This is a genomic window from Thermomonas brevis, from assembly GCF_014395425.1.
GTDB lineage: Bacteria > Pseudomonadota > Gammaproteobacteria > Xanthomonadales > Xanthomonadaceae > Thermomonas > Thermomonas brevis.
In genome coordinates this window covers 2659000-2714742 of record NZ_CP060711.1, presented here as the reverse complement: position 1 = coordinate 2714742, position 55743 = coordinate 2659000, and the positions used below count along the sequence as shown (strand labels likewise).

The 55743-nt window shown below is 70.3% G+C and carries 50 protein-coding genes and 1 pseudogene (1 of these 51 only partly in view); 23 read left to right on the top strand and 28 right to left on the bottom strand.

The features are described from left to right. Positions 1-296: 296 nt before the first annotated feature. Genes H9L17_RS12595 through H9L17_RS12575 form a run of 5 tightly spaced genes read left to right on the top strand, consistent with a single transcriptional unit; the run spans position 297 to position 5146 of the window. Complete coding sequence (locus H9L17_RS12595) at positions 297-1574, top strand: NTP/NDP exchange transporter (protein ID WP_187569779.1); 1278 nt, start codon at positions 297-299, stop codon at positions 1572-1574. A 33-nt stretch (positions 1575-1607) separates the two neighbouring features. After that, positions 1608-2564, top strand: a complete 957-nt coding sequence (locus tag H9L17_RS12590) for a DMT family transporter (protein WP_187569778.1) — start codon at positions 1608-1610, stop codon at positions 2562-2564. Positions 2565-2612: 48 nt separating this feature from the next. Further along, entirely contained in the window at positions 2613-4217 is a 1605-nt protein-coding gene (locus tag H9L17_RS12585; RefSeq protein WP_187569777.1) for an ExeA family protein, read from the top strand. Between the two features lie 4 nt (positions 4218-4221). Continuing rightward, the gene (locus tag H9L17_RS12580) at positions 4222-4881 is read left to right on the top strand and encodes a general secretion pathway protein GspB (protein WP_187569776.1); all 660 of its coding nucleotides are present in this window, start codon (positions 4222-4224) and stop codon (positions 4879-4881) included. A 40-nt stretch (positions 4882-4921) separates the two neighbouring features. Further along, a complete protein-coding gene (locus tag H9L17_RS12575) occupies positions 4922-5146 on the top strand; it encodes an RNA-binding S4 domain-containing protein (RefSeq protein WP_187569775.1) in 225 nt (74 codons plus the stop codon). A gap of 17 nt (positions 5147-5163) precedes the next feature. Here H9L17_RS12575 and H9L17_RS12570 read toward each other — a convergent pair whose 3' ends face one another. Beyond that, complete coding sequence (locus H9L17_RS12570) at positions 5164-6315, bottom strand: COG3904 family protein (protein WP_187569774.1); 1152 nt, start codon at positions 6313-6315, stop codon at positions 5164-5166. A gap of 111 nt (positions 6316-6426) precedes the next feature. Here H9L17_RS12570 and H9L17_RS12565 point away from each other — a divergent pair, with 111 nt between their 5' ends. Next, on the top strand, positions 6427-6936 hold the full coding sequence (locus H9L17_RS12565) for a hypothetical protein (RefSeq protein WP_187569773.1): 510 nt from the start codon (positions 6427-6429) through the stop codon (positions 6934-6936). Positions 6937-7004: 68 nt separating this feature from the next. Further along, the gene (gene lipA / locus H9L17_RS12560; protein ID WP_187569772.1) at positions 7005-8072 is read left to right on the top strand and encodes a lipoyl synthase; all 1068 of its coding nucleotides are present in this window, start codon (positions 7005-7007) and stop codon (positions 8070-8072) included. Positions 8073-8079: 7 nt separating this feature from the next. Here the strand turns inward: lipA and H9L17_RS12555 are convergent, their stop codons facing one another. Beyond that, entirely contained in the window at positions 8080-9180 is a 1101-nt protein-coding gene (locus H9L17_RS12555) for a DUF1615 domain-containing protein (RefSeq protein ID WP_187569771.1), read from the bottom strand. Positions 9181-9250: 70 nt separating this feature from the next. Continuing rightward, positions 9251-10039: a hypothetical protein gene (locus H9L17_RS12550; protein WP_187569770.1), complete on the bottom strand. Its 789-nt coding sequence runs from the start codon at positions 10037-10039 to the stop codon at positions 9251-9253. A 114-nt stretch (positions 10040-10153) separates the two neighbouring features. On the opposite strand from H9L17_RS12550, the gene dbpA reads away from it, so the two are divergent. Beyond that, a complete protein-coding gene (gene dbpA / locus H9L17_RS12545; RefSeq protein WP_187569769.1) occupies positions 10154-11539 on the top strand; it encodes an ATP-dependent RNA helicase DbpA in 1386 nt (461 codons plus the stop codon). Here dbpA and H9L17_RS12540 read toward each other — a convergent pair. The 4 genes and pseudogenes from H9L17_RS12540 to H9L17_RS12525 all read right to left on the bottom strand — a co-directional run bounded on the left by H9L17_RS12540 (position 11505) and on the right by H9L17_RS12525 (position 14745). Further along, positions 11505-12200, bottom strand: a complete 696-nt coding sequence (locus H9L17_RS12540) for a flavodoxin family protein (protein ID WP_187569768.1) — start codon at positions 12198-12200, stop codon at positions 11505-11507. The two genes, dbpA and H9L17_RS12540, sit on opposite strands and share 35 nt — an antisense overlap. Before the next feature lie 13 nt (positions 12201-12213). Continuing rightward, positions 12214-12803: pseudogene (locus H9L17_RS16070) on the bottom strand (NAD(P)H-binding protein). Positions 12804-12847: 44 nt separating this feature from the next. After that, complete coding sequence (locus H9L17_RS12530) at positions 12848-13777, bottom strand: alpha/beta hydrolase (RefSeq protein ID WP_187569767.1); 930 nt, start codon at positions 13775-13777, stop codon at positions 12848-12850. 50 nt (positions 13778-13827) lie between these two features. Further along, positions 13828-14745: an alpha/beta hydrolase gene (locus H9L17_RS12525; protein WP_187569766.1), complete on the bottom strand. Its 918-nt coding sequence runs from the start codon at positions 14743-14745 to the stop codon at positions 13828-13830. 118 nt (positions 14746-14863) lie between these two features. On the opposite strand from H9L17_RS12525, the gene H9L17_RS12520 reads away from it, so the two are divergent. Then, complete coding sequence (locus H9L17_RS12520) at positions 14864-15790, top strand: LysR family transcriptional regulator (protein WP_187569765.1); 927 nt, start codon at positions 14864-14866, stop codon at positions 15788-15790. Between the two features lie 39 nt (positions 15791-15829). On the opposite strand, the gene H9L17_RS12515 is transcribed toward H9L17_RS12520, so the two are convergent. Then, positions 15830-16876: an MBL fold metallo-hydrolase gene (locus H9L17_RS12515; protein WP_246455090.1), complete on the bottom strand. Its 1047-nt coding sequence runs from the start codon at positions 16874-16876 to the stop codon at positions 15830-15832. A gap of 214 nt (positions 16877-17090) precedes the next feature. Here H9L17_RS12515 and H9L17_RS12510 point away from each other — a divergent pair, with 214 nt between their 5' ends. Both H9L17_RS12510 and H9L17_RS12505 read left to right on the top strand, forming a co-directional pair. Next, positions 17091-17618, top strand: coding sequence for a mechanosensitive ion channel domain-containing protein (locus tag H9L17_RS12510; RefSeq protein ID WP_187569763.1), 528 nt, complete (start codon positions 17091-17093; stop codon positions 17616-17618). Positions 17619-17657: 39 nt separating this feature from the next. Then, positions 17658-18617 (top strand): Dyp-type peroxidase, encoded by a 960-nt coding sequence (locus H9L17_RS12505; RefSeq protein WP_187569762.1) that lies wholly within the window; start codon positions 17658-17660, stop codon positions 18615-18617. Positions 18618-18658: 41 nt separating this feature from the next. Here the strand turns inward: H9L17_RS12505 and H9L17_RS12500 are convergent, their stop codons facing one another. Next, on the bottom strand, positions 18659-19045 hold the full coding sequence (locus H9L17_RS12500; RefSeq protein WP_223158050.1) for a 2OG-Fe(II) oxygenase: 387 nt from the start codon (positions 19043-19045) through the stop codon (positions 18659-18661). Positions 19046-19090: 45 nt separating this feature from the next. Next, a complete protein-coding gene (locus tag H9L17_RS12495) occupies positions 19091-19744 on the bottom strand; it encodes a DsbA family oxidoreductase (protein WP_187569761.1) in 654 nt (217 codons plus the stop codon). A 179-nt stretch (positions 19745-19923) separates the two neighbouring features. Between H9L17_RS12495 and H9L17_RS12490 the strand changes: the two genes are divergently transcribed. Beyond that, positions 19924-21558: an ATP-binding cassette domain-containing protein gene (locus H9L17_RS12490; RefSeq protein ID WP_187569760.1), complete on the top strand. Its 1635-nt coding sequence runs from the start codon at positions 19924-19926 to the stop codon at positions 21556-21558. Here the strand turns inward: H9L17_RS12490 and H9L17_RS12485 are convergent. From H9L17_RS12485 to hutU, 3 genes are read right to left on the bottom strand one after another with little or no spacing between them, the layout of a single operon-like run. Further along, a complete protein-coding gene (locus H9L17_RS12485; RefSeq protein ID WP_187569759.1) occupies positions 21551-22432 on the bottom strand; it encodes an ATP-grasp domain-containing protein in 882 nt (293 codons plus the stop codon). The genes H9L17_RS12490 and H9L17_RS12485 overlap by 8 nt on opposite strands. Beyond that, positions 22429-24669: a CocE/NonD family hydrolase gene (locus H9L17_RS12480; protein ID WP_187569758.1), complete on the bottom strand. Its 2241-nt coding sequence runs from the start codon at positions 24667-24669 to the stop codon at positions 22429-22431. Before H9L17_RS12480 ends, H9L17_RS12485 begins: the two co-directional genes overlap by 4 nt. A 4-nt stretch (positions 24670-24673) precedes the next feature. Continuing rightward, the gene (gene hutU, locus H9L17_RS12475; protein WP_187569757.1) at positions 24674-26344 is read right to left on the bottom strand and encodes a urocanate hydratase; all 1671 of its coding nucleotides are present in this window, start codon (positions 26342-26344) and stop codon (positions 24674-24676) included. Positions 26345-26478: 134 nt separating this feature from the next. Here hutU and H9L17_RS12470 point away from each other — a divergent pair, with 134 nt between their 5' ends. The 3 genes from H9L17_RS12470 to H9L17_RS12460 are packed head-to-tail and all read left to right on the top strand — an operon-like array spanning position 26479 to position 28830. Next, a complete protein-coding gene (locus H9L17_RS12470) occupies positions 26479-27060 on the top strand; it encodes a TetR/AcrR family transcriptional regulator (protein ID WP_187569756.1) in 582 nt (193 codons plus the stop codon). Between the two features lie 31 nt (positions 27061-27091). Continuing rightward, positions 27092-28330 carry an alkaline phosphatase family protein gene (locus H9L17_RS12465; RefSeq protein ID WP_187569755.1) on the top strand — a complete coding sequence of 413 codons (1239 nt, stop codon included), beginning with the start codon at positions 27092-27094 and terminating at the stop codon, positions 28328-28330. Further along, positions 28327-28830, top strand: coding sequence for a methylated-DNA--[protein]-cysteine S-methyltransferase (locus H9L17_RS12460; protein WP_187569754.1), 504 nt, complete (start codon positions 28327-28329; stop codon positions 28828-28830). Before H9L17_RS12465 ends, H9L17_RS12460 begins: the two co-directional genes overlap by 4 nt. 137 nt (positions 28831-28967) lie before the next feature. Here the strand turns inward: H9L17_RS12460 and hutG are convergent, their stop codons facing one another. Beyond that, positions 28968-29909, bottom strand: coding sequence for a formimidoylglutamase (gene hutG / locus H9L17_RS12455; protein WP_187569753.1), 942 nt, complete (start codon positions 29907-29909; stop codon positions 28968-28970). Positions 29910-30046: 137 nt separating this feature from the next. On the opposite strand from hutG, the gene hutI reads away from it, so the two are divergent. Together hutI and H9L17_RS12445 are read left to right on the top strand one after the other, a co-directional pair. Continuing rightward, positions 30047-31264, top strand: coding sequence for an imidazolonepropionase (hutI, locus tag H9L17_RS12450; protein ID WP_187569752.1), 1218 nt, complete (start codon positions 30047-30049; stop codon positions 31262-31264). Positions 31265-31281: 17 nt separating this feature from the next. Next, positions 31282-32469, top strand: coding sequence for a dipeptidase (locus H9L17_RS12445; protein WP_187569751.1), 1188 nt, complete (start codon positions 31282-31284; stop codon positions 32467-32469). Positions 32470-32542: 73 nt separating this feature from the next. Here the strand turns inward: H9L17_RS12445 and H9L17_RS12440 are convergent, their stop codons facing one another. Continuing rightward, positions 32543-32713, bottom strand: a complete 171-nt coding sequence (locus H9L17_RS12440; RefSeq protein ID WP_187569750.1) for a 30S ribosomal protein THX — start codon at positions 32711-32713, stop codon at positions 32543-32545. Between the two features lie 230 nt (positions 32714-32943). Next, entirely contained in the window at positions 32944-33357 is a 414-nt protein-coding gene (locus H9L17_RS12435; RefSeq protein WP_187569749.1) for a MerC domain-containing protein, read from the bottom strand. A 79-nt stretch (positions 33358-33436) separates the two neighbouring features. Between H9L17_RS12435 and H9L17_RS12430 the strand changes: the two genes are divergently transcribed. Further along, positions 33437-35482: a TonB-dependent receptor gene (locus tag H9L17_RS12430; protein WP_187569748.1), complete on the top strand. Its 2046-nt coding sequence runs from the start codon at positions 33437-33439 to the stop codon at positions 35480-35482. Positions 35483-35485: 3 nt separating this feature from the next. Here the strand turns inward: H9L17_RS12430 and H9L17_RS12425 are convergent, their stop codons facing one another. The 5 genes from H9L17_RS12425 to H9L17_RS12405 all read right to left on the bottom strand — a co-directional run bounded on the left by H9L17_RS12425 (position 35486) and on the right by H9L17_RS12405 (position 43506). Next, positions 35486-35977, bottom strand: a complete 492-nt coding sequence (locus H9L17_RS12425) for a transcriptional repressor (protein WP_187569747.1) — start codon at positions 35975-35977, stop codon at positions 35486-35488. 9 nt (positions 35978-35986) lie between these two features. Continuing rightward, a complete protein-coding gene (gene gltX, locus H9L17_RS12420; protein ID WP_187569746.1) occupies positions 35987-37408 on the bottom strand; it encodes a glutamate--tRNA ligase in 1422 nt (473 codons plus the stop codon). Between the two features lie 110 nt (positions 37409-37518). Further along, entirely contained in the window at positions 37519-40014 is a 2496-nt protein-coding gene (locus H9L17_RS12415; RefSeq protein WP_187569745.1) for a hypothetical protein, read from the bottom strand. Positions 40015-40123: 109 nt separating this feature from the next. Beyond that, on the bottom strand, positions 40124-40909 hold the full coding sequence (locus tag H9L17_RS12410; protein ID WP_223158049.1) for a helix-turn-helix transcriptional regulator: 786 nt from the start codon (positions 40907-40909) through the stop codon (positions 40124-40126). Positions 40910-41037: 128 nt separating this feature from the next. After that, positions 41038-43506, bottom strand: coding sequence for a hypothetical protein (locus H9L17_RS12405; protein ID WP_187569743.1), 2469 nt, complete (start codon positions 43504-43506; stop codon positions 41038-41040). A gap of 139 nt (positions 43507-43645) precedes the next feature. On the opposite strand from H9L17_RS12405, the gene H9L17_RS12400 reads away from it, so the two are divergent. From H9L17_RS12400 to lpxH, 3 genes are read left to right on the top strand one after another with little or no spacing between them, the layout of a single operon-like run. Next, positions 43646-44191 carry an ECF-type sigma factor gene (locus tag H9L17_RS12400; RefSeq protein WP_187569742.1) on the top strand — a complete coding sequence of 182 codons (546 nt, stop codon included), beginning with the start codon at positions 43646-43648 and terminating at the stop codon, positions 44189-44191. Continuing rightward, on the top strand, positions 44188-47160 hold the full coding sequence (locus H9L17_RS12395; RefSeq protein WP_187569741.1) for a serine/threonine-protein kinase: 2973 nt from the start codon (positions 44188-44190) through the stop codon (positions 47158-47160). Before H9L17_RS12400 ends, H9L17_RS12395 begins: the two co-directional genes overlap by 4 nt. Before the next feature lie 24 nt (positions 47161-47184). Beyond that, positions 47185-47916, top strand: coding sequence for a UDP-2,3-diacylglucosamine diphosphatase (gene lpxH, locus H9L17_RS12390; protein ID WP_187569740.1), 732 nt, complete (start codon positions 47185-47187; stop codon positions 47914-47916). Here the strand turns inward: lpxH and H9L17_RS12385 are convergent. The 6 genes from H9L17_RS12385 to folC form a co-directional block, all read right to left on the bottom strand. Next, on the bottom strand, positions 47913-48407 hold the full coding sequence (locus H9L17_RS12385; protein WP_187569739.1) for a COG3650 family protein: 495 nt from the start codon (positions 48405-48407) through the stop codon (positions 47913-47915). The genes lpxH and H9L17_RS12385 overlap by 4 nt on opposite strands. Then, positions 48404-48892 carry a hypothetical protein gene (locus tag H9L17_RS12380; protein WP_187569738.1) on the bottom strand — a complete coding sequence of 163 codons (489 nt, stop codon included), beginning with the start codon at positions 48890-48892 and terminating at the stop codon, positions 48404-48406. Before H9L17_RS12380 ends, H9L17_RS12385 begins: the two co-directional genes overlap by 4 nt. A 60-nt stretch (positions 48893-48952) precedes the next feature. After that, positions 48953-49768 carry a ferritin-like domain-containing protein gene (locus tag H9L17_RS12375; protein WP_187569737.1) on the bottom strand — a complete coding sequence of 272 codons (816 nt, stop codon included), beginning with the start codon at positions 49766-49768 and terminating at the stop codon, positions 48953-48955. 187 nt (positions 49769-49955) lie between these two features. Continuing rightward, positions 49956-51425: an amidophosphoribosyltransferase gene (gene purF / locus H9L17_RS12370; RefSeq protein WP_187569736.1), complete on the bottom strand. Its 1470-nt coding sequence runs from the start codon at positions 51423-51425 to the stop codon at positions 49956-49958. A 57-nt stretch (positions 51426-51482) separates the two neighbouring features. Continuing rightward, on the bottom strand, positions 51483-52445 hold the full coding sequence (locus H9L17_RS12365; RefSeq protein ID WP_187569735.1) for an SPOR domain-containing protein: 963 nt from the start codon (positions 52443-52445) through the stop codon (positions 51483-51485). A 61-nt stretch (positions 52446-52506) separates the two neighbouring features. Next, positions 52507-53775, bottom strand: a complete 1269-nt coding sequence (gene folC, locus H9L17_RS12360) for a bifunctional tetrahydrofolate synthase/dihydrofolate synthase (RefSeq protein WP_187569734.1) — start codon at positions 53773-53775, stop codon at positions 52507-52509. Between the two features lie 43 nt (positions 53776-53818). Here folC and H9L17_RS12355 point away from each other — a divergent pair, with 43 nt between their 5' ends. Beyond that, positions 53819-54676 (top strand): aldo/keto reductase, encoded by an 858-nt coding sequence (locus H9L17_RS12355; RefSeq protein WP_187569733.1) that lies wholly within the window; start codon positions 53819-53821, stop codon positions 54674-54676. A 15-nt stretch (positions 54677-54691) separates the two neighbouring features. Here H9L17_RS12355 and H9L17_RS12350 read toward each other — a convergent pair whose 3' ends face one another. Further along, positions 54692-55342 carry a histidine phosphatase family protein gene (locus H9L17_RS12350; RefSeq protein WP_187569732.1) on the bottom strand — a complete coding sequence of 217 codons (651 nt, stop codon included), beginning with the start codon at positions 55340-55342 and terminating at the stop codon, positions 54692-54694. Positions 55343-55445: 103 nt separating this feature from the next. Here H9L17_RS12350 and H9L17_RS12345 point away from each other — a divergent pair, with 103 nt between their 5' ends. Next, positions 55446-55743, top strand: partial view of a DUF3224 domain-containing protein gene (locus H9L17_RS12345; RefSeq protein WP_187569731.1) — the 5' portion only. 98 nt of this gene lie beyond the right edge of the window; only the first 298 of its 396 coding nucleotides appear in the window; its start codon is at positions 55446-55448; its stop codon lies beyond the right edge, outside the window.

The window sequence follows — 55743 nt, the reverse complement described above, 5'->3', positions numbered from 1 at the left end:
GCGGCGCGCGGGTGTCGTCGATCAGGAACGGTTTCGACGCCGCGCGTTCGGCCTGCTGCGCGTGCAGCGGCGCGCCGGCGGCGAGGACGGTGGCGAGAGCGATCGCGAGCGGAAGCGTGCGCATGCGTAGTTCCCCGGAAACGAAAACGCCGAGTATGCCGATGCCGGCGGCGAGACGCGATGCGCCATCGGTCACGCCCCGGCTCCCTGCCGGAAGACACGCTCCCATCCGGCACTTCGGCCGCGCCGCGCGCGGGGCGACGCTGCGGCCCACTCCCGCCTCGCACTCCGACCGCATGCGACGTTCCCTCGCCCGGCTGCTGAACCTGCACGCGCACGAACTCCGCCCGGCGGCGGCGGGGTTCTCGATGTTCTTCCTGCTGTTCGCCGGCTACTTCATGCTGCGCCCGGTGCGCGAGACGATGGGCATCGCCGGCGGCGTCGACAACCTGCAATGGCTGTTCAGCGCCACCTTCGTCGCCACCCTCGCGGCGACGCCGCTGTTCGGCTGGATCGCCTCGAAGGCGCCGCGCCGCCGCATCCTGTACTGGGTGTACGGCTTCTTCGCCTGCAACCTCGCGCTGTTCGCCGTCGGCCTGCTGCGCGCGCCGGACGACGTGTGGCTGGCGCGCTGCTTCTACGTCTGGCTGTCGGTGTTCAACATGATCGCCATCTCGCTGGCGTGGAGCGTGCTGGTCGACCTGTTCCCGGCGTCGGAGGCCAAGCGCCTGTTCGCGCCGATCGCCGCCGGCGCCAGCGCGGGCGGGCTGGCCGGGCCGCTGCTCGGCGTGGCGCTGGTCGGCCGCATCGGCCACGGCGGCTTGTTGCTGCTGTCGGCGCTGCTGCTGGTCGGCGCCGGCATCGCCGCCTGGCGCGTGCAGCGCTGGCGCGACGCGCACCCCTCGGCCGCCGGTGCCGAACGCGGGCGCGGCCGGCCGCTGGGCGGCAATCCCTTCGCCGGCGCGGCCGAGGTGCTGCGCTCGCCGTACATGCTCGGCATCGCGCTGTTCGTGGTGCTGCTGGCCAGCGCCAACACCTTCCTCTACTTCGAGCAGGCGCGGCTGGTGGCGATCACCTTCCCCGACAAGGCCGCGCAGACCCGCGTGTTCGGCCTGATCGATGCGACCGTGCAGGCGCTGGCGATCCTCTCGCAGCTGTTCGTCACCGGCCGGGTGGCGCAGCGGCTCGGCATCGGCGTGCTGCTGGTGGCGGTGCCGCTGGCGGTGGCCGCGGGCTTCGTTTGGCTGGCGATGGCGCCGGGCTTCGCGGTGTTCGTCGCGGTGATGATCGTGCGCCGCGCGGGCGAATACGGCGTCATGCGGCCCGGCCGCGAAATGCTGTGGACGGCGGTGCTCGACAGCGCCAAGTACAAGGCCAAGAACTTCACCGACAGCGTGGTCTACCGCGCCGGCGACGTCGCCAGCGGCTGGCTCAAGACCGGCGTGGACGCGCTGGCCGCGATGCCGGCGATGGCGATGCTGGTCGGCGCCGGCGTGTGCCTGGTTTGGGCGTGGAACGGGTGGTGGCTGGCGCGCGCGGCCGAACGGCAATCGGGCGACGCGGCGACGGCGTGACCGCGCCACCGCACACTCCGCGATAATGCGCGGATGCCCAACCCCGACACCACCCGCGCGCTCTGGCAGATCCACTTCTGCGTGCTGCTGTGGGGCTTCACCGCGATCCTCGGCAAGCTCATCTCGCTGCCGGCGCTGCCGCTGGTGTGGTGGCGGATGCTGCTGGTGGTCGCGGCGCTGGCGCTGCTGCCGCGCGTCTGGCGCGGGCTGCGCGCGATGCCGGCGCGCACGCGCTGGGCCTATGCCGGCATCGGCGCGCTGGTGGCGCTGCACTGGCTGACCTTCTACGGCGCGATCAAGCTGGCCAACGCCTCGGTGGCGGCCACCTCGCTGGCCTTCGCCACGCCGATGACCGCGCTGATCGAGCCGCTGTTCACCCGCCAGCGCTTCCGGCCCTCGCACCTGTTGCTCGGCATCGCCTCGCTGCCCGGCGTGTGGCTGGTGGTCGGCGGCGTGCCGGCCGGGATGCACGCAGGCATCGTGGCCGGAGTGGCGTCGGCGGCGCTGGTGGCGCTGTTCGGCACGCTCAACAAGCGCATGGTGGAAAGCGGCGATCCGCTGACCGTCACCGCGCTGGAACTCGGCGCCGGCACGCTGACGCTGACCCTGCTGGCGCCGCTGATGCCGCTGCTCGTGCCTGCCTTTGCCGGCCCGCTGCTGGTGGTGCCTTCGGCGATGGATTCATTCTGGCTGGTGCTGCTGTCGATGGCCTGCACGCTGCTGCCGTTCGCGCTGTGCCTGATCGCGCTGCGCCACCTGTCGGCGTTCACCGCGCAACTGTCGGTCAATCTCGAACCGATCTACGCCATCGCGCTGGCGGCGCTGCTGTTCGGCGAGCAGCAGGAACTCTCCGCGCGCTTCTACGCCGGCGTCGCGATCATCCTCGGCGTGGTCTTCGCACAGGGCCTGCTGGCCGGCCGCGGCAAGGCCGAGCCGACCGAGCACGCCGAACTGCTGGGCGTCAGCGAAGCCAAGCAGGTGGCCGAATGACGCGGCGCCCGGTTCGCGCGGACGCCGCCGGCGTGGCAGGCTGAGCGCATGTACCTGCGCCACTACGGCCTGCACGAGCCGCCGTTCTCGATCACGCCCGACCCGCGCTTCGTCCACCTGAGCGAACGCCACCGGGACGCGCTGGCGCACCTGCTGTTCGGCATCGACAAGGGCGGCGGCGGCGGCTTCGTCCAGCTCACCGGCGAAGTCGGCACCGGCAAGACCACGCTCAGCCGCCTGCTGCTGGAGCGGCTGCCGGAGCACGCGCGCATCGCGCTGGTGCTGAACCCGCGCCAGAACGCCGTCGAACTGCTGGAAACCATCTGCGAAGAGCTGCGGATCGACATCGCCGGCCGGCGCGGCAGCGCCAAGGCGCTGGTCGATGCGCTCAATGCGCACCTGCTCGACGCGTATTCGCAGGGTCTGCGCGTGGTGCTGCTGATCGACGAGGCGCAGAGCCTGCCCGCCGACGCGCTGGAGCAGGTGCGCCTGCTCACCAACCTGGAAACCGACACCCAGAAACTGCTGCAGATCCTGCTGCTGGGCCAGCCCGAGCTGCGCACGCTGCTGGCGCGCCCGGAGCTGCGGCAGCTGGCCCAGCGCATCACCGCGCGCTTCCACCTGGAACCGCTGGACGCGAAGGACACCGACGCCTACCTGCGCCATCGCTGGCGGGTGGCCGGCGGCACGCGCTTTCCGTTCGATGCGAAGGCGGTGCGCCGCCTGCACGCGCGCGCCGGCGGCGTGCCGCGCCTGCTCAACGTGATCGCCGAACGCGCGCTGCTGGCGGGCTACGCGCGCGATGCCGGCAGCATCGACGCCCGGCTGGTCGATCTCGCCGCCGATGAAGTGCTGCCGCCGCGGCTGGCCGCGCGCTGGCCGATGCGATGGCGGATGGCTGCCGCCGTTGCGGGCATCGCCGTCGTCGCGCTGCTGGCGGGCGGATGGCTGCGGCATCGCGGCGAACCCGCGGCATCCACCATCGTCTCCGCGCCCGCAGCCACCCCATTGCCGAGTAGCGCCACGCGCGTCGAACACGTGGATGCCGCGGCCCTCTCGAAGCTGCTGGCCGATGCGGACGCATCCCCGGCACCGGCCTGGCGGCAATTGCTGACGCTGTGGTCGCTGCCGCCGCAGGCCATCACCGTGTCGCCCGACGGCCCCTGCACGCCCACCGGCGCCCCGCCCGACGCGCACTGCGTGCAAGGCCGCGCGCGGCTGGACACACTGGTGGCGCTGGATCGGCCGATGCTGCTGCGCCTGCGCGACGGCGGCGCCGATGCCTGGGCGGTGCTGCTGGGCGCGGATGCGCGCAGCGTGCGGCTGCGCATCGGCGAGCGCAGCGTCGATCTCGACCGCGCCCTGCTGCAAGCCCGCTGGAACGGCGACTACGCCGGCCTGTGGCGCGGCCCGGCGATGCTGGACACGCCGCCCGCGCCCGGCGCTTCCGGCACCGCCGTGGACTGGCTCTGGCTGCGCGTGCTGCCGGACGCCGCCCGCCCCGGCGCGCCCTACGACGCCACCCTCCGCAACGCCGTGCGCGAGCTGCAAAGCGCGCGCGGCCTGCCCGCCGACGGCGTGGCCGGCGCGTTGACCCTGATGGCGCTGGCCAACGGCCTGCCCGGCCCGCGCCTGCTGCGCACACTGGACTGATGCGATGTCCCTGATCTTGGAAGCGCTGCGCAAATCCGAAGCCGAACGCCGCCGCGACAGCGCACCCGACGTGGCGCTGGAGCTGCCGCCCGCTCCAGCGCGCACCGCCCGCTCCGCGCCGCCCTGGCTGTGGCCGGTGCTGGCCGTCGTCGTCGCGCTGGCCGCACTGGGCGGCTGGCTGGGTTCGCGCCTGGGCGACCGCGGCGACGCAGCGCCCGCGCCGGTCGCTCAAACCGCACCATCCGCAGGAATGCCGCGCATCGTGCCGCGCCCGGATGCCGCGCAACCGCCCGTGAGCGCGCCGACGCCCGGAGCCGCCACGGCAACGCCCATATCCGCAGTCGCGGCGATGCCCACAACGGCGACCATCGATCCCACGCCGATGCCCCATCCCACGCAATCCTCTTCCGCCGTTCCGCCACCCGCCGCGCCGGCCAGCACCTCATCCGCCCTCGACGCGCCCGACATCGCCGCCACCGCGCTGCCGCCTATCAAGCTGAGCATGCACATGTGGGACGCCGACCCGGCCCGCCGCTTCGTCATCCTCGACGGCCAGCGCATGGGCGAAGGCGACCGCAGCGGCGGGCTCGACGTGATCGCCATCGACCGCAAGGGCGTGACGATCGAACGCGACGGCCAGCGCGCGCACGTTCCCCTGCCCTGACGGATACGCCGCGGCGGGCGCGGGCCGCTATGCTGCCGCCATGCAGACCATCGACTTCGAACTCGACCGCGATTTCGTCGAACTCAACCAGCTCCTGAAACTGGCCGGCCTGTGCGACTCCGGCGGTGCCGGCAAGCAGCTCGTCGCCAGCGGCGCGGTGCGCGTGGACGGCGTGCCGGAGCAGCGCAAGACCGCGAAGATTCGCGCCGGCCAGCGGGTGCGGGTGGGCGACGTCGAGATTCAGGTGACCGGAACCGGCGGATGACCGGCCCGGCCGACGGTTCAACGCGCGGGCGAAACGGCCTGCCCGGAGGCGGCGGCGGACGCTGACGGCATCGCGGCGTCCTCGTCTTCGTCCTCGCCGCCGGCGGCGTGCTCCGCTGCGACGGCCGCTTCCGGCTCCACCGGCAGGTCCTTGGGGATCGCCAGCACCGCGCCGTCCAGTTCGGCCATCGGGCTTTCGATCGGGCACTTCGGGTCGGGGAAGCCGAAGCGCTCGCGCAGCGACAGGCCGCAGGCGTTGATGTCGGCCACGTCCTGGTGCGTCGCGTCGGCCGGCTGCACGCACTGCCGTTCGTAGGCGCGGCGGAAGCTGTCGCGGCGGCTCAGGAACTCGGTGCCGCAGCGGCGCGCCAGGCGGATCCGGTCGAGGTCGTCCTCCACCGCGTTGGAGCCGGACAGGCCGAAGTTCTCCAGTTCCTGGTCGGTGAGGATGTGCAGGGTGCGGTTGGGCACCGTGGTCATCAGGTCGTAGACCTCGGCGGAGGCGCCGTTGCGCTCCAGGTAGTTGCGCAGGTCGTCGCTGATCTTGCGCAGTTCCTCGCCCAGCTCCTTGCGCGAGGTCGCCGAGGAACGGATGCGGATCATCCGGTGGATGCCGACCGGGCCCACGATCACCCGCATGTCGCCGGCCGCCAGCAGCAGCACGCAGGCGCTGTGGCAGACCGAATCGCCGCGCACCCAGATCGCCCAGTCGTTCTCGCCGATGGCGTCGCCGGCGCGGATCGCCGATTCCACGCTGCCGCCGGCGGAGTCGATGTCGAGGATGCGCTTGCCGATGCCGAGATCGCCCGCCAGCTTGCCGGCGCGCTCGGCCAGCGCGGCGAAGCTGGCGGTCACCTTGCCCTTGTAGCGCAGCCGCATCAGCCCGGTGGCGCGGCAGTCCTGCATGGCGTTGCGCAGGTCGATGTAGGCCAGCGACAGCACCGGCCGGCCGTCGCCGTTGCGGTAGTCGGCGCTGCAGTCGATCCAGGCGTCGCCCGCCTCCAGCCGCACCGGCGACCAGTCGATCTCGCCTTGCGGCTTGCGCTGCACCATCGGTTCCGGCGCTTCCACCGCGCCGGCATTGGCGCTGGTCTTGTCGGGCGCGGGCTGGCGGTTGCAGGCCGCGGCCAGCAGCAGGCAGAGGGTGGTCGGGATCCAGCGGAACGGCATCGATGCATTCGGACAAAGGGAATCCCGTTCAGTCTAGGATGTTCGCCGGCAAGCGGCACAACCCCGGATGAACCGGCGGGCACGGCCGCGCATCGGGCAACGGGGACGCACATGCGGGAAGGGCGACGGCAGGCGGTGGCGGCGCGCGGCATCGGCCGCATGGACAAGCGCTTCGTCTATCCGTTCTTCGGCATCCACATGCTGATGTTCGGGCTGTCCGGCTTCTTCATGGCGTATTCGTCCAGCCGGCCCGACCTGCTTTTCATCTACATGCACGGCGGCATCGCGATCGTGGTCTATCTGGCCTTCTACCTCGCGATCTTCGGCCGCGACGAGGTGAAGTGGATGCTGATCAACGCCGCGCTCGGCATCCTCGGCATCTATTCGCAGGTGGGCTGGCTCCTGGCGCGGTTCGGCAAGCGCATCGACGACTATCCGTGGTACGTGCACGTCACCCCGTTCCTGTACTACATGCTCTACACCTTCCTGCTGCGCCAGTTCCTGATCGATGTGACCCGCAGCCGCGACAACCCGGCGCGGCGCGCGCTGGTCAACAACGCCTACGTGGCGGTCTCCCTGCTGGTCTATCTCGGCACGCTCTGGCGTCTGCGGCCCGGCTGATCCGGGCCGGGGCGCCCGCTCCGCTACAATGGCGGTTCGCGTCCTGTCTCCACGCAGGTTGTTTCCCGATGAGCACCCCGTCTCCGTCCCGTCCCGCCTCCGGCAGCAAGATCGTCAGCCCCCACCAGGGCACGCTCGCGGTGCTGGACGGCATGAAGCCCAATGCGCTGAGCTCGGTGCCCGACGCCGGCCCCAAGCCGCCGTGGCTGCGCGTGCGCCTGCCCAACGGCGCCAAGTACCGCGAAGTCATGGACATCGTGACCTCGCACAAGCTGTCCACGGTCTGCGCCGAGTCCAAGTGCCCCAACATCGCCGAATGCTGGGAGCGCGGCACCGCCACGCTGATGCTGATGGGCTCGGTGTGCACACGCGCCTGCAAGTTCTGCTCGGTCAACACCGGCAACCCGAAGGGCTGGCTGGATCCGCTGGAGCCGGCCCACGTGGCCGACGCGGTGGCACTGATGGGCCTGAAGTACGTGGTGCTGACCTCGGTGGACCGCGACGACCTGCCGGACCTCGGCGCGCAGCACTACGCCAACTGCATCCGCGCCATCCACCTGCGCATGCCGGAGACGGCGGTGGAAGCGCTGACGCCGGACTTCCAGGGCAAGCTCGACCTCGTCGCCACGGTGCTGGACGCCGGCCTCGCCACCTTCGCCCAGAACCTGGAAACGGTGGAGCGCCTGACCCACCCCGTGCGCGATCCGCGCGCCGGCTACCGGCAGACGCTCGACGTGCTGAAGTTCGCCAAGCGCCACGCCCCCGACACCATCACCAAGACCAGCCTGATGCTGGGCCTGGGCGAAACCGACGCCGAGATCGAGCAGGCGCTGGACGACATCCGCGCCGCCGACGTGGACGTGGTGACGATGGGCCAGTACATGCGCCCGACCAAGAACCATTTGCCGGTGGAGCGCTTCGTGAGCCCCGACGAGTTCCACGCCTATCGCGAGCTGGCGCTGTCCAAGGGTTTCCTCGAAGCCGTGTCCGGCCCGCTGGTGCGCTCCAGCTACCGCGCCGAGCGCGTGCTGGAGCAGGACAACGTGGGCCTGGAAGACACCGCGGACGCGCACAAGGAAAAGATCCTCGACGCCATCCGCGAATCCTCGGCGACGATGCGTTCGCTGCGCTGCTGAGCCCGGCTCAACGCGCCATGCACGCCTTCCAGCGCGCCTCGACGTGGCTGGCGAACCAGGCCGTGGTCAGCTTGCGGGTGATCTTGGGGCTGGACAGCGCGATGTCCGGCACCCGCGCGCGCGGCACCGGCCGGCCCGCGCCCTTGCCGTCGGCGATGGCGAACACGCGGCGGTAGAGATCCGTCTCCGCGAACGAAGCGCTGCGCTCCTTGCCGAGATCCCGGCGGATCGCGGCGGCGTCCATGCCCAGCGCGGGCGCGATGCCGCGCAGCGCCGTCTCGGTGGCGCCGGGCGCGTCCATCGGCGCATCGGGCGCGAGCAGGTCGCCGTCGCGCGCCAGCCTCGTCCCGCTGGCGATCGCCGCCGCCTGCTGGAACGCGGCGTTGCGGCTGGCGTACCAGCCGGCGTTGAAGTCGGCGAAGCGGTACAGCGGCCTGTCGTACTGCGCCGGATAGCCGAACAGGTGGCGGATGCCGAAGTACAGGCCGCCGCGCCGGCTGAACACCTCGTGGCGGATCGAACCGTCCACTGCATACGGATAGCCGCGCGCGTTGCGTTCGGCGAAATCCACCCGCACCTGCATCGGCCCGCCGGTGCGCACCGGGTTCAGCCCGGCCAGCAGCCGGCCGCTGCCCAGCGGCAGCCGCGCCACCATCTCCTCGAACAGCTCGCTCAATTCGCGCTCGGTGCGCATCGCCTGCAACCGCTGCGCATAGCTGCGGCCGTCCGGCGAACGCAGCGTCAGCGCGGCGTCCACCGCGAACGCCGGCACGTGGCGGGCGGCGGCACGGCGCTTGATCTCGGCGATGGCGATGCCGCCGAGCCCCGGCACTGGCGGGTCGGCGCGATAGGTCGATTCCTGCTCCACCACCGCCAGCGCGGCGCACAGGTTGGCGGTCGAAGGCTCGATGCGCTGCGCGGCGAACGCGGCCTGGACGTCGCGGGCCCAGCCTTCGCGGTCGTGCAGCGTGACCGGCAGCCTGCGCATCAGGTCCGCATGCACCTGCTCCGGCGTGCGCCTGCCGTCGTCCCCGCAGCCGCCGCACAGCAGGGCGATGCCCAAGCCGAGTGCGACGATCCGTGTGCGAACGCGAGGGGCGTGGGTCATGCGGCGCGGCCGGCGAAGTCCGGCCGAGGCTGGCAGGCCGCGCCTGAACCGCGACTGGCCCGCCCCGCCCTCATTCGGCCTGCCGCCGGCGCTCCCACCAGCGCAGCGTCGCGAACGCCGCCATCGCCAGCACGCAGCCGCCGCCGAACAGGATCAGCTCGAACGGCAGCAGGTTGTGCGAGGTGGAATCGCGGGCGACGTCGAAGCCGATCTGGAGCAGATGCACCACGTACACCGCCAGCGTCGCCGCCGCCCACCAGCGCCACTTGCCGCGCCAGCGCCACGTCGCCCACGCGGGCCAGGCCAGCCCGGCGACGGCCAGGGCGAAAAAGACCAGCATGAAGCCGCCGAAAAGGCCGATGGCCGCCGCGCTCGGCGGCGCGCCGGCGCCGGACTGCATCTGCTCGTGCATGGCCTGGTTGTGCTCGTCGCGCAGCCGCGCCAGCCAAGCCGGCGCCGGCGGCACCGGCGGCGCGTTCGAATACGCGGACACGCGGATCGGCCAGCGTGCGATTTCCGGGGTGCCGCCGACGCTGCCGTCGCCCGCGGTCACCCGCAGTTCGTCGACATGGCCCGGTTTGGTGAGGAAGAAGAAGCCCAGCAGTTCGCCCTGACCCCGGTACAGCAGCGACGGCCCGCTGCCCGCGCTGACTTCCTTGCCCTGGTAGTACGGGCGCACCCAGATGCGGATCGGCTTCGGCGCGTCGTAGGCGACCCGCACGTACACGGTTTCGCCGGTGGGCACCGCGATGTCGCCGCCCTCGGGAAAGGTGCCGAGCAGCTTGACGGTGGTTTGCGCCTGCGCCGGCGCCAGCGCGCACAGCAGCCAGGCGACCAGCCCCAGGATGATGGTCCGCATCACGCCCCCTCCGCGCTCGACCCGGCGCCAGTGTAGCCACTGCCCGTCGCCCGGCCATGCCCGTCCGTCCGCCGCCGATGCCCACGCCTCCGGCCGCAGCTGCGATCATGGGCCATGACCACGCCCACCACCTTCGCCGACCTCGCCCTCGATCCCGCCCTGCGACCGGGCCTCGACGCGCTCGGCTACACCACCCTCACCCCCATCCAGGCGCAGGCGCTGCCCGCCGTGCTGGACGGCCGCGACCTGATCGCGCAGGCGCCCACCGGCAGCGGCAAGACCGCGGCGTTCGGCCTCGGCCTGCTGCAGAAGATCGACGCCGCGGCCGGCGGCACCCAGGCACTGGTGCTCTGCCCCACCCGCGAACTCGCCGACCAGGTCGGCAAGCACCTGCGCAAACTCGCCACCGGCATCGCCAACCTGAAGCTGTCGGTGCTGTGCGGCGGCATCCCCCTGGCGCCGCAGCTGGCCTCGCTGACGCACGCGCCGCAGGTCGTGGTGGGCACGCCGGGGCGGGTGCTGGAACTGGTGGAGAAAGGCGCGCTCGACCTGCGCGGCATCAAGACGCTGGTGCTGGACGAAGCCGACCGCATGCTCGACATGGGCTTCGAGGAGCCGATCCGCGCGCTGGTCAAGCGCATGCCGAAGGTGCGGCAAAGCCTGCTGTTCTCGGCGACCTTCCCCGACTCGATCCGCACGCTGGCGAAAGCGATGCTGCGCGAACCGGCGGAAGTCAGCGTCGAAGGCGGCGCGCAGCCGCCCAGCATCCGCAGCCTGTTCTTCGAGGCCGACCCCACCCGCCGCGCGCCGCAATTGGCCACGCTGCTGCTGCAGTTCAACCCGGAATCGACGGTGGTGTTCTGCAACATGCGCCGCGACACCGAGGAAGTGGTCGGCTCGCTAGCGCACTACGGCTTCGACGCGCTGGCCCTGCACGGCGACATGGAGCAGCGCGACCGCGAGGAAGTGCTGGTGCGCTTCGCCAACCGCAGCTGCAACGTGCTGGTTGCCAGCGATGTGGCCGCGCGCGGCCTCGACATCGACGACATCGGCGCGGTGGTGAACTATGAGCTGCCGACCGATGCCGACACCTACCTGCATCGCATCGGCCGCACCGGTCGCGCCGGTCGCGACGGATTGGCGCTCAGCCTGGTCGCGCAGAACGAACGCAACCGCGCCGCGCTGATCGAGGAACGCCAAGGCGGCGAACCGATCCATTACCAGCGCATCGCCCCGCAGGACGGCAAACCACGCGGCGTGCCGCAGGCGGCGATGGCGACGCTGCGCATCGACGCCGGCCGCACCGACAAACTGCGCCCCGGCGACATCGTCGGCGCGCTCACCGGCGAGGCCGGGCTGCACAAGGACGCCATCGGCAAGATCGACGTGTTTCCCACCCGCAGCTACGTCGCCATCGCGCGCAAGCAGGCGAAGGGCGCGCTGGAGAAGCTGCGCGCGGGGAAGATCAAGGGGCGGCGGGTGCGGGTGTTCTTGCTGTAAGCGGCGCGCGTACCGCGTCCCCCGCCAGCCAGTCGGCATCGATCCGGCGCAGCATCTCGTCCGGGCCGATCTGCCGGGTCATGCGTCCGCGCAGCAGGGCGCGGTGCTCGAACGACGCCGCGCCGCGCGCCATCACCCGCGCCTTGAACGCGGCGATCTGGTCGTCGCCGATATTGCTGTTGTAGGTGTTGAACAGCACCACGCGCTGGCCGTCGAAGCGGTTGTGCTCGACGAAGGCCCAGATCGGCGGCGCGGGGCTGTAGAACCACACCGGCGAGCCCAGCCAGACGGTGTCGAACGGCCTGAGGTCGAGGGTGCGCGGACGGATGCCGCGCAGCCTGGCGGGATCGTTGCGGCGCGCATCGGCGTCCAGCGCCGAATGGGCCAGGCCGCGCAGGCCGAGCGCGTACTCCGGCACCTCGAGCGCATGCAGATCCGCATCCAGCCGGTTGGCGATGTGGCGCGCCGCCAGCGCGGTATTGCCCGAGCGCGAGAAATACACCACGACGGCCCCGCGGCGCGCAGGCTGTGCGGACGCGACGTGCGGCTCCATGCCGCCCGCCTGCCGCGCCTGCCGGCTTTCGATCCAGATGATGGCCAGCGGCACCATGCCCGCCGCCAGCAGCAGCACGCCCGCCGCGACCGCGATCCACTTGAGCATTATCGGCTCCGCGTCACATGAAGTAAGGCTTGTCGCCGTCGCTGCCCGGTTTGTTGACGCCCAGGTTGTCGCCGACATGCGACGCGGGCCGGGCGACGATCTTGGCGATGAGATCGGCCACGCTCCGGCGCGAGACCACGGTGCCCTTGAAGGGCTGGCCCTTGGCGGTGGTCTCGTAGTCCACTTCGTCCTCGTCGGTCAGCCAGGCCGGGCGCAGGATCGTGTAGTCCAGCCCGAGGCTTCGATGGCATCGGCGGCGCGGCGGTAAGGCTTGAGGTCTTCGCCGATGGTGGCGTTGTTCCATGCGCCGAATTTGCCCGGCACTTCGTCGTGGATGCCCAGCGAAAGCACGAAGACCAGGCGCTTGACGCCGCTGGCTTGCATCGCGGCGATGACGGCGTTTGCCTGCTTGTCCAGATCGTCGCCGATGAGGTTGGCGTAGACGATGTCCTGGCCGGCCACGGCGCTTTTCAGCAGCGCCTTGTCCAGCACGTTGCCGATCACGATCTTCGCATCCGCGGGCTCATGGCCCGTGAGCTTGTTGGGATCGCGCACCAGCAATGTCTGGCGCACGTCCGGGTCGAGGGCCAGCGCCTTGACCACCCATTGCGCGATCTGGCCGCTGGCACCCAGGATGAGGACGTTTTTCACAGGTGCTCCTTGAAGAACGGCACGACCTTGGCCATGGCGATGGCCACCGGCTCGGGCTTGTCGTACAGGTCGTAGTGCGACCACCCCTCGGCCACAACGATGTGCTTGTTCGCCGAGGCGGCGCGACTGTAGATCTCCCAGCCGTCGCGGTAGGCGCCGAAGCCGCCAGGCTTGTCTCCGATGACGACCATCAGCGGTTGGGTCAGCAGCACCTCGGCGTTCAGGAAGGCATCCCAGCCCATGGCCGCGCCGCTGAACGACATCAACTGGCTGGTGGCGCCATTGGGTTGTTGGCCGCGCGCGGTCTTGTAGTAGTCGGTGGCCTCCAGAACATCGATGTCAGTGATGCCGGCCTGCCGAGCCGAGGCCACGGACTCGGGCAGCAGGTCGGCCACGTCGCGCTCGGCGCCCTGGGCCTGGGCCGCCCGCATTCGAGCGATGTTCCGGGCGAGTTCGAGCGGTTTGAACTGGGCGAAACCTTCGCGAATCAAGCGGCCGTAGTTCACGCCGGTGATGGACACCAGCGCCTTGAGGCGATGGTCGGTGATGCCCGCATGCAGGGTGTAGGCACCGCCGCCGCACACGCCAATGGCACCTATGCGTTCGACGTCCACATAGGGCAGCGATTGCAGGTAATCCACGGCGAAGCGGATGTCCGAGACGCGGATGGCCGGGTCTTCGATGAAGCGCGGCCTGCCACCGCTGGCACCCTGGAAGCTGGCGTCATGCACCAGCACGATAAAGCCTTGCTCGGCCAAGCCCTTGGCGTAGATGTTGCCGGCGGTTTGCTCCTTGCAACTGCCGATGGGGTGGGTGCTGACGATGGCGGGGTACTTTTTCTTATCGTCGAAGCCCGGCGGCAGGTAGATATCCGCAGCGGTTTCCCAGCCAAGGTTCTGATAGGTGACGGTCTTGATGTTGCTCATGGATGGCTCGGTGTCCAATGAAAACGAGGGTGATCCAGCCTTGGAATGGTTTACTTCAGCTTGGACTGGAAGAACGGGGCCAGCTTCGAGACAGCCTCGTCCACGTACTTGGGCACGTCGTACAGATCCATGTGGTCTGCACCTTCGACGATGTGAAGCTGCTTGTCCTTGCTCGCCGCGCGGGCGATCAGGTCGTCGCTCATCCACTTGCTGCCCGCCCTGCTGCCGGCCACGGCCAGGACGGGCTGGGTCAGGAACGCCTCAGCCTTGTTGTAGGCGTCGTAGGTGATGATCTGGGTGAGGCAGCGCGCCAGCGTGTAGCCGGGGGCATTGGGATGCTCGCAACGGGAGGTGTGGTAGTACTCCCAGGCGCCGCGCAGTTCAGCGTTGGGGGCGTCCTCCTCCTTCAGCGGGGCCAGCGGCATGGTGGCCATCGGGTTGTTGCCGGCGTCGGCGGTGCGCGCCTGCGAACCGGCTTCCAGGTAGGGCAGCGCGTCGGCGTCCTTCACCGAGCCGTCCCAGCCGTTGCGGAACATCTGGCCGATGTTCACCGCGCTGACCATGCCCAGCGCCTTGATGCGACGGTCGTTGATGGCGGCGTTGGCGCTGTAGCCCGCGCCGGCGCAGATGCCCATGGCGCCGATCCTGTCGTTGTCCACGTAGGGCAGCGTGGTCAGGTAATCCACCACGGCGCTCACGTCCTCGGTGCTGATGTAGGGGTTCTCCAGCTGGCGCGGTTCGCCGGTGCTCTCGCCTTGGTAGGAGCGGTCGAAGGCGATGGCGATCAGGCCGTGTTCGGCCAGCTTCCCGGCGTACAGGCCGGCGGTCTGCTCCTTCACGCCGCCGCCGGGATGGGAGACGACGACAGCCGGATATGCCTTCGACGCATCGAAGCCGGCGGGGAAGTGGACGACGGCAGCCAGGGTGATGCCTTGGCCGTTGAGATTCTTGAAGGTCACGCTGGACATGGGCTTTTCCTCGGTGGGTTGCACCGACGCGGCCGTCGGCATGGAGGGCATGCTAGGTCGCGCATTGGGCGGGATAAACCACGCTCCAGAGACATCAGTGTTTAGTTAAACTAAACAAATGCCGCTAGAGCCCTCCCTGGTTTCCTCGCTGACCTGGTTCGCCCACATCGCCCGCCACCGCAGTTTCACCAGGGCGGCCGAGGAGATGGGCGTGACCCGTGCGGCGCTGTCCCAGCAGCTGAAGGCGCTGGAACAACAGTTGGACGTGCGGCTGCTCAACCGCACCACCCGCGACATGTCGCTGACCGAAGCGGGCGCACAGTTGCTCGAAGCGCTGGCGCCATCGCTGGCGACCATCGAGCGCGCGCTGGCCTCGCTCGATGAAGCCGACGGCGAACCGGCCGGCCTGGTCAGGCTCAATACCTCGCGCATGGCCGCGAAAGCGCTGATCGAGCCGCACCTGCCCGAATTCCAGGCGCGCCATCCGAAGGTGCAACTGGAGCTGGTGATGGCCGAGCGGCTGTCCAACATCATCGCCGACGGTTGCGATGCCGGCATCCGCCTGGGCCGCAGCCTGGCCGAGCATGTGGTGGCGGTGCCGATCACGCCGCCGCTGTCGATGGCGGTGGCCGGCTCGCCGGCGTACTTCGCGAGGCACGGCGTGCCGAAGACGCCGGCGGATCTGGCCGGGCACAACTGCATCAATTACCGCTACTCCGGCAGCGGAACCGTGCACGACTGGGACTTCAGCGAACCCGGCAAGCGCGGCCAGCACTTCACCCAGTCCGTCACCGGCAACCTGGTCACCAACGACGACGAGGGCATGACCCGTGCCGCCGTTGCCGGCATCGGCCTGATCCAGACCATCGACATCGCCATCCATCCGCAGCTGCGGGATGGGTCGCTGGTCGCGGTCCTGAAGGACTGGAAGCACGTGCAGCCCGGCTTCCACCTGTACGTGCCGACGCGCGAACAGATGCCGCGAAAGGTGCGGGCGCTGCTCGACTTCCTGGTGGAAAAGCGCAAGGCGATCGCGTTGGGATAGTGACGGCGCGTCACCCTTGCCGGTTTCAGGCGGCGCGCCTCAGCGCGCCGCTTCCTGCGCCATCACTCCACGCCACCAGCGCTCGCCGGGCTGCGGCGCGTCCAGGTCGATGCGTTCGCCCATCACCGGCGTGGCGACGCGAATGCCCTGCGCCTCGGCGATGCGCAGCACCTCGTCGAAGGGCTCATGCCACGGGTGCATGGCGAGATCGAAGGTGCCGTTGTGGATCGGCAGCAGCCACATGCCGCGCACGTCGCGGAAGGCGCGCACGGTCTGCGCCGGCTGCATGTGCACGTAGGGCCACTGTTCGTTGTAGGCGCCGGTTTCCATCATCGCCAGGTCGAACGGCCCGTAGCGGCGGCCGATCTCGGCGAAGCCGTCGAAGTAGCCGCTGTCGCCGCTGAAGTACACGCGCCTGTCGCCGTCGACGATCACCCACGAGCCCCACAGGGTGCGGTCGCCGTCGCGGATGCCGCGGCCGGAGAAATGCTGGGTGGGCGTGAACGCCAGCGTCAGGCCGTCGATGCCGGTTTCCTGCCACCAGTCGAACTGGCGGATCTTCGCCTCCGGCACGCCCCACGACGCCAGCCGGTCGCCCACGCCCAGCGGCGCCAGGAACAGGTCGGCCTTCTTCGCCAGCGCGCGCACCGCGGCCTTGTCGAGGTGGTCGTAATGGTCGTGCGAGAGCAGCACACCGCGGATCGGTGGCAGGTCGTCCAGCGCGATCGGCGGCGCGTGGAAGCGCTTCGGTCCGAACCACTGCACCGGCGAGGCGCGCTCGGCGAACACCGGATCGGTGATCCACCACCGCCCGCGCAGCTTCATCAGGATCGTCGAATGACCCAGCCGGTACAGGCTGCGGTCCGGCGCGGCGTCGAGCTCGGCGCGCGTCAGCCTGCGCACCGGGATCGGCGCGTGCGGTTCGGTGTCCTTCGGCTTGTTGAAGAAGAAGTCCCAGAACGTCTTCAGGCCCGGCTCCGGTGCGTCGGCCGGCCGGGGCGTGGCGTTGCGGAAGCGTCCGTTCACGGAATGATGGGAGGCGGCGTAGTCGCCGATCGGGGCGCGCAGGCAATGGGAAGCAGTCAATGCGATCGTTCCAGGCAGGAGGAGGCGCGGCAACCAGCGGCGACATCGCGGATGCACGGGGTCGAAGTCCGGTTGCGTCCGTTCCGACGTGGGGACGACTGTCCGATCACGCAAGCCGCGCGGCGACGGGTGCGAACCAGGCCATCCGCCCATGGCCGCACGGGCCGCGCTTCCGCTACGCTGGGTGCCGACGCTCCGAGCCGCCGGCCACCGCATGCCCCACGACCTGTTCGATCCCGGCAGCCTCGCCGGCGCCGCCTTCTACGGCGTGCTCGCGCTGGCCGCGGCAACGCTGGCCGCGCTGCTGATCCGCCGCTTCGTCCGCCGCCTGGAAAAGCGCCTGACCGACGCCACCGTGCTGCGCTTCGTCGGCCTGTTCGCGCAGTTGCTGGCCTATCTCGCGGCGCTGGTGCTGTACGCGCACCTGGTGCCGGAGCTGCGTGCGCTGGGCACTGCCCTGCTGGCCGGCGCCGGCGTGTTGTCCGTGGTCGGCGGGCTGGCCGCGCAGGACACGCTGGGCAACCTGATCGCCGGCTTTTCGCTGGTGCTGTCGCGCGCCGTGCGCGAGGGCGACGCGATCCGGCTGTACACGCCCGTAGGCCTGATCGACGCGCGCGTCCATGCCATCTCGCTGGGCTTCACCGTGCTGCGGGACGGCGACGACAACGAGGTCGTCGTCCCCAACAGCGTCATCATGGGCAGCGCGCTGGTGCGCGTCGCCCATCCGCCGGCCGGCGCCTGAACCGGCATCGGCAATTCCTTTCCTCCATCGTCCTTACCCATGACCGCCACGCCCGACGCTCCCGTCCCGCAACCCGTCGCCGCGCCGCTAACGCCCGCCGCGATCTTCCTCGTCCTGACCATCAAGCCGGACGCCGCCAGCCTGGCGAAGGTGCGCGACTTTCTGCCGGACCTGTCCGGCTTCGTGCGCTCGGTGCGCTTCCGCGATCCCGACCGCAGCCTGTCCTGCGTGCTGGGCATCGGCGCTCAGGCGTGGGACGCGCTCACCGGCCTGCCGCGCCCGCCGGGCCTGCATCCGTTCGTGGAACTGCTTGCGGGCGACCGCCATGCGGTGTCCACGCCGGGCGACCTGCTGCTGCACATCCGTGCCGAGCACATGGACCTGTGCTTCGAACTGGCGCGGCAGATCAGCACGCGGCTGGGCGACGCGGTGACCGTCGCCGACGAAGTGCACGGCTTCCGCTACTTCGACGCACGCGACCTGCTGGGCTTCGTCGACGGCACCGAGAACCCGATCGGGCTGGAAGCCGAGCAGTCGGTGCTGATCGGCGACGAGGATCCGGCGCACGCGGGCGGCAGCTACGTGATCGTGCAGAAGTACCTGCACGACCTCGGCAAGTGGAACGCGATTCCGGTCGAGGTGCAGGAAAGGATCATCGGCCGCCGGAAGCTGGACGACATCGAGCTGGAGGATTCCGCCAAGCCCAGCTACGCGCACAACGTGCTGACCAGCATCGAAGTGGACGGCCGCGAGGTGAAGATCCTGCGCGACAACATGCCGTTCGGCCGCATCGGCGGCGACCACTACGGCACCTACTTCGCCGGCTACGCGCGCTCGCCCTCGACCATCGAACAGATGCTGCGCAACATGTTCATCGGCGTGCCCGAGGGCAACTACGACCGCATCCTGGACGTCAGCCGCGCGGTCACCGGCAGCCTGTTCTTCGTGCCGACGGCCTCGTTCCTGGACGATTTCGCGCCGCCTGCAGCCTGCTCCTGAATCAAGCCACTCCGCGAAGCGGCGTCGGCTTGAGTGAATTGTCAGCAGTCGCTCTTGCCCCAAAGCCAGCCAAGTGAAAGCACATACCGGCTGCTACCGATCACTTCGGTCACGCTGTGTTCGCTGCGGTCCGGCCGGAACAACTTGATCCGTGCTGTGGAAAGGATGGGATCGCTGCAGATGAACTCGCCGCCGCCGATGGAGCGCTTGACGATGATGTTGAGCCGGTAGTGGTTCCTGCCAGTAACCGGATCCGTATGAGGTGGAATGCTGGAGCCGATCGGGTAGCGAATCAGATAGCTGTCGAAAGCGATTGGCCATGAAGCCGTGAGCAACAACATCTTGTCGTAGCCGGAGCCTTGGCGGCCATGCTGCCATCGGAAGGCTTTCCTGCAGTAGTCAAGAAAATCGGGAATGAATGCTGACAAGTGGGATTTTCCTGCTTGAGCGGAATGCGTGGATCAACTCCGCGCCTACGCGTCCTGCTTCGCCGCCGCGATCTCGCGCAGCGCCCGCTCGAACACCTCCGGCGGCTGGCCGCCGCTGACGAGGTGCCGCTTCTCGATGATGACCGCCGGCACCCCGCTGATGCCGAGGCTCTGGAAGAACTGCTCAGCGGCGCGGACGTCTTCGGCGTAGTGGCCCGATGCCAGCACCTCGCGCGCGCGCTGCGCGTCCAGCCCGACGCCGGCGGCGATCCCGGCCAGCACTTCGCGATCGGACACGTTGCGCCCCTCGCTGAAATACGCGCGCAGCAGCGCGTGCTTCAGTTCGGACTGCTTGCCTTCGATGCCGGCCCAGTGCAGCAGGCGGTGCGCGTCGAAGGTGTTCCAGATGCGGCTGCGTGCGTTGAAGTCGAACGCGAACCCGAGCTCCGCGCCGCGCCGGCGGATGCGCTCCTGGTTTTCCTCCAGCTGCGCGTCGGTGAGTCCGTACTTGCGTTGCAGGTGTTCGGCGATGCCCTCGCCTTCCGCCGACAGCTGCGGGTTCAGTTCGAACGGCTGGAAGTGGATGTCGGCCTGCACCTCGCCGTCGAGGCGTCGCAGGGCCTGCTCCAGTGACGTCAGCCCGATGGCGCACCACGGGCAGACCACGTCGGAAACGAAATCGATGCGCAGTGCGGTCATGGGCATTTCCTCGAGCGGGATGCACAGCCTGCCACGCCGCGGGCCGGCGTTCATCCTCGCCGCCTATACTGGCCACCTCGACAGGAGACCACGCCGACATGCGCCACTGATTCTTCTCCGCCCTGCGCCAGCGTCACGCACGCCGCGCGCAGAGGATCTTCATCTTCTGGAGAAGAACCATGCCGGCTATCCGAACGCATACGCCCGAGGGGCGCGCACGCCTTGTCGCACGACAACTGCAATGGCAGGCGCCCGGCGCCGACCGCCCGCTGTGGCCCTCGCCTATCGATTTCACTCTGGACAGCGAACGCACGGCGCTGGTGGGCCGCAACGGCGCCGGCAAGTCGGTGCTGTGCGGCCTGCTGGCCGGCACGCTGAAACCGCTGTCGGGCAGCGTGCTGCGCCATGCACCGGTGCGGTTCGTGCCGCAGCTCGACGCGCTGCGCGCGGGCAGCCTGGCGTCGCTGGCGGGCCTCGCCCCGGTGGCCGGCGCGCTGGCGCGCATCCTCGCCGGCACGCCGGCCGAGGGCGACCTCGAACGCGCCGAAGGCCATTGGGATCTGCCGCAGCGCTGGGCGCTGGCGCTGGACGATGCCGGGCTGCCTGCCTGGGCGATGGACATGCCCGCCGACGCGCTGAGCGGCGGCGAACGCCAGCGGGTGGCGCTGGCGGCGGCGTTCCTCGACGAGGGCAGCTGCCTGCTGCTGGACGAACCCAGCAACCATCTGGACGCCGCCGCGCGGGCATGGCTTGCACGCAGGCTCGATGCGTGGCGCGGCGGGTTGCTGCTGGCAAGCCATGACCGCGCCCTGCTGGAACGGGTGGAACGGATCGCGGAACTGTCGCCGGATCTGCGGACGTTCGGCGGCGGTCATGCCGGGTGGCGCGCGCAGCGTACGCAGGAAGCGGAGGCCGCGCGGCAGGACGCGGATCACGCGCGCGCCGAACAGCGGCGCATCGCCCGCGACCTGCAGGCGCGCCACGACGCGCAGCAGCGGCGCATGGCGCACGGCCGGCGCTTCGGCAAGGAAGCGAATCTCAGCGGCCTGCTGCTGGGCAGCATGAAGGACAACGCGCAGCGCAACGATGCGCGTGCGCTGGCGCAACGCGAGACGGCGCTCGCGGCTGCAACGGCGCAGGCCGGCGAGGCGCGCGCACGCCTGCCGCAGCAGACGGACGTGGCGCTGGCGCTTCCGTCCAGCATCGTGCCGGAAGGCAAGCGCGTGCTGCTGGCGGACGGCGTTCGGCTGGCGCACCTGCCCACGTTGGGGGCGCTCGATGTCGCCGTGGTCGGCCCGCGCCGGATCGCGCTGACCGGCGCCAACGGCAGCGGCAAGAGCACGCTGCTGCGCACGCTTGCCGGCAGCCTGCCACCTGCGGCCGGGACGCTCGACATCGGCATGCCCTGCGCCCTGCTGGATCAGCAGCCGTTCGCGTCGCCGCAAAACGCCGCATCGCTGCTGGCGCTGCTGCAGTCCGCGCCGGTCGCACTTCCCGAAGCGGAGTTGCGCGGCCGCCTGGCCCTGCTCGGCCTGTCCGCGCGCCACTGCCTGCAGCCGCTGCACGGCCTCAGCGGCGGCGAAGCATTGAAAGCCCGGCTGGCGCTTGCGCTCTGGGGCAAGGACGCCGCCGGCCTGCTGCTGCTCGACGAGCCGACCAACCACCTCGACCTGGCGTCGGTGGAAGCCTTCGAGCAGGCGCTGGCCGGCTTCCCCGGCGCGATGATCGTGGCCAGCCACGATCCCGCCTTCCTCGACGCCATTGGCTGCGACGCGCGCTGGCGCGTGGACGGCAACCGCTGGCGGATCAGCTGACGGCCTGTATCCGCTCCCGCAGCGCCCGCGCGAATCCTTCGCCTTTTTCCGGATCGACGCCGAGATAGAAATCCGGCTCGATCAGCTCGGCCTCCATCAGCAGCCAGCGGCCGTCGGCGTCCGGCACCATGTCGATGCGCGCGTACAGCAGCGGCTCGCCGACGGCTTGCAGCACCTGTTCGGCCAGCGCCACCGCAGCGGCCGGCGGCTCGGGCACCAGCGCGTACTGGCCGCCGAATTCCTCCTGGATGCGGAACTCGCCGGCCACCGGGCGCTTGTTCACCGCGTGGCTCAGGCGTCCGCCGAAATACAGCAGCGAGGTTTCGCCGTCCGTCTCGATGGTCGGAAGGAAGGGTTGCAGCAGCATCGCCATGCCGTCCGTCGCACCGACCGCTTCGCCGCGCTGCAACCGCCGGGTCTTCCATGCGCCGCCGGACACCGCCGGCTTGACGATCAGTTCGTCCGCGCCGGTGTCGGCGAAGGCCCGTTCGACCACATCCTGCGACAGCGCATCGGTGAACGTGGTCGGCGGAATCGCCACGCCGCGTTCCGCCAGTTCGCGCAGGTAGCGCTTGTCGGTGTTCCACGCCAGCACCTTCGCCGGGTTCGCCAACGGCACGCCTTCGCTCTCCCAGGTCGCGCAGGCCCGCTGCCAGCGCGCGGCGTCGTGGTGGTAACCCCAGACCAGCAGCGGTAGCACGCAGGCGTAATCGTGCAGGCCAGCCGCATCGTCCATGTGCGCCGTCCACGGCGTCGGCACGGCCTCGATGCCCGCGCCGTCCAGCGCGCGTTGCAGCCGCGCCAGCACTTTCGGCCACAGGTCGGGATAGGCGACTTCCGCCGGATCGGGCGTGAGGATGGCGACACGGGTCATGGGATGTCCTGCAAGGGAAGATCGAGATAGCTGCTGCCGCGCCAGCGGATCTCCAGCGGCGCGCCGGCATCGGCCACGGTTTCGTCGGAAGGCTCCTTGCCGCTGCCGAGGTTGAGCTGGCGGTCGGGCTGCTTGATGACGCCGAGCGCGACGACGATCCGGCTGCCGGCGGCCAGCTTGCGGCCGAGCAGGCGCGTGTCGCGCACGTCGAGGCGCTGCGGCTGATCCGGCGTCAGCAGATGGCGCTGGCGGCGGTCGGCGTTGTAGCTGGCGCGCTGCAGCCAGAACGCGAGGTCGAGGTATTCGCCGGCGGCGTTCAGTTCGTACACGCCGATGGCGACGTCCACGTCGCGCTTGTTGACGGTGAACTCCAGCGCGCCGGTGAACGGGCCGGACAGTTCGGCGGCGCGCGGCAGCGGCTCGCCGACGAAGGCCAGGCCCAGGTGCGGATCGAGCGCGTTGTTGACGACGTTCTGCGGCTGCGTCCAGTCCGCGTCGCTGCGGTCGGCGAAATCGACACGCTGCACGCTGACGGCCTGCGGCTGGGCCTGCGCCGACAGCGCGTGCGAATCACCGCTGGCGCCCGGCACCAGATAGAGCCGCTGCGTGCGCGGCGCCATCGCCTCCAGCGTGTGCGCGTGCCGCCACGCATCCGCGCCCATGACCTGCCAGTTCACGCGGTCGGCCAGCAGGGCCGGCTTCGGCGCGCCCTTGAACACGTGGTCGAACCAGTCCAGCCGCAGCCCTTGCAGGTCGATGCGCGCGGACGGATCGAGCGGATAGCCCTGCACCACCGGCGGCACGCCGGTCTGCATCGTGAAATGCTCGTACGGGCCGATCACCAGCGTGTGGTCGGCGTCCGGGCGATGCCGCATGTGTTCGCGGAAGTAGTGCAGCGCGCCGATCTGCGCGCCGTCGAAATAGCCGGTCGTCGCCAGCACCGGGATGTCGATGCCGGCGAATGCGTCGCCCTGCGGGATCATCGCCTGCCAGTAGGCGTCGTAGGCCGGATGGGTCAGCCATTTGGCGAACAGCGGATTGGGCGTGCCGTCGATGGCGGGCAGATCGCGGTAGGCGCGGCCGCTGGCATACCAGTCGCGATTGACGCGCGCCCAGCGCGCGGCGTCGCCGTAGTCGGCGTCGTCCAGGGCGCGGTTGCTGGCGACGTACGCCGGCCACGCGTACATGAAATTGAGGAAGATGCCGCCTTCCTTCGGCGTGTCGATGCCGGGTGCGGCGGTGGCCGAGGTGGCGATGGCCTTCAATGCCTTCGGCCGATGCTTCAGCGCGGCCCACTGGGTGAAGCCGCTGTAGCTGCCGCCGTACATGCCGACGCGGCCGTCGCTCCACGGCTGCGCGGCGATCCAGTCGATCACCGCCGCGGCGTCGTCGCCGTCGCGCTCGAAGGGAACGATGGCGTCGGGGCTGCGCCCCTTGCCGCGCGAATAGGCGACCACGCCGACGTAACCGCGCGAGGCCATCTTCTTGGCGTCGGCCCAGGCCCAGTCGTCGTTGGCGTAGACGGTGAAGGTCAGCAGCGTCGGCAGCGGTTGCGCGCCGGCCGGACGCACGACCAGCTTCGAAATGCTCGCGCCGTCCGGCGTGCGCACCAGCGCGTCGCGGTCGATGGCGTAGCGGCGCGCGTCGTCCTCGGCCAGCGCGGCGGCGAACAGCGGGACGAAGCTCGAATAGGCGTCCTGCACCTGGTACTTGCGAATCAGTTCCAGCGCATCCGCCAGCGGCATTGTTCCTTGCGCCTGCGCCGCGCGCGCCGCGTCGAAGTCGGCGCGCATGCGCGCGAGGTTGCCGCCGAAGGCGAACTCGGCCTGCAGTGCGGTCGCGTCGTCGAGTGCGCCGAAGCGGTCGCGGAACGCGCTGCGCCACGCCTGCGGATACGGCACACGCTGATGCATCTGCAGCAGCTTCGCCCGCGCATGCACTTCGTATTGCAGATAGAGCCAGCTGCTGCCCGCGCCGCCGCGCGCGCGCACTGCGTCGATGCTGACCAGCGCTTCCCGGTACTGCCCCGCCGCTAGTTGCAAGCGGAACAGCACGCCCGGATCGGCATCGCCCGGATGCTCGCCGCGATACGCGGCCAGCGTCTCGCGCGCCAGCGCCGGCATCGCGCGTCCGTCGCCGTGCAGTCCGGCGGGAACGCGGATGTCCCGCGCCAGCGCCGGCCACGCGGCCAGCGCCCACAGGACCAGCGCCAGCAGCACTCCCGGCAGGCGGCGCATCGGCTTACAGCATCGGCAGCTTGAGGCCCTGCTCCTTCGCGCACTGCTGCGCGATCTCGTAGCCGGCATCGGCATGGCGCATCACTCCTGTTCCCGGATCGTTCCACAGGACACGGGCAATCCGCTTGTCGGCGGCCACGGAGCCGTCGCAGACGACGACCACGCCCGAATGCTGCGAATAGCCCATGCCGACGCCGCCGCCGTGGTGCAGCGATACCCAGGTCGCGCCGCCGGCGACGTTGAGCATGGCGTTGAGCAGCGGCCAGTCGGACACGGCGTCGGAACCGTCGCGCATCGATTCGGTTTCGCGGTTCGGCGAGGCGACGCTGCCGGAATCCAGGTGGTCGCGACCGATCACCACCGGCGCCTTCAGCTCGCCGTTGCGCACCATCTCGTTGAACGCCAGCCCCAGCTTGTGGCGCAGGCCCAGCCCCACCCAGCAGATGCGCGCCGGCAGGCCCTGGAAGCTGATGCGCTCGCGCGCCATGTCCAGCCAGTTGTGCAGGTGGGCGTCGTCCGGGATCAGCTCCTTGACCTTGGCATCGGTCTTGTAGATGTCCTCGGGATCGCCGGACAGCGCCACCCAGCGGAACGGGCCGACGCCGCGGCAGAACAGCGGACGCACGTAGGCCGGCACGAAGCCGGGGAAGGCGAAGGCGTTCTCGCAGCCTTCGTCCTGGGCCATCTGGCGGATGTTGTTGCCGTAGTCGACGGTGGGGATGCCCTGCGCGTGGAAGGCCAGCATCGCCTCGACGTGCACGCGCATCGACTTCTTCGCGGCATCGCGCACGTTTTCCGGATTCGCCTTCTGCTCGGCTTCCCACTGTTCCACCGTCCAGCCGAGCGGCAGATAGCCGTGCACCGGATCGTGCGCGCTGGTCTGGTCGGTCACGCAGTCCGGCCTGACGCCGCGCCTCACCAGCTCCGGCAGGATGTCGGCGGCGTTGCCGAGCAGCGCGATGGATTTGGCTTCGCCGGCCGCGGTGTACTTCGCGATGCGGGCCAGCGCGTCGTCGATGTCGGCAGCCTGTTCGTCCACGTAGCGGGTACGCAGGCGGAAGTCGATGCTGCTCTGGCGGCATTCGATGGTGAGGCTGCACGCGCCGGCCAGCGAGGCGGCCAGCGGCTGCGCGCCGCCCATGCCGCCGAGGCCCGCCGTCAGGATCCACTTGCCTTTCAGCGAGCCGCCGTAGTGCTGACGTCCCATCTCGACGAAGGTTTCGTAGGTGCCCTGCACGATGCCCTGGCTGCCGATGTAGATCCACGAACCGGCCGTCATCTGGCCGTACATCATCAGGCCCTTCTTATCGAGCTCGTTGAAGTGCTCCCACGTCGCCCAGTGCGGCACGAGGTTGGAATTGGCGATCAGCACGCGCGGCGCATCGGCGTGGGTGGGGAACACGCCGACCGGCTTGCCGGACTGCACCAGCAGCGTCTCGTCGTCGCCGAGGGTCTTCAGGGTGTCGAGGATCCTGTCGTAGCAGTCCCAGTCGCGCGCGGCGCGGCCGATGCCGCCGTACACCACCAGGTCTTCCGGTCGCTCCGCCACTTCCGCGTCGAGGTTGTTCTGCAGCATCCGGAACGGCGCTTCGGTCAGCCAGCTGCGGCAGGTCAGCTCGGCGCCGCGCGGGGCGCGGATCTTGCGGGACGGGTCGTGGCGATTGGTAGCGGTCATGGAGATTTCCGGCAAAGGGAACGTGGCGAAAATTCTGCGCCGCCGCCGCGCGCGGCTCCAGCGCAAACGGCGGCAAGCGCGCCCGTTCAGGCGGCCGATCGCGCAAATCCGCCCTTAATGTGTACGCTGTACACATGCCGCGCCCCGATACCGCCAGCCGCATCCTGCAGGCCGCGCGCGCCCTGTTCGAGCGCGAGGGCGCGGACGGCGTGCGCATGCGCAAGGTGGCGGAGCTGGCCGGCATCACCCCGATGGCGATCTACCGGCACTTCGACGGCCGCGAGGCGCTGCTGCGGCGGATCAGCGACGACAGCTTCCACGAGATCGCCCGCCACTGGCAGGCGCTGCGCAGCGGCAGCGACCTGCTGGCGCAGCTGGTGGCGACCCAGCGCATCTACCTGGACTACGCGCTGGCGCATCCGCACCTGTTCGACCATGCGTTCTCCGCGCGGCGCGGCAATGCACGGCGCTTCCCCGAGGACTTCCACGCGCGCCGCTCGCCCACGTTGAACGTGACCCACGACGCCGTGCAGGCCGCGCAGCAGGCCGGCCTCCTGCGCGACGGCGATCCGTGGGACATCGCGATGACGCTGTGGGCGCATTCGCACGGGCTGGTCGCGCTGTACCGCGCCGGCCGCTTCAGCTACGACGAGCGCGGCTTCCGCGCCTTCCACGACGCGTCGCTGGGCAGGCTGCTGGACGGATTGCGCGCCTGACTGCGCCACAGGCGCGGGCTATCATCGGCGCATGCCTTCTTTCCTCCGCGCCCTCGCGCTGGCGCTGCTCCTGCTGTCCGCCGGCTGCGCCACGCCGCCGCCCGCCCATCGCACCGCCACCCTGCTGCTGATCTCGGTGGACGGCCTGCGTCCCGCCGACGTCAACGCCGCGGCCATGCCGGCGCTGTCCGCGCTGGGCGACGCCAACGTGCGCGCCGAGGGCATGCGCCCGTCCTATCCCGCGCTGACCTTCCCCAACCATTACGCGCTGGTCACCGGGCTGCGGCCTGATCGGCACGGCATCGTCCACAACTCGATGGCGGACGCTGCCCTCGGCAAGTTCCGCACCTCCGACCGCGCGGCGGTGGAGACCGGCGGCTGGTGGGGCGGCGCGCCGGTCTGGGTCAGCGCGCAGCGCGCCGGCCTGCGCACCGCCACCATGTTCTGGCCCGGCAGCGAGGCCGACATCGACGGCGTGCGCCCGTGGCAGTGGCGCCCGTACCGCGACGGCACCCGCGCCGCCGACAGCGTGGCGCAGGTGCTGCAATGGCTGGCGCTGCCGGCGCGCGAACGCCCGCGCTTCGTCACCATGTACCTGGACCAGGTGGACGAAGCCAGCCACGACCACGGCCCGGATTCGCCGCAGGCGGCGGCCGCGCGGCGCGAGGTGGATGCCGCCATCGCGCAGCTGCTGCAAGGCTTGCGCGACGCGGGCCAGATGGATGCCGTCAACCTGCTGGTGGTGTCCGACCACGGCTTCGAGACGATTCCGCCGGGCCACGTGCTGCGCGTCGAGGACATGGCGCCGGCCGACGTGGCCGAGGCGGTCAGCGACGGCCAGGTGATCGGATTCGCGCCGCTGCCCGGCAGGACCGCCGAGGCCGAGCGCCTGCTGCTGGGCCGGCACGCGCACTACGAATGCTGGCGCAAACACGAATTGCCGGCGCGCTGGCACTACGGCACGCATCCGCGCATCCCCGCCATCGTCTGCCAGATGGACGCGGGCTGGGACGCGCTGTGGCCGAAGAAGTACGCGAACGCGATGCAGCGCAAGGACGAGACGCGCGGCTCGCACGGTTTCGATCCCGACCTGCCGTCGATGCGCGCCACCTTCATCGCCGCCGGCCCGGCCTTCGCCCACGGCGTGCGCCTGCCGGTGTTCGACAACGTCGATGTCTATCCGCTGCTGATGCGCCTGCTGGCGCTGCCGGTCGAGCCGAACGACGGCGAAATCGCGCCGCTGCTGCCGGCGCTGGAGGACGCGCAATGATCCTGTGCCGCCGCATCGACAGCCCGGTCGGCCCGCTGATGCTGGCGGCCGACGATACTGGCCTGCGCCACATCGAGTTCCGCGACAACCGCCATCCCGCCGACCGCAGCGACTGGCACGGCGGCGACAACGAAGCGCTGCAGGCCGCCGAGGCGCAGCTGGGCGAATACTTCGCCGGCAAGCGCCGCGCGTTCGACCTGCCGCTGGCGCCGCGCGGCACGGAATTCCAGCTGCGCGTCTGGTGGGAACTGGCGCGCATCCCGTTCGGCGAAACGATCAGCTACGCGCAGCTGGCGCAGCGGCTGGACAATCCCAACGGCACCCGCGCGGTGGGCGCGGCCAACGGCCGCAACCCGCTGCCGATCGTGCTGCCCTGCCATCGGGTGATCGGCGCGGACGGCGCGCTGACCGGCTTCGGCGGCGGCCTGCCGACCAAGGACTACCTGCTGCGGCTGGAAGGCGCGCTGCCGGAGCAGCGAGGGCTTTTCCCCTCCGGTTGATGAGGGGCGTTTCCCCTCGTCGAGCGCAGAAACTTTTGACGCGGACGAACGCGGATGCCCATCCGATTCTGAGGTGATCCGCGTCTCTCCGCGTTGATCCGCGTCCAGTGCTTTCGCATGGCGCGGCGTGCCTTGCCCTATCGCGCCCGCATCGCCGCGTGGGTGACGCGGTGGATCAGCCGCGCGGCGACGCGCGCGGTGACGTTGTCGCGATCCCACGGCGGCGACAGTTCGGCCACGTCCATGACCTTCAATTTTCCGGTGGCAGCGATCGCGTCGAGCAGCGGCTCCACCACCTCCATCGGCACGCCGCGCGCAGCCGGCGCGCTGACGCCGGGCGCCATCGCGTGCGGCAGGCCGTCGATGTCGATGGTCAGGTAGATCGCATCGACCTGCGCCAGCTTCTGCTTCAGTTCGGCCAGCCGCTGCGGCAGATCGAGCAGGCCGAGTTCGTCGTCGCGTACGTAGTGCACGCCGAGCGCGTCGGCGGTGTCGAACAGCACGCGGGTATTGGACGCGGCGCTGATGCCGTAGACCAGATAGTCCAGCGGCAGGCCGCGCTCGCGCGCGTCCTCGATGGCCTGCAGGAACGGCGTGCCGGAGCTGCCCTGCTCCTGCCGGCGCAGGTCGAAGTGCGCGTCGATGTTGACGATGGCGACGCGCGGGCGCCGCATGCGCAGGTGCCGCGCCAGGCCCAGCCAGGTAGCGAAGGCGATCTCGTGGCCGCCGCCCAGTCCGACCGGCAGGTGGCCGGCGTCGAGCAGCGACGCCAGTTCCTGCGCGTAGTGCAGCTGCGCGCCTTCGAGGTCGCCGTCGGCACAGGCGATCGTGCCCGCGTCGTACAGCGGCGCATCATCCAGCACCGGCAGGTTGGACAGCATCCTGCGCAGCGCCGCCGGCCCTTCCGCCGCGCCGGTGCGGCCGTGGTTGCGGCGCACGCCCTCGTCGCAGGCGAAGCCCAGCACCGCCACGCCCGGCGCGGCGTCCGGCTCGGGCTCGCGCACCCACTGGTGCCAGCGGCGCGTGGACGCGTCCTCGGGCAGATCGACGCGGCCGCTCCAGCCTTCCACGGCGCTCATGGCGACACCTGCGGCAACGGGATCGGCGACTGCATGGCCGGCTCCGGCAATGGCGAAGCCGCCATTCTAGCGGGCGACCCGCGCCGGCCGCGTTTGCCATAATCGACCGCCGCAGGCACATCGGAAACGCACGCTCCATGGCAACCAAGCGCTGGGATCTGCTGCTGACGCACGCCACCCTCGCCACGCTCGACGGCGACGCGCCGTTCGGTCTGGTCGAAGACGGCGCGCTGGCCTGCGCCGACGGCCGCATCGCCTGGTACGGGCCGATGCGCGCACTGCCGTCGCGCGCTTCCGCGGCGCGCATCGAAGACCTGCAAGGCCGGCTGCTGACGCCGGGGCTGGTCGATTGCCATACGCACCTCGTCTTCGCCGGCAATCGTGCCAACGAATTCGACATGCGCCTCAACGGCGCCACCTACGAGCAGATCGCGCGCGCCGGCGGCGGCATCCGCTCCAGCGTGGCGGCGGTGCGCGAGGCGAGCGAGGACGAACTGCTGCGGCAATCGCTGCCGCGCGCGCGGTCGCTGCTGCGCGACGGCGCGACCACGCTGGAGATCAAGTCGGGCTACGGACTGGACTTCGACAACGAACGCAAGATGCTGCGGGTGGCGCGGCGCATCGGCGAGGTGCTGGGGCTCACCGTGCGCACTACCTACTTGGCCGCGCACGCGCTGCCGCCGGAATACCGCGACGACGCCGACGGCTACGTCGAAGCGCTGATCGACTGGCTGCCGGCGCTGCACGCGGAAGGGCTGGTGGACGCCGTGGATGCGTTCTGCGAGAGCATCGGCTTCTCGCCGGAGCAGACGCGGCGGGTGTTCGAGGCGGCGCGCGCGCTCGGCGTGCCGGTGAAGCTGCACGCCGACCAGCTCAGCGACCTCGGCGGCGCGGCGCTGGCAGCGGAGTTCGACGGGCTGTCCGCCGATCACGTCGAATACACCGGCGAGGACGGCGTGCGCGCGATGGCCGCGCGCGGCACGGTGGCGGTATTGCTGCCCGGCGCCTTCCACGTGCTGCGCGAGACGAAGCTGCCGCCGATCGCGCTGCTGCGCGAGCACGGCGTGCCGATGGCGGTCGCCACCGACTGCAACCCCGGCACCTCGCCGCTGCTGTCGCTGCGGCAGGCGATGCAGCTGGCCTGCACGCACTTCCGGCTGACCCCGGAGGAAGCGCTGCGCGGCGCCACCGTCAACGCCGCGAAGGCGCTGGGACTGGTTGATCGCGGAGCGCTGCGCGAAGGCCTGCGCGCCGACCTGGCGGTGTGGGACGTCGCCCACCCCGCCGAACTGTGCTATTGGCTGGGCGGCGACCTCGCCTCCCGCCTCTTCGTGGGCGGCCGCCCGCTTCCGTGACCTGGAGATCGACCCCGATGCGCCTGATCCTGCTCGCCGCCGCCCTGCTGCTCGCCACCTCCGCCCACGCCCAGGACGCCGCCCGCAAGCTGGCGCAGGACGCGATCATCGTCGACACCCACATCGACGCGCCCGGCATCCTGATGGACAGCTGGGCCGACCTCGGCAACGAAGCGAAGGACCGCGAGTTCGACTACGCGAAGGCCCGCGCCGGCGGACTGGACGTGGCCTTCATGTCGATCTACACCTCGGCGCGGCAGGACGCCGACGGCAGCGCCTGGCAGGCGGCCAACGCGATGATCGACGGCGTCGAGGCGCTGGTGCAGCGCCATCCCGACCGCTTCGCCATCCTCACTTCGCCGAAGGATGCCGAACGCCTGCTGCAAGGCGGCCGCGTGCTGCTGCCGCTGGGCATGGAGAACGGCGCGCCGATCGGCGACAAGCTGGAGAACCTCAAGTTCTTCTTCGACCGCGGCGTGCGCTACATCACCCTGGCGCACAGCGCCAACAACCGCATCGCCGACTCGTCCTACGTGATCGACAAGCAGTGGAACGGGTTGAGCCCGTTCGGCCGCGACGTGGTGAAGGAGATGAACCGGCTGGGCATCATGGTGGACGTCTCCCACCTCGCCGACGGTTCGGCGATGGAGGCCATCAACATCAGCAAGATGCCGGTGATCGCCAGCCACTCGGCTTTCCGCCACTTCACCCCCGACTTCGAACGCAACATCAGCGACGAGCTGGCGAAGGCGGTGGCGGCCAAGGGCGGCGTGGTGCAGGTGCCGTTCGGCACCGCCTTCATCGACCCGGCCAGCGCCGCCGACACCCAGGCCCACTTCCGCGCGATCAACGACTTCAACCGCCGCAACGCCGAGCTGAAGGCGCAGGGCAAGCCGGCGCTCGACCGCGCGCGGTTCGACAAGGACTGGGAAGCCGCGCATCCGCCGCACCAGAGCACGCTGGCGCAGGTGCTGGACCAGATCGACTACGGGGTGAAGCTGGTCGGCATCGACCACGTCGGCATCGGCTCCGACTTCGACGGCGTGGACGGCGAACTGCCGAACGAGCTGAAGACGGTGGCCGACTATCCGAACCTGGTCGCCGGCCTGCAGGCGCGCGGCTATCGGGACGCCGACATCCGCAAGATCCTCGGCGGCAACCTGCTGCGGACGTGGGCGCGGATCGAGGCCGGCGAGGGCAAGTAGGCGCCGGACGCGGCCCCTGAAACGCGAAAACCCCGCCGAGGCGGGGTTTTCTGTTGTCGCGGTGCAGCCTGGATCAGGCAGCGGTCTTCTTGACCGCCTTCTTCGCCACGCTCTTGCTGGCGGCCTTCTTCACGACCGGCGCGGCGGCGACGCCGGCGGCCTTGGTGACAGCATGCGGACGCGAATTGCCATAGCTGGCGTTGTAGCGCTTGCCCTTGGCGGTCTTGCGGTCGCCCTTGCCCATCGTGTTGCTCCTGAATCGAATCGTGAAGTAGGTGGATCGCGCCGCGCGCGAGGCCGGGGATTCTAGCACGGGCGCCGGGCCGCCGCCCGGATCGCCCGGCGGGCCTCACGCTTTCCTTCATGGAGAAAAGCCCCCTTGGTAAGGGGGCGCCCCGAAGGGGCGGGGATCGGAAGGCCATGCGGGCCAAAGTTTACAAGCAAACTTTGGCATTGACCCGGGCTTTGCCCGGGTCAATGCGAATGCGCGCAGCTCGCGTCGTGCACGTGGCCGTGGTTGAGGCGCAGGTTGGCGACATGGGCCAGCCCCACCAGGGTGCCGCCGAAGGTCATCGCCACCGCGTGCGGCACCACCGAATGATGCAGAGGCGGGTACAGCACCGCGATCCACAGCGCGGCCAGCCCCGGCAGCAGCAGGCCCAGCGCGCGCACCGCGCGGTGGCGGCGGTAGCTCCAGACCAGCACCGCCAGCCCGAACAGGCTGGCGAAGCCCACGAACCCGGCCTCGAAGCCGTCGCCCAGCCACAGCCCCACGCCCAGCGACGGCAGCAGCGCGATCAGCAGCGGCAGCAGCGCGCAGTGGATCGCGCACAGCAGCGAACCGGTCGCGCCGATGCGGTCGAGCAGTGCGTGCAGGCGGGGATTCATCGGGGCATGACTTCAGGCAGGGGACGGGTTCGCCAATTGTTATGTTATAACATATTCCATCGCCACAACAGCTTACCCCATGCGCCCCTCTCCCATCGCAATGCAGCGCACCGCCCTGGCCGTCGCGCTGGCCCTGTCCTTCGCTCCCGTCGCCCAGGCCGCCGCTCAGGACGCCCAGACCTCCCCCACCAGCGACACCCGCCACGCGGCGGACAAGAGCGGCGAAAGCCACATCAAGGAAATCTCCGGCGTGGTCGTCACCGCCAGCCTGCTGGGCGATACCGCCGACACCCTGAGCAAGCCGACCGACGTGCTGGCCGGCGAGCGCCTCGACGAGAACCGCGCCGCCAGCCTCGGCGAGACCGTGGCCAGCGTGCCCGGCGTGCAGAGCTCCAACTTCGGCCCGGGCGTCGGCCGCCCGATCATCCGCGGCATGGACGGCCCGCGCGTGGCGGTGCTGAGCGGCGGCCTGTCCAGCCAGGACGTGTCCACCGTCAGCCAGGATCATGCGCCCGCGGTCGAGCCCTTCCTCGCCGACCAGATCGAAGTGCTGAAGGGCCCGTCCACCCTGCTCTACGGCAGCGGCGCGATCGGCGGCGCGGTCAACGTGGTCGACGGCCGCATCCCCACCGACGCCATCGACGGTGTCAGCGGCCGCGCCGAGACGCGCTTCTTCGCCGGCGACCAGGACGGCAACACCAGCATGGCGCGCATCGACGGCGGCAACGACCGCTTCGCGCTGCACGCCGACGCCGTCTACCGCAACGCGCTGGACTACGACACCCCGCGCGGCCGGCAGGCCAATTCCTTCATCGACACGCGTTCCGGCGCCTTGGGCGGCTCGATGGTGGGCGACTGGGGCTACGTCGGACTGTCCGCCTCGCGCTTCGAGGACGCCTACGGCAATCCGGGCGAACCCGGCGATCTGGCTGCCGGCGAACGCGGCGTGCACCTGGAAATGAAGCAGGACCACTACGAACTGAAGGGCGCGCTGCGCGACCTGTGGGGCGCCGGCAACGGCCTGCGCTTCGCGGTCGGCCACACCGGCTACGAGCACACCGAATTCGAGGGCGACGAGCCCGGCACGGTGTTCCGCAAGAACGCCAACGAGGGCCGCATCGAAGCCACCTTCGGCGATGCGCAGGGCTGGCAGGGCGCGGTCGGCGCACAGGCGTCCAGCAGCACCTTCGTCGCCATCGGCGAGGAAGCCTTCGTGCCGGAAACCGGCACCCGCGCGCAGGGCGTGTTCGGCGTGGCGCGGCGCAGCTTCGGCGGCTTCCAGCTCGATCTCGGCGCGCGCGTGGACAGGGTGAAGTCCAGTCCGGACGGCGGCGACGCGCGCAGCTTCAGCCCCCTGAGCCTGTCGCTGGCCGGCGCGTGGAAGCTCGACGAACGCTGGAAGCTGACCGCCAACCTCGACCACGCCGAGCGCGCGCCGGTGGAGGAGGAACTGTTCTCCGACGGCCCGCACATCGCCACCCTCGCCTACGAGATCGGCGACGCCGATCTGCGCAAGGAAGCGGCCAACCAGTTCGAACTGGGCCTTCAGTACCAGTCCGAGCGCATGGACGCCAAGCTGTCCGGCTACTACAACCGCTTCCGCAACTTCATCTACCTCGCCGACACCGGCGAAAGCTGGTACTGGGACGAAGAGGATGAGGAACTGCCGATCCGCCAATGGACGCAGGGCGACGCCACGTTCCGCGGCATCGAGGGCGAAGCCACCTTCCACCTGGCCGCCAACGACAGCGGCGACTGGGACCTGCGCGTGTTCGGCGACGCCGTGCGCGCCACGCTGAAGAACGGCGGCAACGTGCCGCGCATCGCGCCCTCGCGGCTCGGCGCCCAGTTGCGCTGGGAGCACATGGGCTGGCGCGCCTCGCTGGGCGCGACCCGCACCAACCGGCAGGACAAAGTGGCCGACAACGAAACGCCGACCGCCGGCTACACCCTGGTCGACGCGCACGCCGCGAAGCATTTCGACACCGGCAACGTGAGCTGGGAAGTGTTCGCCGACGCCAGCAACCTGACCAACCAGGACGCACGCGTGCACACCTCGTTCCTCAAGGACGCGGTGATGCTGCCGGGCCGCAGCGTGGCGTTCGGGGTGCGGGTGTTCTTCTGACGGTCAGGCGGCCTGTGCGCACCTCGCGCACAGGCCGTGCACTTCCAGCGTCTGCGCCTGCGGCGCGAAGCCCAGCGCACGCGCCGCGGCATCGAGCGTCGCCACAATGCCCGCGTCTTCCAGCTCGGTCGCCGAATGGCAGCGGTCGCAGATCAGGAACGGCACCGAATGCTGCGCGGCGTTCGGATGGTGGCAGGCGACGAAGGCGTTGATCGATTCCAGCTTGTGGATGAAGCCGTTGGCGAGCAGGAAATCCAGCGCGCGATACACCGTCGGCGGCGCCGCCGCGCCCGCGCCTTCGCCGTCGCGCACCCGCTCCAGCAGGTCGTAGGCCTTGATCGGCTTGCCGGCCTCGGCCACCAGCGACAGCACCCGCGCGCGGATCTCGGTCAGACGCAGCCCGCGCTCGCCGCAGGCGCGCTCCACCGCCGCCACGAACGCGGCTGCGTCGTGGACGTGGTGTTTCGGATCGGTGCAGGCGTGCGTTTTGCCCATGGCCTCGATCTATGCGCCGGCGGGGCGGCTTTCAAGCGGAATCTTCGCAAGGGCCGCGTCGATCCGGCGCAGCGCTTCCTCGCGCCCGCACAGATAGACCGTCCAGCCGATGTCCGGGCTGACCTGGGTGCCGGTGATCGCCACCCGCAACGGCTGGGCGATCTTGCCCATGCCGATGGAAAGCGCCTCGGACACGATCTTGACGACGCCATGGATGGGCTCCGGTGCCCACTCCGGCAATGCAGCCAGCTGCGCGCGCACCTGCGACAGCGGCTCCCGCGCCGCTTCCTTGAGGTGCTTGTCCACCGACGCCGCGTCGTATTCGGTGAGCGGCTGGAACCAGACGGCGGATTTCTCCGCGATCTCCTTCAGCGTCTGCGCGCGCTCGCGCAGGGCGATGACGAGCTCGGCCGGCTTCGGGCCCTTCGACAGATCGTAGCCGGCCTGCTCCAGATGCCAGACCAGGTGCTTCGCGACGGCCTCGGGATCGTCGGACTTCAGATACTGCTGGTTGAGCCAACCCAGCTTGGCCGGATCGAGCCGCGACGCCTTCGCGTTGACGTCGGCCAGGTCGAACAGCGACTGCATTTCCGTAATCGAAAACACTTCCTGATCGCCGTGCGACCAGCCCAGCCGCACCAGATAATTCAGCAGCGCATGCGGCAGATAACCGGCGTCGCGGTACTGCATCACGTCGGCCGCGCCGGTGCGCTTGGACAGCTTGGCGCCGTGCTCGTCGAGGATCATCGGCAGGTGCGCGAAATGCGGCACCGGCGCGCCCAGCGCCTTGTAGATGTTGATCTGGCGCGGCGTGTTGTTGACGTGATCGTCGCCGCGCACCACGTCGGTGATGCCCATGTCGATGTCGTCCACCACCACCGCGAAGTTGTAGGTGGCGTAGCCGTCGCTGCGGAAGATGACGAGATCGTCGAGCTCGGCATTGGCGATCTCGATGCGGCCCTTGACTTTGTCGTCCCAGGCCACGACGCCATCGACCGGATTGCGGAAGCGGATCACCCGGTTGGCATCGTCGCGCCAGCCGGCGTTCGCGTCGCGATAGGCGCCGTTGTAGCGCGGCTTCTCGTTCGCGGCCATCGCCGCCTCGCGCATCGCTTCCAGTTCCTCCTTCGTCTCGTAGGCGTAGTAGGCGTGACCGGAAGCGACCAGTTGCTCCGCGACCTCCTTGTAGCGATCGAGACGATGGGTCTGGTAGATCGGGCCTTCGTCGTAGTCCAGCCCCAGCCAGTCCATCGCCTCCAAAATCGCGTCGATGGCCGCCTGCGTGCTGCGCTCGCGGTCGGTGTCCTCGATGCGCAGGACGAACTGCCCGCCCTTGCGGCGCGCCTCCAGCCAGCAGTACAGCGCGGTGCGCGCGCCGCCGATGTGCAGGTAGCCGGTGGGGGACGGAGCGAAGCGGGTGCGGACGGTCATGGGCACATCGGAAGCGGGAAAACGCGCATTTTACGCCGCCCGCCGGCCAACCCGCCGAATGGGGACGGCGCGGGCGACCGCGCCGTCCGTCCCGCACGAACCGCTTGCCGTTACCAGCCGAAGCCGTAGCCGATGCCGGCGGATTTTTCGTCGCCGCTGAACGCGCCGCCAATCGTGAACGCGGCCTTGTCTCCGATCGCCCGCTGGTAGCCCACGGCCACGGCGGCCCGGCCATTCTGCGCGCCCACGCCCACCGCCATCCGGTTGACGGTGCGGATGCCCGCCGCGCTGGCGGTCATCTGCGCCATCGCCGTCTGCATCGCGCCGGTGCGGTCGATGCGGGTGTCGGTCTGGACGAAGCGGCGATCCATCTGTTGCTGGTACTGGGTGAAGCTGTCGTTCCAAGCGGCGAACTTCTGGTCCGTGTAGGCATTGGCCGAGGACAGGGTGGCGGCATCGCCCGCATCCGCATATGCCTGCGCGGAAGACAGGGTCGCGGCATCGCCGGCATCGGCATGCGCATTGGCCGAAGCCAGGGTGGCGGCGTCGCCGCTTGCAAAGTCGGCGCGGATCGCGGTTTCGCGGCTGTCGGTGTAGTCGTTGGCCGTATCCACCGCGGCGCCCGCCGCGGCCAAAGCCGTATCGGCGGTGGACTGCGCGGCTTCCGCCGTGGACTGCGCAGTGGCGGCACTCGACAGCGCCGTGTCGGCCGTGGCTTGCGCGTGGTCGGCCGATGCCTGCGCCGCATCCGCCGTGGCCTGTGCAGTGGCCGCGTTCGCCAGCGCGGTATCGGCGGTGGACTGGGCGCTGGCCGCATCGGCGACCGCCTGGTCGGCGGTCGTTTGCGCATTGGCTGCATCCACTACCGCTTGGTCGGCTGTGGTCTGCGCGTTGTTTGCGGCGGCGGCCGCCGCGTCCGCCGCGTTCTGCGCCGTGGTCGCGTTCGCCAGTGCGGTATCCGCTGTCGCCTGCGCCGCCGCGGCATTGCCGTTGGCGATGGCCAGGCCGGCATCCAGCTGCCCCCTGTTCACCGCATCGGTAGCCGCCACGCCGTCGGCCACGCCACCGACCACATTGCCGCCCATGTGGATGACGGTGCTGTTGACGATGGTGAAGTTTCCACCGCCGCCGCCCACGGTCAGACCGGTGAAGGTCGGCGCGCTGGCGAAGCCGTAGGCAATGGTGCCGCCGCTGCGGCTGACGGTCAGGTTGCCGTTGGGATCATCGGCCTCGAATGCCACCGTGTCGCCGCTGCCGATGGTGGCGCTGGTGGCACCCGCATCGGCGCTGATCGCGAAGCCGCCGTAGCTGGCGATCCCGCCGACCGCCGTGCTGATCGCGTTGTTCATCTGACCCAGGTTCACCGCATCGGTGTCGGCGATGCCTGCGGCGACGTGGAGCAGGCGGACGTTGTAGTCGCTGCCATAGACGCCGCCCAGAACAGTCGGATCGCCGGCTGCATGGCCGAAGGACACCACGTCACTGTCATTCGCCACCGCCTGGTAACCGATGGCGGTGCTACCCGCTCCGGATGCCCGCGATTCATAGCCGAACGCGCTGCTGCCGAGGCCGGCGGCGATGTTCTTGTAGCCGAACGCGCTGCCGTAGTCCCCGCTCGCCTCGTTGGAATTGCCGAAGGCATTGCTGAGATAACCGCTGGCGACATTCGAACCGCCGAACGCGTAGCTGTAGTCCGCATTGGCTTCATTGCTGTAGCCGATGGCCGCCGAGCGAAATCCAAGCGCGGTGTTGCCGGCCCCGAACGCATTGCTTGTCTGGCCGCTCGCCTCATTGCCGTAGCCGAAGGCGCTGGCATATTCGGCGCCGGCGGCATTGTCGTAACCCACCGCGCTGCTGTCTTCGGCGCCGGCGGCGTTGTGGAAACCCATCGCGCTGCTGCCCAGGCCGAAGGCCGTGTTCCGATAGCCGAACGCGCTGCTTCCAACACCGTCTGCGGAGTTGCTGTAACCGAAAGCACCCGCGAGAGAACCGCTGGCGGTGTTGATGCGGCCGAAGGCGCTGCTTTCGTTGCCACTGGCAGTGTTCGCGGAACCGAAAGCGCCCGCGAGGAAGCCATTGGCGGTGTTCATGGAACCGAAGGCGCTGCTGTCGGTATTGCCGGCGGCATTGTTGTAACCGAACGCGCTTGCATGGTTTCCGCTGGCATCGTTGCTGTCACCGAAGGCGCTGCTTCCATCCGCACCGGCCGTATTGTCGTAGCCAAATGCGCTGGCCCAGCTGCCGGCCACCATGTTGTTGGCGCCGAAGGCACTGCCGAAACCGCCGTTGACCAGATTGCCGTAGCCGAACGCGCTGCTGCCCTGGTAAGTGGCGATGTTGCCGCTGCCGAAGGCGCTGCTGTCCTGTCCGCTGGCGTTGTTCGCCTCGCCATACGCACTGGCCCCGGCCGAGCAGGTGGTGTTGTTCTTGCCGCCCTCGTTGCCCTGGTCCGTATCCGGAGCCGGCGTGACCAGGCTGCCATCGGGGTTGCGGCATCCCTCGTCCGCCCATGCCGGAGCGGCAGCGAGCAGCAGGCAGATCGTCAGCGAAAGCGGACGGACGCGCACGCGGCGACGCGCCGCAGCCGAAGCGGTTGCAATGGTCATGGGAATCCCCTGGATTGGATGGTGGGCAGCGGCGTTCCACCGCGCTCCCGGGGACGTTAGCCAGCCGCCGCGCTCGCGGAAACCCGCAAAATTGCCGGATGCTCCTGCATCAGCCGCCCTGCCCCAGCCACAGCGCCATCAGCGCCGAACGGTTGGCAACCGCGTATTTGCGATAGATGCGCGAGGCATATTCGTGCACGGTGCGCGGGCTGCTTTCCAGCCGCTTGGCGATCTGCTTGTCGGTCAGCCCGCCCAGCAGGCCCGACAGTACCCGCCGCTCCAGGTCGGTCAACGGCGACGCGCCGATCGCCAGCCCGTGGCCCAGCACCTGCTGGCGGTGGAACCAGCGCAGGCCGCGCATGGCATGGGCGACGGTCTCGCGATCCGCCTGCGAAAACGGTGGATGCCCGCAGTGGCGGTACAGACCGACATAGATCTCCACGTCCGCATTGACCGGCACGCCCGACCAGATCGCATCGACGCGGTTCTGGCCGAGGTAGTAACGCCGGTAGTACTCCCCTTCGAACCAGTCGGCCGGCAGCAGATCGACCAGCCGATGGGTGCGCCAGGATCCCGCGAACGACACGGTCCGCACCGTGGACAGATCCACCTCGCCCGCTTCCAGCTGCCGCACCTGCTCGCGCGCCGCCGTTTCCGCCGTGCCGGTCGTCTGCGGCGTCTTCTGGTGATGGACGATGCGTGGCCGCCAGCCGCGCACCGGATCGCCCGCCAGGGTTTCGTCCATGCGCACCGCACCGACCCAGCAGGCATGCTGCGCATCCACCAGTCCACGCAGCCCGTCCAGCAGGACCTCGCGCGCATGCTCGACGCGCGAGGTCTCGATGTCGGCCAGCGCGTCCCAGAGCGCGTGCGTCGCATCGTCGATGCGGGACACGCCAGCCACTTCGCGGCGTTGGTTCTCCGGGTCCATGCGGCATTATCGCAAGCTCCGGGACCGGCATTCCCTCCACGTGGAAACGGCGCGGTCGCCCGCGCCGTTCCCTGTCCGCTGCGCGCCTTCGATTACAGGTCGAAGCCGAAGCCCGCGCCCGCCGAGGATTCGCCGCTGGCGAACGAGGCGCCAAGCGAGAACGACCCGCGGTCCCCCACCCGCTTGCCGTAGCCGATCGACACCGCGCCCTGCCCGCCCTGCGAACCGATGCCGATCGCGATGCGCCCGCGCGGGCTATTGGCGAGCGCCGCGTTCACCGCCATCTGCGTCATCGCCGTGCCCATCGCGCCGATCCGGTCGATGCGGCGGTCGGTCTGGGCGAAGCGGCGATCGGTCTGCTGCTGGAACTGCGCGAAGCTGTCGTTCCATGCCGCGAACTTCTGGTCGGTGTAAGCATTCGCCGACTGCAACGTCGAAGCGGCCTTGGTGTCGGTGTAGGTCTTCGACGCGGTCAGCGTGGCGGCATCGCCGGCGTCGGCATGGAGGTTGGCCGACACCAGCGTGGCGGCGTCGCCCGCTGCCATGTCGGTGCGAATGGCGGTTTCGCGCGCGTCGGTATAGCCGTTGGCGGCGGCAAGCGCGGCGGCGTCACCTGCATCCATCTGCCCCTTGTTGACCGCATCCATCGCATCCGTGCCGTCGGCCACGTTCTTGACCTGCGTGCCACTCGCGCCGTCCAGGGTGGCGGTGGCGTGGCTGGCATCGTCGTATTGCACGCCATTGGCATTCGTCGTCATCCAGCTGTCGATGGCCGCCAGCGCGCTGCCCACGTCGCCATAGCTCGCCCCCTGGATGGTATAGCTCGGCGCGGTGAAGATGCCGCCCGTCCATGCCGCGCCGGCGCCGAACGCCGCCGCGAACGGCGACAGGTCCACCGCGCTCCCAGCGAGCGCCGCGTTCAACTGCCGCAGATTCACGGCGTCGGTGGCGTCAATGCCGTCGGCGACATGGATCAGGCGCGCCTCGAGGTCGCCCGCGTAGGCCACGCCGGTGGGATCCAGGTCGCCGGCCGCATGCCCGAACGACACCACCCCGGCAGTCTTCGCCACCGCCTGGTAGCCGATCGCCGTGCTGTCGTCCGCGACCGCACTGCTCCAGTAGCCGAACACGCTGCTGTGCCTGCCGCTGGCGATGTTGACGAGGCCGACTGCGGTGCTGGCGTAACCGCTGGCCTCGTTCTCGATGCCGATGGCGCTGGAGAACTCGCCGCTGGACACATTCCAGCTGCCGAACGCATTGCTCTTTTCGCCATCGGCAGTGTTGTTGAAGCCGAACGCGCTGCTGCGGGTCACCGCATGGTTGTTGATGCCCACCGACGTGCTGAAATCCCCCTGCGCGACAGTACCCGCGCCCAGCGCCACCGCACTGACGCCGGAGGCACTGGATCCTTCATCCGCATCGAAGCTGGCGTCGCCGTCGCGGTCGTACCAGCCGGACGCCACCACGCTACCCGTACCGGACGCGATGCCGCGCGCGCCGAACGCGCTGCTGCCGTCGCCACTGGCGATGTTGTTGATGCCGAACGCGTTGCTCCTGACCCCGCTGGCGTCGTTGTGGTAACCGAAGGCGCTGCTCCAGGCGCTGCTGGCGGTGTTCCAGAAGCCGACGGCACTGCTGGCGGTGCCGGATGCCACGTTGAACACGCCCAACGCCGTGCTGGCGGCGCCGGATGCAGTGACGGCAGCCCCCACTGCCACGGCGTAGGTGCCGCTGGCGGTCGCGGTTTCGCCGGCATCGACCACGCCGTCGTTGTCGTCGTCGTACCAGCCCGACACCGCCATGCTGCCCGTGCCGGACGCGACGCCCCGGAAGCCGAACGCACTGCCGGAATCGCCGCTGGCGGTGTTGCCGTAGCCGAACGCACTGGCGGCGTCGCTGCTCGCGATGTTGTTCAGCCCATAGGCGCTGCTCCAACCGCCGCTGGCGGTGTTGTGCACGCCCACCGCGCTGGCGTAATGGCTGCTGGCGACCACCGCCGCGCCCAGCGCCACCGACGACAATCCACTGGCGGAGGAGGTTTCGCCGGGATCGACGAAGCCGTCACCATTGCTGTCGCTCCAGCCCGACACCACCACACTGCCCGTGCCGAGAGCTTCGCCGACGAACCCGAAGGCGCTGCTGGCGTAACCGCTGGCGGTGTTCCAGTAGCCGAACGCGCCGCTGTTGTCGCCTCGAGCGGTGTTGCCGTAGCCGAACGCGCCGCTGTAGGAGCCGCTGGCGTAGTTTTCGCTGCCGAACGCATTGCTGGCCTGGCCGTAGGCGCGGTTGTGATAGCCAAACGCGCTGCTGTACCAGTTGCTGGCGTTGTTCGCTTGGCCGAAGGCACTGGCGGTGACATGGCAGGTGGTGTTGTTGGCCGGGCTGCCGGGTACCGTGGTGGCGTTCTCCGCTCCTTGATCGGTGGGGGCGCCGACCACCGGATCGCCGTTGGCATCCAGGCAAGGATCGTCGGCCCACGCCGGCATCGACATCGCCCCCAGCAGGGCAAGGGCGAGAACGGAAACGGCCGGCGCGCGCCGGCGGCGGTTGTGCTTGTGCATGGTGGCTCCCCGGAAAATGGAGACGGCGGAATGCGCGTCCATTCCTCCATGCGCGAAACGCCGGCCGATCCCGACACGCCCCGCCGCGATCCCGCCCGACCGGCTATGCTTCGCGCAATCCGCGCTCCGGTTCCCCCGCATGGACGCCTCTCCCGTCACCCAGTGGCTGCAACGCGCCAACGCTGGCGAGGCCGACGCGCTCGGCCGCGCCTATGCCGCTGCCTACGCCGACCTGAAGCAGGCCGCGCACGCGCAGCTGCGGCGCGGCGGCGGCGAGCTGGACACCACCTCGCTGGTCAACGAAACCTGGCTCAAGCTGGCCCGCAGCGACGGCTTCCGGCCGGAAGACCGCAAGGCGCTGCTGGCGCTTTCGGCCCACGCGATGCGGCAGGTGCTGGTGGACCACGCGCGCCGGCTGCATGCGGAAAAGCGCGGCGGCGGCGCACAGCAGGTGACGCTGCACACCGGCATCGCCACGCCGGACAGCGCGATGGACGTGCTGCAGTTGCATGAGCTGCTGGACACGCTGGCGCAGGCCGATCCGCGCGCGGCGGAAGGCGTGGAGCTGCGCTGCTTCGGCGGCTACACCGAACCGGAGATCGCCGATATCCAGGGCGTCACCGAACGCACCGTGCAGCGCGACTGGCGGCGCGCGCGCGCCTTCCTGATGGCGCAGTTGGCATGAGCGGCGGCGAACGGCTGGCGCGCGTCCTGCGGCTGTTCGACGAAGCGCTGGAACAACCCGCCGCGACCCGCGCCGCCTGGCTGGCGCAGGCCTGCGGCGACGATGCGGCGCTGCGGCGCGACGTGGAAGCGATGCTGGCCGCCGACGCCGCCGGCGCCGACGATCCGCTGACGCCGAAGCTGGCCGGATTGCGCACGGACACGGACGCGCCGGCCGAAGACGAACTGCCGCCCGACGCCCGCATCGGTCCTTGGCGGGTGCGCGGCGTGCTGGGCCGCGGCGGCATGGGCGCGGTCTATCGCGTCGCCCGCGCCGACGGCGACTACGAACACGATGCCGCGCTCAAGCGCATCCGCATCGGCCTGGACAGCGCGCAGGCGCGCGAACGCTTCCTGCGCGAACGACGCATCCTGGCGCGGCTGCGCCATCCCGGCATCGCCGGGCTGATCGACGGCGGCGTGGACGATGCCGGCGCGCCGTACTTCGTGATGACGCTGGTGGACGGCGAACGCATCGACCGCTGGTGCGACGCGCGCGCGCTGGACGTGCGCGCGCGCATCCGCCTGCTGCTGCAGGTGCTGGACGCGGTGGCGTTCGCGCACCGGCAGCTGGTGGTGCACCGCGACCTCAAGCCATCCAACATCGTTGTGGACGCTGCCGGCCACGCCTTCCTGCTGGACTTCGGCATCGCCAAGCTGATGGAGGAGGACGCCGCCGGACAGACCCGCACCGGCGAGCGCGCCTTCACCCCCGAATACGCCTCGCCGGAACAGCTGCACGGCGAACCCGTTTCCACCGCCACCGACCTCTACCAGCTCGGCGTGCTGCTGTACGCCCTGCTGGCGCAGGCGCATCCCTACGGCCTGACCGGCGACACCCCGCTGCGCACGCGGCTGGCGCGCATGGACGGCGACCCGCAGCCACTGTGGGACGCCGCGCTGCACGCGTCCGCCGAAGACGCGGCCAGGCGCGGCGGCACGCCGCAATCGCTGGCGAAGCAGCTGCGCGGCGACCTGTCCGCCATCGCCCGGCGCTGCCTGGCGCCCGATCCGACCCAGCGCTACGGCGGCGTCGACGCGCTGCGCGCCGACCTGCTGGCGTGGCTGGACGGACGGCCGGTGGCGGCACGCGCGCCGACCTGGCGCTACCGCGCCGGCCGCTTCGTCCGCCGCAACACGCTGGCGGTGAGTGCCGCCGCGGCGGTGGTCGTCGCGCTGTGCGCGGGCCTCGGCATCGCGCTGTGGCAGGCGCACGAAGCGCGCCTGCAGGCGCAGCGCGCCGACGTGGTGAACGCCTATCTGGTCGACGTGTTCCGCAGCATCGATCCGGAAGAAGGGCTAGGCCCGGACGCCACGGTGCGGCAGCTGATCGATGCGGGCGTGGCGCGGCTGGATCGCGGCGAGCTGCACGGACAACCGGATGCGGAAGGAAAACTGCGGCTGACGCTGGCCGGCAGCTACATCGCGCTGGGCGAATATCCCAAGGCCGGCGAGGAAGTGGCGCAGGCGCTGCGGCTGTTGCCGCCGTCGCAAGCGGACGACGTCATGCAGGCGCGCGTGCGCCAGTGCGAAATCCTGCAACTCGGCGAAAGGCTGGATGAAACCGGCACCTGCTTGGACGCCGCGGAAAAATGGCGGCGCGCGCATGCCGCCTCGTTGTCCGAACCGGAAGCGAACGCGGCGAACCTGCAAATAAAACGCGCCCAGCTGCTTGGTCACCGCGAGCGATACGAGGCGGCGGAAAAACTCGCGCTCGAAGCCTGGCAACGCCTGCGGACGCTGCAGGGCGACGATGGCCTGCTCACCCTCGACGCGCGGCTGCAATACGCCGAGCTCCTCAGCAGCGGCCCCGGCAGGCATGCCGAGGCGGCCGCCCAGATGCGGGCCGTCGTCGACGGCATCCGCCGCATCAGGCCGCTCAATGACTTCAAGCTGGCCAGCGCCCTGCACAACCTTGCCGTCTACCAAGCCCTGGCAGGCCAGAACGAACAGTCGGCCGCCACCGAACGACAGGCGCTGGCGATCCGCCGCCGCATCCTGCCGCCGGAGCACCCCTACACCGCACTCAGCATCGGCCAACTGGCCCAGCAACTGGAGGCGCTGGGCCGGAACCGGGAGGCGTTGCCATTGCACGAGGAAGCGACCGCGATCTATCGCAGGCAGCCAGGACGCGGAGACGACCTGGGCCGCGAACTCAACAACTGGGGCGTGGCCTGCTACCAGCTCGGCGACATGGCCTGCGCCACCGACAAGATCAACGAAGCCGTGAGCGTCTGGGCCAAGGCCCTGCCGGCCGACAACAGCAACCTGCTGGCCGCGCGCGGCAACCTGGCCGCGCTGTACAGCCGCAACGGCAACCTGGCCGAAGGCGAGGCGCAATTGCGCAAGGTGGCATCGGTGCTGGAGGCCAAGCTGCGTGCCGCTCCCGGCGCGCAAACGGGTTCTTCGCTGGCGGTTGCGCGCAACGAACTGTCCGCCAACCTGCTGCATCAGGGCCGCACTGCCGAAGCGCTGTCGCTGGCCCGGCAGAACTGGCGGGATCTGCAGGCCGGCGGCGACGCCGCCGAAGAAGCGCCGAGCGTGCTGTGGACGCTGGCCTTGGCCGAACTCGCCAATGGCCTGCCCGCGCCCGCATCCCAGCACGCGCGCATGGCGCTGGAGCGCGCGCACGCATCCTCGCCCGACAGCCGTCGCGAGGCGTTTGCCCTGATGACGCTGGCCCGGACGCAGCTCGCATCGCACGATGCCGGCGCCGCTGCCGAGCAAGCGCGCAAGGCCATCGCGATGTTCGCCGCCACGATCGGCGACGATCATCGCGACACCGGGCTGGCGCACGGCGTCCTTGCCCGCGCGCTGTTCGCCTCGGGCCAGCGCGCCGACGCGCGCAAGGAACTCGACGCCGCCATCGCCATCCTGTCCGCCAAGGCGGCGTGGCTGCCGGAGCTGGCGGAACTGCGCGCGCTGCGCTGACGCCCGCCGCCCTACAATCGGCGCATGACCACGCTTTTCGTTTCCGACCTGCACCTCGACCCGGAACGTCCGGAGATCACCGCGCTGTTCGGCCGTTTCCTCGACGGCGAGGCGCGCAGTGCCGATGCGCTCTACATCCTCGGCGACCTGTTCGAGGCCTGGGTGGGCGACGACGACCCGTCCGACGCCGGCGCGTTCGTCGCCGACCGCCTGCGCGCGCTGGCCGATGCCGGCGTGCCGACCTATTTCATCCGCGGCAACCGCGACTTCCTGCTCGGCGAAGCCTATGCCGCGCGCAGCGGCATGATCCTACTCGACGATCCCACTGTCGTGGACCTCTACGGCGAGCCCACCCTGCTCCTGCACGGCGATCTGCTGTGCACCGACGACACCGCCTACCAGCAGTTCCGCGCGCAGACCCGCGACCCGCAGTGGCAGGCGCAGTTCCTGGCACAGCCGCTGGCGGCGCGGCTGGCCTTCGCCGCGCAGGCGCGCGCCGCCAGCAAGGCGCGCTACGGCGAGCTGGTATCGAAGGGCATGGCGGAAACCATCGGCGACGTGGCGCCCGCCACCGTGCAGGACTGGTTCGGGCACTTCGGCGTGAAGCGCATGATCCACGGCCACACGCATCGTCCCGCCATCCACGACGAAGGTGGCGGCAAGACCCGCATCGTGCTGGGCGACTGGTACGAGCAGGGGTCGCTGCTGCGGGTGGATGCCGGCGGCGCGGATCTCGTCGCGCTACCGGTGGGTTAACCGGCGTCCAATCCTTCATTCGCACAGCCGCTGTAGCGCGTGCCGGCGATCTCGAAGATGGCGTTGTACGCGTAGCGCCGGTCGGACATGCCGTCGCTGCATTCCCCGCGCATCAGCCGCAGGACGAACGGCTTGCCGCGATCTTCGCCGCGGAACTCGATCGCATCGTTTTTCCGCTCCCCGCGCGCCGCCAACGTCTGGCCCTCGGGATCCTCGGGCGTGGCGAACAGCAGCGACGCGCCATCGACACGGACGCTCCAGAACGGTTCGGTGCCGAGGACGTGCCATTGGCCCGTTGCCGCTTCCGCGTCCTGCGCCGCGGGAGCGGCAACGGCGGCTGGCGGCGTTGCCGGCCCAGTGCGGTCTCGCGTGCCCGCTGCGTCATCCGGAGACCGCTGCGTCGCCGTGCAGGCGGCGAGCAGCATCGGCACGATCGCTACCGCGAGGCAGCGGCGCGCCGTCATCGACATCAAGCCGCAGGTCGTGTTCATCGCCGATCCGCGCATCCCTTGTAGACCGTTTCGCCGTAGGTGAGGATGGCCTCGAACTCGCGATCGCGGCGCCCGTCTTCGTCGCCGGCGATGTTGCAGGGCGCCTTTCCATCCAGGGTCAGGGTGTACTCCGTCGCCCCATTCTTGCCGCTGTAGATTTCGAAGCTGCCGTCCTTGCTGTGGCTGGCGGTGACCGTGACGTATCCCGGTTCGGTGCGGCCGTGTTCGGGCACGTCGATCTTCAGCGTCTCGCCCTCGCCCTCCACCCGCCACGCCGGCGAAAATCCGTTGGCGTGGAAGTGCAGCGTCGCCGGCGTGGCGAGCGGCGGCGCATCGGCCGGTAGCGGCGGATCGCCGCGCATGGCGGCCGCGGTGGACTCGGGATGCTGCACCGGCGTCGCGTCCGCGTCGGTACTCGCGGGCCGGGTGCAGGCGGTGCCGACGGCGGCGAACACGGCAATCAGGATCCAATGGGCAGTGCGCATGGCGGCTCCATCGTGGCGGATGTCAGCCACGAGTCTGCCCGCGCGACGGTGACGGGCGGGTCAATGCGACGCCGCGTCCGCCTCGGCCAGCAGGCTTTCCAGTTCCTCGGCGTCGAACCCCGCTTCCAGCCGCGCCTGCGTATTGAACGGCTTGTGCAGCACGCCGCTGGCGTATTCGCGCAGCAGTTCGCGGAAGCGCGCGCGCGGCTCCACGCCGGCGCGCTCGCAGTGCCAGCGGTACCAGCGCGAGCCGGCGGCGACGTGCGCCACTTCCTCGCGCAGGATCACGTTGAGGATGCCGGCGGTGGCGTCGTCGCCCAGCGAACGCAGCTTCACGATCATGCCGGGCGTGACGTCCAGCCCGCGCGCCTCCAGCACGCGCGGCACCAGCGCCATGCGGGCGAGGCCGTCGTGCGCGGTCTTCTCCGCCATCTCCCACAGGCCGTTGTGGGCGTCGAAGTCGCCGTAGTCGCGGCCGAATTCGCGCAGCCGCGCGCGCAGCATGTCGAAGTGCCGCGCCTCGTCGTTCGCCACCGAAACCCAGTCCACATAGAACTCGGGCGGCATGCCGCGGAAGCGGTAGACCGCGTCCCAGGCCAGGTCCATCGCGTTGAACTCGATGTGGGCCACCGCGTGGATGAAGGCGGCTCGGCCTTCGTCGCTGCCGAAGCCGCGGCGCGGTAGATCGCGCGGATGCACCAGCGTCGGGCGTGCGGGCCGGCCCGGCATCCGGATCGGCTCTGGCGGCGGCGCGTCGTCGGGAATCGCCAGCTCGCCGCGCGCGAAGGCGGCGGCCATCGCCAGCGTCAGCGCGGGCTTGTCGTCCGGCGTGGCGGCATCGAGGCAGGCGCGAGCGGCGTCAAACAGGCTCTTCATATCGACAACGAAACAGTCACGAGGGCGCGCGTCGGGGGATGCGTTTCAACCAAGCGAGTATCGGGGGTGAGAAGCGCCGTTTGCAGACCACTGGTCTGCGGCGCTTCGAACGCCCGACGGCTGTGCCGGAGGGCCGGGCAGGACTTGAAACGCTTCCCCCGACATGCGCCCAGCGCAGAACCCACGGCTACGACTCTCTCCGCTTCTTCTTCGCCTCGTCCGACCGCAGCTGCCGCAGCCGCTCGAAGTAATCGGCGTCGATGCCGGTCACGTATTCGCCGTTGAAGCAGGAGCTGTCGAACTTGCGGCCCGGGAACTTCGGCCCGGCCACCGCCGCTTCCAGGTCGGACAGGTCCTGGTAGATCAGCCAGTCGCAGCCCAGCAGCTGCTCGATTTCCTTCTCGCTGCGGCCGTGCGCCACCAGCTCCTCGCTGGACGGCATGTCGATGCCGTAGACGTTCGGGTAGCGCACCGGCGGCGCGGCCGAGGCCAAGTAGACCTTCTTCGCGCCGGCGTCGCGCGCCATCTGCACGATCTGCTTGCTGGTGGTGCCGCGCACGATGGAATCGTCCACCAGCAGCACCACGCGGTTGCGGAACTCCAGCGGGATCGGGTTGAGCTTGCGCTTCACCGACTTCGCGCGCTCGCCCTGCCCCGGCATGATGAAGGTGCGGCCGACGTAGCGGTTCTTGATGAAGCCCTCGCGGTATTTCACGCCGAGGACATTCGCGATCTCCAGCGCGGAGTCGCGGCTGGTGTCGGGGATCGGGATCACCACGTCGATGTCGTGGTCGGGCCGCTCGCGCAGGATCTTCTCGCCCAGCGTCACGCCCATGCGCATGCGCGCCTTGTGCACCGAGATGTTCTCGATCATCGAATCCGGGCGCGCGAAGTAGACGTATTCGAAAATGCAGGTGGTGTGCGCCTCGGCCGGCGCGCACTGGCGCGAGAACAGCTCGCCGCGCGCGGTCACCACGATGCCCTCGCCCGGCTCGACGTCGCGCACGCGCTCGAAGCCCAGCACGTCCAGCGCCACCGATTCGGAGGCGACGATGTATTCCTCGCCCGCCGCCGTCGCGCGCTTGCCCAGCACCAGCGGGCGGATGCCGTGCGGGTCGCGGAACGCCACCAGCCCCAGCCCGAGCACCGTGCAGACCACCGCGTAGCCGCCCTTGGCGCGGCGGTTCACGCCCTCCAGCGCGGCGAACACGGCGTCCGGCGTCAGCGCCTTCTGCGTGTCCAGTTCGTGCGCGAACACGTTGAGCAGCACTTCCGAATCGGACTCGGTGTTGACGTTGCGGCGGTCCTGCTCGAACACCTCGCGGCGCAGCGCCTCGGTATTGGTCAGGTTGCCGTTGTGCGCCAGCGCGATGCCGAACGGCGAGTTGACGTAGAACGGCTGCGCCTCGTCGCTGCCCTCGCTGCCCGCGGTGGGATAGCGGCAGTGGGCGATGCCGACGCGGCCGTCCAGCAGCGCCATCGACTTCGCGTCGAACACGTCGCGCACCAAGCCGTTGCCCTTGTGCACGTGCAGCTTGCCGCCGTCCGCGGTGGCGATGCCCGCGGCGTCCTGGCCGCGATGCTGGAGGACGGTCAGGCCGTCATACAACAGCCCGGCCACTTCGCTCTGGCCGACGATTCCGACGATGCCGCACATGGATGTCTTTCCTGTTGGATCTGTTGTGTGTTGCTGCGGCGGCGCCTGCGCGCCGGCTCAGGGATGCGGGCGCACCATGCCGTCGACGCCGGCCTTGGCCTTGACCTGCGCCTTCAGGGCATCGGCCTCGGCGCGGGTCATGACCGGGCCGACGCGCACGCGGGTGCGCCGGCCGCCGTCGGTGTCCACCGAATCGGTGAAGGCGTTGAAGCCGGCGGCGCGCAGCTTGTCGCGAAGCGCGGTGGCGGCGGCGGCATCGGCGAACGCGCCGATCTGCACGGCGAAGCCGGTGCCGGCCGGATTGGCGGGCTTGGTCGCCGGCGGTTCGGGCTTGGCGACGATCGCGGCCGGCTTGGGCGGTTCGGGCTTGGTTGCGGGCTTCTGTTCCGGTTTCGCGACGGGCTTCTGCTCGACGGGCTTGGACGGCGGCGGCGCTTCCGGCTTCGTCGCCGGGGCGGGCGCTTCGGCCGGCGTCGCGGCGTCCAGCACCACGACCTTGGTGTCGACGTCGGTGCGCACCTGCGTCGCGCGCAGCCGCGCCGATTCGGCCATCGCGCGATCGGCGAACGGACCGATGCGCACGCGCTGGGCCTGCTTGCCGGCCAGCGTCACCGCTTCGCGATAGCCGGGCAGCCCGGCGGATTGCAGCGCCGCGATCACCTTGTCGGCGTCGGCGGCATTGGCGTAGTTGCCGAAACTGACCGCGTAGTCGCCGGCCGCCACCGCAGCGAGCGGCGTCGCCGCATCGGGCGCCGGCGCGGGTTCGGCCGCGGCGTCGGCAGGCTCGGCGGCCGGCATGCCGGACACGCCGCCCGCGGGCGCGGCGGCGGGCGCGACCAGCGGCAGATCCTGGGTAACCATGCCGTCGGCGGCGGGCTTGGGTTCGGGCGGAACGCGCAGGGACACGTCGGACACGCCGCTGTCGGGCGCCGGCCCCTTGACCAGCAGCGGCAGGAAGATGACCGCCAGCGCGACCAGCACGGCCGCGCCGACCAGGCGCTGTTTCAACGAAGCATCCATCGGGAATCCGTGGCGGCGGGGCGCGGTGGGGAAGCGAATTATACCGGCGCGCGCCGCCGGGTCAGTCCGCGGCGTTCAGGTAGCGCAACGCCTGCGCGGCGGCATGGAACGAACCGAACGCCAGCACGCGGCCGTCCGGCGCGGCATCGGCCAGCGCCGCCGCCAACCCCGCGTCCAGATCGGCGTGCCGCGTGCCGTTCGCCGCCGGCGTGCCGTGCAGGCGCTTCGCCAGCGCGTCGGCGGCCTGCCCGCGCGGACCCGCGTCGAGCGTGCCGGCCAGATGCCAGCCGTCCACCGCGTCGGCCAGCGCTTCGACCACGCCCGGCGCGTCCTTGTCGGCCAGCGCCGCGTATACCGCCAGCGTGCGCCGCTGCAGCTGCGCACGCAGCCACGCCACCAGCGCGCGCGCGGCCTGCGGGTTGTGGCCGACGTCCACCAGCACCTCGACGCCGTCGCGCTGGAAGCGCTGCAACCGTCCCGCAACCTGGGCATCCCTCACGCCCTGCCGGTACGCCTCGCGGTCGATGCGCAAGCGCAGCGCGCGCAGCGCGGCGATCGCGCAGGCTGCGTTGCGCAGTTGCACCGGTGCGGCCAGCGCAGGCATCGGCAGCTCCATCGAGAAACCGACCTCGCGCCAGCGCCAGCGCTCCGCATCGATCCGTTCGGCGAAGAAATCGTTGGCGATCCGCCACGCCTGCGCGCCGATGGCGTAGGCGTGCCTCAGCACGCTGGCCGGCGGGTCGTCGTCGCCCAGCACCAGCGGCTTGAACGGCCGCGCGATGCCGGCCTTCTCGAAGCCGATGGCCTCGATGTCGCCGCCCAGCCAGTCCTGGTGGTCCAGGTCGACCGTGGTGACGATGGCGGCGTCGGCATCGACGATGTTCACCGCGTCCAGCCGCCCGCCCAGGCCGACCTCCAGCACCGCGAGGTCGAGCGCCTCGCGCTGGAACAGCCATAGCGCGCAAAGCGTGCCGTATTCGAAATAGGTCAGCGGGACATCGCCGCGCGCGGCTTCCACCGCCTCGAAGCCGGCGACCAGCGCCGCGTCGTCGGCGTCGCGCCCGTCGATGCGCACGCGCTCGTTGTAGCGGTGCAGGTGCGGCGAGGTGTATGCGCCGACGCGCAGTCCCTGCGCGCGGGCGATGGCCTCGGCGAAGGCGACCGTCGAACCCTTGCCATTGGTGCCGCCGACGACCAGGGTTTTCCTGGCCGGCTTGGCGAGGCCCATCCGCGCGGCGACCTCGCGCACGCGGTCCAGGCCCATGGCGATGGTCTTCGGATGCTGGCGCTCGATGAAATCGAGCCAGTCGGCAAGAGAGCGTGCGGGCATCCCGCTATTATCCGGCCTCGTCCCCGCCGACCGATAGCCCGCCATGACCCAGCCCACGCCGATCCTCGGTTCCATGCGTTTCGGCAGCTGGGGCGCGAACCTTTCGCCGGCCGGCGTGGCGGCGCTGCTGGAGGCCGCGCTCGACGCCGGCATCGACACCCTCGACCTCGCCGACATCTACGGCGACCACGGCACCAACCCGCTGGTGGGCAACGCGCTGGCGCTGCGTCCGGGGCTGCGCCAGCGGCTGCGGCTGCTGGCGAAGATCGGCATCGTCAAGGCCGACAGCCCCGGCAACGCGCGCGGGCTGCCCTACTACGACCTGTCGGTGCGGCACCTGCGTGCGGCGCTGGATGCGAGCCTGCGCGACCTGCGCACCGACTACGTGGACGTGCTGATGCTGCACCGCTTCGACCCGCTGCTGGAGCCGGCGGCGATCGCCGACTGGGTGCGCGAGGAGCGGAAGGCGGGACGGATCGGCGCGTTCGGCGTGTCCAACTTCGGACCGCATGCGCTGGCGCTGTTCGACGGCGTGCTCGACGTCGCCGCGCACCAGATCGAACTGTCTCTGGCAAACAGCGCGGCGCTCGCGGACGGCACGCTGGATGCCACCCGCGCGCGCGGCGCCGAAGTGCAGGCGTGGTCGCCGCTGGGCGGCGGCGGCCTGCTGCAACCGCCGATCCCGCTGCGCGACGCGCTGCACGCCATCGGCGACGAACTCGGGCTGGACGCCGCCTCGCTGCTGCTGCGCTGGGTGGCGACGATTCCGGACACCAGCGTCGTCATCGGCAGCACCAACGCCGACCGCATCCGCGCCGCCGCCACAGCCTGCGCGGCGCCGCTGCCGAAGGATGCGTGGTATGCGCTGTGGCAGGCGGCGCGCGGATTTCCGGTGCCGTAAAGACGTAGTCCGGGCCTACAACGCCCGATGCTTCGCCTCGCCGAAGAACGGCGTGTGGTGCGCGCAGTCGTTGAGGCGGACCACTTCCAATGCGTCGACGCTGTCGCCCTGCAGCAGGTTGAGCGTGGTCGGCGCCTGCCGGAAGGTCCACAGCCGCGACAGCGGCAGGCCCAGCACCCGGCACAGCAGCACGCGGTTGACCGCGTCGTGGGCGACGACCAGCAGGGTATCGTCGGCGCCGAGACCGTCGCAGGCGCGTTCCAGCGCCGGCCAGGCGCGTTCCAGCACCAGCTGCAGCGATTCGCCGCCCTCGCCTGGCATCAGCACCGACTCCGGCGCGTCGCGCCAGTCGCGCAGGCGCTGCGGGTCGCGCTCGGCGATCTCGCTGGCGAGCAGGCCTTCCCATTCGCCGTGGGCGATTTCCAGCAGGCCGTCGTCGAAGCCAAGCTGCGGCGCGCGCGCTTCGCCCAAGGCGAGCTGGGCGGTGCGGGTCGCGCGCGACAGCGGCGAGGCCACGGCGCGGTCGATGCGCAGGTCCTTCAGCCGCTCGCCGAGCGCGTTGGCCTGGGCGATGCCGACCTCGGACAGGGGGATGTCCACCTGGCCCTGGTAGCGGCCTTCGGCGTTCCACGGCGTCTCGCCGTGGCGGGCAAGCAGGATCTTCATGCGCTGCGCGGCTCCGCGATTGTGCAGCGCACAAGCCTAGCAGGTCGCGCCGGGTTTACATCGCCCGCTGTAGGCTTGCGCCATCACCCACAGGAATCCGGACATGCAGGCCAAGGGCGAATTCGAAGTGACGCGGATGCCGCAGGAGGAGCTGGACATCGGCGGCGGCGCGAGCATCGGCCATTCCCGCTTCGACAAGCGCTTCCGCGGGCCGCTGGACGCTGTGAGCGTGGTGCACATGCTGGCGGTGATGTCGCCGGTGGCGGGCTCCGGCGCGTACGTGGCGATGGAGCGCGTCGAAGGCGCGCTGGACGGCAAGCGCGGCAGCTTCTACGCGCAGCACAGCGGAGTGATGGATCGCGGCAAGCCCTCGCTCGACCTCACCGTGGTGCCGGACAGCG

Excerpts from the sequence above, each read along its gene's own strand:
- H9L17_RS12595 (WP_187569779.1), top strand. The coding sequence starts at position 297 with ATGCGACGTTCCCTCGCCCGGCTGCTGAACCTGCACGCGCACGAACTC.
- H9L17_RS12590 (WP_187569778.1), top strand. The coding sequence starts at position 1,608 with ATGCCCAACCCCGACACCACCCGCGCGCTCTGGCAGATCCACTTCTGC.
- H9L17_RS12585 (WP_187569777.1), top strand. The coding sequence starts at position 2,613 with ATGTACCTGCGCCACTACGGCCTGCACGAGCCGCCGTTCTCGATCACG.
- H9L17_RS12580 (WP_187569776.1), top strand. The coding sequence starts at position 4,222 with ATGTCCCTGATCTTGGAAGCGCTGCGCAAATCCGAAGCCGAACGCCGC.
- H9L17_RS12575 (WP_187569775.1), top strand. The coding sequence starts at position 4,922 with ATGCAGACCATCGACTTCGAACTCGACCGCGATTTCGTCGAACTCAAC.
- H9L17_RS12570 (WP_187569774.1), bottom strand. The coding sequence starts at position 6,315 with ATGCCGTTCCGCTGGATCCCGACCACCCTCTGCCTGCTGCTGGCCGCG.
- H9L17_RS12565 (WP_187569773.1), top strand. The coding sequence starts at position 6,427 with ATGCGGGAAGGGCGACGGCAGGCGGTGGCGGCGCGCGGCATCGGCCGC.
- lipA (WP_187569772.1), top strand. The coding sequence starts at position 7,005 with ATGAGCACCCCGTCTCCGTCCCGTCCCGCCTCCGGCAGCAAGATCGTC.
- H9L17_RS12555 (WP_187569771.1), bottom strand. The coding sequence starts at position 9,180 with ATGACCCACGCCCCTCGCGTTCGCACACGGATCGTCGCACTCGGCTTG.
- H9L17_RS12550 (WP_187569770.1), bottom strand. The coding sequence starts at position 10,039 with ATGCGGACCATCATCCTGGGGCTGGTCGCCTGGCTGCTGTGCGCGCTG.
- dbpA (WP_187569769.1), top strand. The coding sequence starts at position 10,154 with ATGACCACGCCCACCACCTTCGCCGACCTCGCCCTCGATCCCGCCCTG.
- H9L17_RS12540 (WP_187569768.1), bottom strand. The coding sequence starts at position 12,200 with ATGCTCAAGTGGATCGCGGTCGCGGCGGGCGTGCTGCTGCTGGCGGCG.
- H9L17_RS12530 (WP_187569767.1), bottom strand. The coding sequence starts at position 13,777 with ATGAGCAACATCAAGACCGTCACCTATCAGAACCTTGGCTGGGAAACC.
- H9L17_RS12525 (WP_187569766.1), bottom strand. The coding sequence starts at position 14,745 with ATGTCCAGCGTGACCTTCAAGAATCTCAACGGCCAAGGCATCACCCTG.
- H9L17_RS12520 (WP_187569765.1), top strand. The coding sequence starts at position 14,864 with ATGCCGCTAGAGCCCTCCCTGGTTTCCTCGCTGACCTGGTTCGCCCAC.
- H9L17_RS12510 (WP_187569763.1), top strand. The coding sequence starts at position 17,091 with ATGCCCCACGACCTGTTCGATCCCGGCAGCCTCGCCGGCGCCGCCTTC.
- H9L17_RS12505 (WP_187569762.1), top strand. The coding sequence starts at position 17,658 with ATGACCGCCACGCCCGACGCTCCCGTCCCGCAACCCGTCGCCGCGCCG.
- H9L17_RS12495 (WP_187569761.1), bottom strand. The coding sequence starts at position 19,744 with ATGACCGCACTGCGCATCGATTTCGTTTCCGACGTGGTCTGCCCGTGG.
- H9L17_RS12490 (WP_187569760.1), top strand. The coding sequence starts at position 19,924 with ATGCCGGCTATCCGAACGCATACGCCCGAGGGGCGCGCACGCCTTGTC.
- H9L17_RS12485 (WP_187569759.1), bottom strand. The coding sequence starts at position 22,432 with ATGACCCGTGTCGCCATCCTCACGCCCGATCCGGCGGAAGTCGCCTAT.
- H9L17_RS12480 (WP_187569758.1), bottom strand. The coding sequence starts at position 24,669 with ATGCGCCGCCTGCCGGGAGTGCTGCTGGCGCTGGTCCTGTGGGCGCTG.
- hutU (WP_187569757.1), bottom strand. The coding sequence starts at position 26,344 with ATGACCGCTACCAATCGCCACGACCCGTCCCGCAAGATCCGCGCCCCG.
- H9L17_RS12470 (WP_187569756.1), top strand. The coding sequence starts at position 26,479 with ATGCCGCGCCCCGATACCGCCAGCCGCATCCTGCAGGCCGCGCGCGCC.
- H9L17_RS12465 (WP_187569755.1), top strand. The coding sequence starts at position 27,092 with ATGCCTTCTTTCCTCCGCGCCCTCGCGCTGGCGCTGCTCCTGCTGTCC.
- H9L17_RS12460 (WP_187569754.1), top strand. The coding sequence starts at position 28,327 with ATGATCCTGTGCCGCCGCATCGACAGCCCGGTCGGCCCGCTGATGCTG.
- hutG (WP_187569753.1), bottom strand. The coding sequence starts at position 29,909 with ATGAGCGCCGTGGAAGGCTGGAGCGGCCGCGTCGATCTGCCCGAGGAC.
- hutI (WP_187569752.1), top strand. The coding sequence starts at position 30,047 with ATGGCAACCAAGCGCTGGGATCTGCTGCTGACGCACGCCACCCTCGCC.
- H9L17_RS12445 (WP_187569751.1), top strand. The coding sequence starts at position 31,282 with ATGCGCCTGATCCTGCTCGCCGCCGCCCTGCTGCTCGCCACCTCCGCC.
- H9L17_RS12440 (WP_187569750.1), bottom strand. The coding sequence starts at position 32,713 with ATGGGCAAGGGCGACCGCAAGACCGCCAAGGGCAAGCGCTACAACGCC.
- H9L17_RS12435 (WP_187569749.1), bottom strand. The coding sequence starts at position 33,357 with ATGAATCCCCGCCTGCACGCACTGCTCGACCGCATCGGCGCGACCGGT.
- H9L17_RS12430 (WP_187569748.1), top strand. The coding sequence starts at position 33,437 with ATGCGCCCCTCTCCCATCGCAATGCAGCGCACCGCCCTGGCCGTCGCG.
- H9L17_RS12425 (WP_187569747.1), bottom strand. The coding sequence starts at position 35,977 with ATGGGCAAAACGCACGCCTGCACCGATCCGAAACACCACGTCCACGAC.
- gltX (WP_187569746.1), bottom strand. The coding sequence starts at position 37,408 with ATGACCGTCCGCACCCGCTTCGCTCCGTCCCCCACCGGCTACCTGCAC.
- H9L17_RS12415 (WP_187569745.1), bottom strand. The coding sequence starts at position 40,014 with ATGACCATTGCAACCGCTTCGGCTGCGGCGCGTCGCCGCGTGCGCGTC.
- H9L17_RS12405 (WP_187569743.1), bottom strand. The coding sequence starts at position 43,506 with ATGCACAAGCACAACCGCCGCCGGCGCGCGCCGGCCGTTTCCGTTCTC.
- H9L17_RS12400 (WP_187569742.1), top strand. The coding sequence starts at position 43,646 with ATGGACGCCTCTCCCGTCACCCAGTGGCTGCAACGCGCCAACGCTGGC.
- H9L17_RS12395 (WP_187569741.1), top strand. The coding sequence starts at position 44,188 with ATGAGCGGCGGCGAACGGCTGGCGCGCGTCCTGCGGCTGTTCGACGAA.
- lpxH (WP_187569740.1), top strand. The coding sequence starts at position 47,185 with ATGACCACGCTTTTCGTTTCCGACCTGCACCTCGACCCGGAACGTCCG.
- H9L17_RS12385 (WP_187569739.1), bottom strand. The coding sequence starts at position 48,407 with ATGAACACGACCTGCGGCTTGATGTCGATGACGGCGCGCCGCTGCCTC.
- H9L17_RS12380 (WP_187569738.1), bottom strand. The coding sequence starts at position 48,892 with ATGCGCACTGCCCATTGGATCCTGATTGCCGTGTTCGCCGCCGTCGGC.
- H9L17_RS12375 (WP_187569737.1), bottom strand. The coding sequence starts at position 49,768 with ATGAAGAGCCTGTTTGACGCCGCTCGCGCCTGCCTCGATGCCGCCACG.
- purF (WP_187569736.1), bottom strand. The coding sequence starts at position 51,425 with ATGTGCGGCATCGTCGGAATCGTCGGCCAGAGCGAAGTGGCCGGGCTG.
- H9L17_RS12365 (WP_187569735.1), bottom strand. The coding sequence starts at position 52,445 with ATGGATGCTTCGTTGAAACAGCGCCTGGTCGGCGCGGCCGTGCTGGTC.
- folC (WP_187569734.1), bottom strand. The coding sequence starts at position 53,775 with ATGCCCGCACGCTCTCTTGCCGACTGGCTCGATTTCATCGAGCGCCAG.
- H9L17_RS12355 (WP_187569733.1), top strand. The coding sequence starts at position 53,819 with ATGACCCAGCCCACGCCGATCCTCGGTTCCATGCGTTTCGGCAGCTGG.
- H9L17_RS12350 (WP_187569732.1), bottom strand. The coding sequence starts at position 55,342 with ATGAAGATCCTGCTTGCCCGCCACGGCGAGACGCCGTGGAACGCCGAA.